The 57,671-nt window shown below is 66.1% G+C and carries 47 protein-coding genes, 1 tRNA gene and 1 pseudogene (2 of these 49 only partly in view); 23 read left to right on the forward strand and 26 right to left on the reverse strand.

Annotated elements, in window-relative coordinates; translation table 11 throughout:
- From gltB to pyk, 3 genes are all read left to right on the forward strand, one after another.
- A protein-coding gene (gene gltB / locus AC3ANP_RS13005; RefSeq protein WP_488330578.1) for a glutamate synthase large subunit crosses the window boundary here: on the forward strand, positions 1–4,602 show its 3' portion. 15 nt of this gene lie to the left of the window's left edge; only the last 4,602 of its 4,617 coding nucleotides appear in the window; its start codon lies off the left edge, out of view; its stop codon occupies positions 4,600–4,602.
- Entirely contained in the window at positions 4,595–6,052 is a 1,458-nt protein-coding gene (locus AC3ANP_RS13010; protein WP_488330579.1) for a glutamate synthase subunit beta, read from the forward strand. The genes gltB and AC3ANP_RS13010 overlap by 8 nt, the downstream gene beginning before the upstream one ends.
- Positions 6,053–6,137: 85 nt before the next feature.
- Positions 6,138–7,637, forward strand: coding sequence for a pyruvate kinase (gene pyk / locus AC3ANP_RS13015; protein WP_488330580.1), 1,500 nt, complete (start codon positions 6,138–6,140; stop codon positions 7,635–7,637).
- Positions 7,638–7,752: 115 nt separating this feature from the next.
- On the opposite strand, the gene AC3ANP_RS13020 is transcribed toward pyk, so the two are convergent.
- Positions 7,753–8,358, reverse strand: a complete 606-nt coding sequence (locus AC3ANP_RS13020) for an ANTAR domain-containing response regulator (protein WP_488330581.1) — start codon at positions 8,356–8,358, stop codon at positions 7,753–7,755.
- Positions 8,359–8,566: 208 nt separating this feature from the next.
- On the opposite strand from AC3ANP_RS13020, the gene AC3ANP_RS13025 reads away from it, so the two are divergent.
- Positions 8,567–8,647, forward strand: a tRNA-Leu gene (locus AC3ANP_RS13025).
- A 580-nt stretch (positions 8,648–9,227) separates the two neighbouring features.
- Positions 9,228–10,616 (forward strand): HIRAN domain-containing protein, encoded by a 1,389-nt coding sequence (locus tag AC3ANP_RS13030; RefSeq protein WP_488333054.1) that lies wholly within the window; start codon positions 9,228–9,230, stop codon positions 10,614–10,616.
- A gap of 68 nt (positions 10,617–10,684) precedes the next feature.
- Here the strand turns inward: AC3ANP_RS13030 and AC3ANP_RS13035 are convergent, their stop codons facing one another.
- From AC3ANP_RS13035 to AC3ANP_RS13080, 10 genes and pseudogenes are all read right to left on the reverse strand, one after another.
- Positions 10,685–11,251, reverse strand: coding sequence for a DUF6036 family nucleotidyltransferase (locus AC3ANP_RS13035; protein WP_488330582.1), 567 nt, complete (start codon positions 11,249–11,251; stop codon positions 10,685–10,687).
- Positions 11,248–11,868, reverse strand: coding sequence for a helix-turn-helix domain-containing protein (locus AC3ANP_RS13040; protein WP_488330583.1), 621 nt, complete (start codon positions 11,866–11,868; stop codon positions 11,248–11,250). The genes AC3ANP_RS13035 and AC3ANP_RS13040 overlap by 4 nt, the downstream gene beginning before the upstream one ends.
- A gap of 843 nt (positions 11,869–12,711) precedes the next feature.
- On the reverse strand, positions 12,712–13,077 hold the full coding sequence (locus AC3ANP_RS13045; protein ID WP_488330584.1) for a hypothetical protein: 366 nt from the start codon (positions 13,075–13,077) through the stop codon (positions 12,712–12,714).
- Positions 13,077–14,558 (reverse strand): radical SAM protein, encoded by a 1,482-nt coding sequence (locus AC3ANP_RS13050; protein ID WP_488330585.1) that lies wholly within the window; start codon positions 14,556–14,558, stop codon positions 13,077–13,079. The genes AC3ANP_RS13045 and AC3ANP_RS13050 overlap by 1 nt, the downstream gene beginning before the upstream one ends.
- Positions 14,559–14,686: 128 nt before the next feature.
- The gene (locus AC3ANP_RS13055) at positions 14,687–15,049 is read right to left on the reverse strand and encodes a hypothetical protein (RefSeq protein ID WP_488330586.1); all 363 of its coding nucleotides are present in this window, start codon (positions 15,047–15,049) and stop codon (positions 14,687–14,689) included.
- Positions 15,046–15,804: a prolipoprotein diacylglyceryl transferase gene (locus AC3ANP_RS13060; protein ID WP_488330587.1), complete on the reverse strand. Its 759-nt coding sequence runs from the start codon at positions 15,802–15,804 to the stop codon at positions 15,046–15,048. The genes AC3ANP_RS13055 and AC3ANP_RS13060 overlap by 4 nt, the downstream gene beginning before the upstream one ends.
- A pseudogene (locus AC3ANP_RS13065) lies at positions 15,801–15,989 on the reverse strand (hypothetical protein); the annotation flags it as partial. The pseudogene AC3ANP_RS13065 and the gene AC3ANP_RS13060, both read right to left, overlap by 4 nt.
- Positions 15,990–16,124: 135 nt before the next feature.
- Entirely contained in the window at positions 16,125–17,000 is an 876-nt protein-coding gene (locus AC3ANP_RS13070; RefSeq protein WP_488333055.1) for a CPBP family intramembrane glutamic endopeptidase, read from the reverse strand.
- 176 nt (positions 17,001–17,176) lie between these two features.
- The gene (locus tag AC3ANP_RS13075) at positions 17,177–18,142 is read right to left on the reverse strand and encodes an amidohydrolase family protein (protein ID WP_488330588.1); all 966 of its coding nucleotides are present in this window, start codon (positions 18,140–18,142) and stop codon (positions 17,177–17,179) included.
- Positions 18,143–19,269: 1,127 nt separating this feature from the next.
- Positions 19,270–19,803, reverse strand: coding sequence for a TetR/AcrR family transcriptional regulator (locus tag AC3ANP_RS13080; protein WP_488330589.1), 534 nt, complete (start codon positions 19,801–19,803; stop codon positions 19,270–19,272).
- Positions 19,804–20,061: 258 nt separating this feature from the next.
- Here AC3ANP_RS13080 and AC3ANP_RS13085 point away from each other — a divergent pair, with 258 nt between their 5' ends.
- The 5 genes from AC3ANP_RS13085 to AC3ANP_RS13105 all read left to right on the forward strand — a co-directional run bounded on the left by AC3ANP_RS13085 (position 20,062) and on the right by AC3ANP_RS13105 (position 26,293).
- The gene (locus AC3ANP_RS13085) at positions 20,062–21,720 is read left to right on the forward strand and encodes a class I adenylate-forming enzyme family protein (protein WP_488330590.1); all 1,659 of its coding nucleotides are present in this window, start codon (positions 20,062–20,064) and stop codon (positions 21,718–21,720) included.
- A gap of 2 nt (positions 21,721–21,722) precedes the next feature.
- Positions 21,723–22,517, forward strand: coding sequence for an SDR family oxidoreductase (locus AC3ANP_RS13090; protein ID WP_488330591.1), 795 nt, complete (start codon positions 21,723–21,725; stop codon positions 22,515–22,517).
- A gap of 68 nt (positions 22,518–22,585) precedes the next feature.
- Positions 22,586–23,824: an acyl-CoA dehydrogenase family protein gene (locus tag AC3ANP_RS13095; RefSeq protein ID WP_488330592.1), complete on the forward strand. Its 1,239-nt coding sequence runs from the start codon at positions 22,586–22,588 to the stop codon at positions 23,822–23,824.
- On the forward strand, positions 23,821–24,921 hold the full coding sequence (locus AC3ANP_RS13100; protein WP_488330593.1) for a phosphotransferase family protein: 1,101 nt from the start codon (positions 23,821–23,823) through the stop codon (positions 24,919–24,921). Before AC3ANP_RS13095 ends, AC3ANP_RS13100 begins: the two co-directional genes overlap by 4 nt.
- 58 nt (positions 24,922–24,979) lie before the next feature.
- Entirely contained in the window at positions 24,980–26,293 is a 1,314-nt protein-coding gene (locus tag AC3ANP_RS13105; protein WP_488330594.1) for an MFS transporter, read from the forward strand.
- A gap of 217 nt (positions 26,294–26,510) precedes the next feature.
- On the opposite strand, the gene AC3ANP_RS13110 is transcribed toward AC3ANP_RS13105, so the two are convergent.
- The 6 genes from AC3ANP_RS13110 to AC3ANP_RS13135 form a co-directional block, all read right to left on the reverse strand.
- On the reverse strand, positions 26,511–28,235 hold the full coding sequence (locus AC3ANP_RS13110; RefSeq protein WP_488330595.1) for a CocE/NonD family hydrolase: 1,725 nt from the start codon (positions 28,233–28,235) through the stop codon (positions 26,511–26,513).
- On the reverse strand, positions 28,228–29,196 hold the full coding sequence (locus AC3ANP_RS13115; protein ID WP_488330596.1) for an MBL fold metallo-hydrolase: 969 nt from the start codon (positions 29,194–29,196) through the stop codon (positions 28,228–28,230). The genes AC3ANP_RS13110 and AC3ANP_RS13115 overlap by 8 nt, the downstream gene beginning before the upstream one ends.
- Complete coding sequence (locus tag AC3ANP_RS13120; RefSeq protein ID WP_488330597.1) at positions 29,193–30,143, reverse strand: alpha/beta hydrolase; 951 nt, start codon at positions 30,141–30,143, stop codon at positions 29,193–29,195. Before AC3ANP_RS13120 ends, AC3ANP_RS13115 begins: the two co-directional genes overlap by 4 nt.
- 4 nt (positions 30,144–30,147) lie before the next feature.
- The gene (locus AC3ANP_RS13125; RefSeq protein ID WP_488330598.1) at positions 30,148–31,272 is read right to left on the reverse strand and encodes an FAD-dependent oxidoreductase; all 1,125 of its coding nucleotides are present in this window, start codon (positions 31,270–31,272) and stop codon (positions 30,148–30,150) included.
- Positions 31,273–31,349: 77 nt separating this feature from the next.
- A complete protein-coding gene (locus AC3ANP_RS13130; RefSeq protein ID WP_488330599.1) occupies positions 31,350–32,303 on the reverse strand; it encodes a phosphotriesterase family protein in 954 nt (317 codons plus the stop codon).
- Between the two features lie 47 nt (positions 32,304–32,350).
- Complete coding sequence (locus AC3ANP_RS13135) at positions 32,351–33,361, reverse strand: phosphotriesterase family protein (RefSeq protein ID WP_488330600.1); 1,011 nt, start codon at positions 33,359–33,361, stop codon at positions 32,351–32,353.
- Between the two features lie 257 nt (positions 33,362–33,618).
- On the opposite strand from AC3ANP_RS13135, the gene AC3ANP_RS13140 reads away from it, so the two are divergent.
- Genes AC3ANP_RS13140 through AC3ANP_RS13160 form a run of 5 tightly spaced genes read left to right on the forward strand, consistent with a single transcriptional unit; the run spans position 33,619 to position 38,597 of the window.
- Positions 33,619–35,352 (forward strand): MFS transporter, encoded by a 1,734-nt coding sequence (locus tag AC3ANP_RS13140; protein ID WP_488330601.1) that lies wholly within the window; start codon positions 33,619–33,621, stop codon positions 35,350–35,352.
- A gap of 46 nt (positions 35,353–35,398) precedes the next feature.
- Complete coding sequence (locus tag AC3ANP_RS13145) at positions 35,399–36,571, forward strand: cytochrome P450 (protein ID WP_488330602.1); 1,173 nt, start codon at positions 35,399–35,401, stop codon at positions 36,569–36,571.
- Complete coding sequence (locus AC3ANP_RS13150) at positions 36,568–36,759, forward strand: ferredoxin (RefSeq protein ID WP_488330603.1); 192 nt, start codon at positions 36,568–36,570, stop codon at positions 36,757–36,759. The genes AC3ANP_RS13145 and AC3ANP_RS13150 overlap by 4 nt, the downstream gene beginning before the upstream one ends.
- Positions 36,759–37,958 (forward strand): NAD(P)/FAD-dependent oxidoreductase, encoded by a 1,200-nt coding sequence (locus tag AC3ANP_RS13155; RefSeq protein WP_488330604.1) that lies wholly within the window; start codon positions 36,759–36,761, stop codon positions 37,956–37,958. The genes AC3ANP_RS13150 and AC3ANP_RS13155 overlap by 1 nt, the downstream gene beginning before the upstream one ends.
- 24 nt (positions 37,959–37,982) lie before the next feature.
- Positions 37,983–38,597: a TetR/AcrR family transcriptional regulator gene (locus AC3ANP_RS13160; RefSeq protein ID WP_488330605.1), complete on the forward strand. Its 615-nt coding sequence runs from the start codon at positions 37,983–37,985 to the stop codon at positions 38,595–38,597.
- A gap of 93 nt (positions 38,598–38,690) precedes the next feature.
- On the opposite strand, the gene AC3ANP_RS13165 is transcribed toward AC3ANP_RS13160, so the two are convergent.
- The 8 genes from AC3ANP_RS13165 to AC3ANP_RS13200 all read right to left on the reverse strand — a co-directional run bounded on the left by AC3ANP_RS13165 (position 38,691) and on the right by AC3ANP_RS13200 (position 48,579).
- Positions 38,691–39,443, reverse strand: coding sequence for a maleylpyruvate isomerase family mycothiol-dependent enzyme (locus AC3ANP_RS13165; RefSeq protein ID WP_488330606.1), 753 nt, complete (start codon positions 39,441–39,443; stop codon positions 38,691–38,693).
- Complete coding sequence (locus tag AC3ANP_RS13170) at positions 39,443–40,279, reverse strand: fumarylacetoacetate hydrolase family protein (RefSeq protein ID WP_488330607.1); 837 nt, start codon at positions 40,277–40,279, stop codon at positions 39,443–39,445. Before AC3ANP_RS13170 ends, AC3ANP_RS13165 begins: the two co-directional genes overlap by 1 nt.
- Complete coding sequence (locus AC3ANP_RS13175; protein WP_488330608.1) at positions 40,276–41,400, reverse strand: cupin domain-containing protein; 1,125 nt, start codon at positions 41,398–41,400, stop codon at positions 40,276–40,278. Before AC3ANP_RS13175 ends, AC3ANP_RS13170 begins: the two co-directional genes overlap by 4 nt.
- A gap of 10 nt (positions 41,401–41,410) precedes the next feature.
- Positions 41,411–43,084 (reverse strand): (2,3-dihydroxybenzoyl)adenylate synthase, encoded by a 1,674-nt coding sequence (locus AC3ANP_RS13180; RefSeq protein WP_488330609.1) that lies wholly within the window; start codon positions 43,082–43,084, stop codon positions 41,411–41,413.
- Positions 43,081–45,117, reverse strand: a complete 2,037-nt coding sequence (locus tag AC3ANP_RS13185) for an acetate--CoA ligase family protein (RefSeq protein WP_488330610.1) — start codon at positions 45,115–45,117, stop codon at positions 43,081–43,083. The genes AC3ANP_RS13180 and AC3ANP_RS13185 overlap by 4 nt, the downstream gene beginning before the upstream one ends.
- Positions 45,110–46,681, reverse strand: coding sequence for an FAD-dependent monooxygenase (locus tag AC3ANP_RS13190; RefSeq protein ID WP_488330611.1), 1,572 nt, complete (start codon positions 46,679–46,681; stop codon positions 45,110–45,112). Before AC3ANP_RS13190 ends, AC3ANP_RS13185 begins: the two co-directional genes overlap by 8 nt.
- Positions 46,682–46,761: 80 nt before the next feature.
- Complete coding sequence (locus AC3ANP_RS13195; protein ID WP_488330612.1) at positions 46,762–47,595, reverse strand: PaaX family transcriptional regulator; 834 nt, start codon at positions 47,593–47,595, stop codon at positions 46,762–46,764.
- An 87-nt stretch (positions 47,596–47,682) separates the two neighbouring features.
- Complete coding sequence (locus AC3ANP_RS13200) at positions 47,683–48,579, reverse strand: PaaX family transcriptional regulator (protein WP_488330613.1); 897 nt, start codon at positions 48,577–48,579, stop codon at positions 47,683–47,685.
- Positions 48,580–48,677: 98 nt separating this feature from the next.
- Between AC3ANP_RS13200 and AC3ANP_RS13205 the strand changes: the two genes are divergently transcribed.
- Both AC3ANP_RS13205 and AC3ANP_RS13210 read left to right on the forward strand, forming a co-directional pair.
- Positions 48,678–50,036: an MFS transporter gene (locus AC3ANP_RS13205; RefSeq protein ID WP_488330614.1), complete on the forward strand. Its 1,359-nt coding sequence runs from the start codon at positions 48,678–48,680 to the stop codon at positions 50,034–50,036.
- Between the two features lie 91 nt (positions 50,037–50,127).
- Complete coding sequence (locus AC3ANP_RS13210) at positions 50,128–50,799, forward strand: cysteine hydrolase family protein (protein WP_488330615.1); 672 nt, start codon at positions 50,128–50,130, stop codon at positions 50,797–50,799.
- Between the two features lie 34 nt (positions 50,800–50,833).
- Here the strand turns inward: AC3ANP_RS13210 and AC3ANP_RS13215 are convergent, their stop codons facing one another.
- Positions 50,834–51,802, reverse strand: coding sequence for an IS481 family transposase (locus AC3ANP_RS13215; RefSeq protein ID WP_488330616.1), 969 nt, complete (start codon positions 51,800–51,802; stop codon positions 50,834–50,836).
- Positions 51,803–52,167: 365 nt separating this feature from the next.
- On the opposite strand from AC3ANP_RS13215, the gene AC3ANP_RS13220 reads away from it, so the two are divergent.
- The 6 genes from AC3ANP_RS13220 to acs form a co-directional block, all read left to right on the forward strand.
- Positions 52,168–52,902, forward strand: coding sequence for a DUF5058 family protein (locus tag AC3ANP_RS13220; protein WP_488330617.1), 735 nt, complete (start codon positions 52,168–52,170; stop codon positions 52,900–52,902).
- Positions 52,903–52,924: 22 nt separating this feature from the next.
- Entirely contained in the window at positions 52,925–53,656 is a 732-nt protein-coding gene (locus tag AC3ANP_RS13225) for a hypothetical protein (RefSeq protein WP_488330618.1), read from the forward strand.
- Positions 53,657–53,702: 46 nt separating this feature from the next.
- Positions 53,703–54,947, forward strand: a complete 1,245-nt coding sequence (locus AC3ANP_RS13230) for an amidohydrolase (protein WP_488330619.1) — start codon at positions 53,703–53,705, stop codon at positions 54,945–54,947.
- A gap of 159 nt (positions 54,948–55,106) precedes the next feature.
- Positions 55,107–56,201 carry an NAD(P)-dependent alcohol dehydrogenase gene (locus AC3ANP_RS13235; protein ID WP_488330620.1) on the forward strand — a complete coding sequence of 365 codons (1,095 nt, stop codon included), beginning with the start codon at positions 55,107–55,109 and terminating at the stop codon, positions 56,199–56,201.
- Positions 56,202–56,748: 547 nt separating this feature from the next.
- Positions 56,749–57,423 (forward strand): acetate uptake transporter, encoded by a 675-nt coding sequence (locus AC3ANP_RS13240; protein ID WP_488330621.1) that lies wholly within the window; start codon positions 56,749–56,751, stop codon positions 57,421–57,423.
- Positions 57,424–57,474: 51 nt separating this feature from the next.
- Positions 57,475–57,671, forward strand: the 5' end (the start) of a protein-coding gene (gene acs / locus AC3ANP_RS13245; protein ID WP_488333056.1) for an acetate--CoA ligase. It continues 1,738 nt past the right edge of the window; 197 of the gene's 1,935 nt are visible here — the first part of the coding sequence; its start codon is at positions 57,475–57,477; its stop codon lies beyond the right edge, outside the window.

A 57,671-nucleotide genomic window follows, 5' to 3' on the forward strand; every position in this document is an offset into this window, starting at 1 on the left:
CACAGCCCCCGCCGGTCCGAATCGCTACAGCCTGCCTCGGCCCTGTCGCCCTTCAAGCGCTTCGCGGCCCTGCCCGAGGCGGCCGGACTCTACAACCCCGAACAGGAGAAGGACGCCTGCGGCCTGGCGATCATCGCCACCCTTCGCGGCGAACCCGGCTACGACATTGTGGAGGCGGCACTGACCGCCCTGCGCAACCTCGAACACCGCGGCGCGGTCGGTGCCGATGAGGGAACCGGCGACGGGGCCGGCCTGCTCATGCAGGTACCCGACGAGTTCTTCCGCGCGGTCACCGACTTCGAGCTTCCCGCCGCCGGGCAGTACGTGGTGGGCACCGCGTTCCTGCCGGCCGAACAGCGGGAGTCCGACGCCGCCAAAGCCGGCATCGAAGGCCTCGCCGCCGACGAGGGCCTGACCGTCCTGGGCTGGCGCGACGTCCCGGTCGTGGCCGACCTGGTCGGTGCCATGGCCCGGGCCTGCATGCCGTACTTCGCCCAGCCGTTCTTCGCATCGAGCACTGGCGAAACCTTGTCGCCCTTGGAACTCGACGGCCGCGCCTGGCGGATCCGCAAACGTGCCCAAAACAAGTTCGGCGTCTACTTCCCGTCGCTGTCCTCCCGGACCATCGTCTACAAGGGCATGCTGACCACCGCCCAGCTCGAACCGTTCTACCCGGACCTCTCCGACACCCGGTTCAAGACCAAACTCGCGATCGTGCACTCGCGCTTTTCCACGAACACGTTCCCGTCCTGGCCGTTGGCCCAGCCCTTCCGCACGATCGCGCACAACGGCGAGATCAACACGGTCAAGGGCAACCGGAACTGGATGCGCGCCCGGCAGTCCCAGCTGGCCAACCCGCTGCTGGGCGACAGCCCGGAGGAGCTCTACCCGATCTGCACGCCGGGCGCCTCGGACTCGGCCTCCTTCGATGAGGTCGCCGAACTGCTCTGGCTCTCCGGGCGTCCCATCACGCACTCGATCATGATGATGATTCCCGAAGCCTGGGAAAACCACGCCACGATGGACCCGGCCCGGCGCGCCTTCTACGAGTACCACTCGATGCTGATGGAACCGTGGGACGGACCCGCGGCGGTGTCCTTCACCGACGGTACCCTCGTCGGTGCCACCCTGGACCGCAACGGACTGCGGCCGGGACGGTACTGGATCACCGAAGACGGCCTCGTCGTCTTCGCGTCCGAGGTGGGCGTGATCGACGTCGAACCCGCCAAGGTGGTCAAGAAGGGCCGCGTCTCGCCCGGCAAGATGTTCCTGGTCGACACCGAAGCCGGCCGGATCATCGACGACTCCGAAGTCAAAGCCGAGATCGCCGCGGCCAACCCCTGGTCCGAGTGGGTCAAGGACAACCTGATCGACCTTGCGGACCTGCCCGAACGCGAGCACGTGGTGCACACCGCCGCCTCGGTCAACCTGCGCCAGCGCACCTTCGGCTACACCACCGAGGAGCTGAAAATCCTGCTCGGCCCGATGGCACGGACCGGAGCGGAACCGCTCGGCGCGATGGGGTCGGACACGCCGGTGGCGGTGCTGTCCAAGCGGCCCCGGCTATTGTTCGACTACTTCGTCCAGTCCTTCGCCCAGGTCACCAACCCGCCGCTGGATGCCATCCGCGAAGAGCTCGTCACGTCGCTGACGTGCGCGATCGGACCCAACGGGAACCTGCTGGACACCAAGCAGGTCCGTCAGCCGCAGGTTTCGCTGCCGTTCCCGGTGATCAACAACGACCAGCTCGCCAAGATCGCCAACATCGAAAACGCCGACGGCGACCGGGTTGCCATGAAGGTGCGCGGACTGTACCGGCCCGACGGCGGCGAGCACGCGCTCCGCGCCCGGCTGACCGAAATCTGCGAACAGGTCTCCGGCGCCATCAACCGCGGTGTGCAGTATGTGGTGCTCTCGGACCGCGACTCCAACGCCCAGTGGGCCCCGATCCCGTCTTTGCTGCTGGTCAGTGCCGTGCACCACCATCTGCTCCGCAGCGCCAACCGCACCAAGACGGCCCTAGTGGTCGAGGCCGGAGACGTCCGTGAGACCCATCATGTCGCCGTGCTGATCGGCTACGGCGCATCCGCGGTGAACCCCTACCTGGCCATGGAATCCGTGGAGCAGCTGATCTCGGCAGGCGACGTCACCGGCGTCACCGCGCAGGACGGCGTCTACAACCTGATCAAGGGCCTCGGCAAAGGCGTCCTGAAGATCATGTCCAAGATGGGCATTTCCACCGTCGCCTCCTACACCGGCGCGCAGACCTTCGAAGCACTCGGCCTGGGCCAGGACCTCGTGGACGAGTACTTCGCCGGCACGAACTCCCAGCTCGGCGGCGTCGGCCTCGACGTCATCGCCGCCGAGGTCGCCGCACGGCACCGGATGGCGTACCCGGAGAACGGCATCGAGGCCCCGCACCAGCCCCTGCTGGGCGGCGGCGAGTACCAGTGGCGGCGCGACGGGGAACCGCACCTGTTCAACCCCGAAACGGTCTTCCGGCTGCAGCACGCCACCCGGGAACGCCGCTACGACATCTTCAAGGCTTACACCCGCGGCGTGGACGACCAGTCCGAGAACCTGATGACCCTGCGCGGGCTGCTCAAGTTCAAGGACGGCCAGCGACCGGCGGTCCCGCTCGAAGAAGTCGAGCCGGTCTCCAGCATCGTCAAGCGGTTCTCCACCGGCGCGATGAGCTACGGCTCCATCTCGCAGGAGGCCCACGAGACCCTGGCGATCGCGATGAACCGGCTGGGCGGCAAGTCCAACACCGGTGAAGGCGGCGAGGACGTGGACCGGCTGCTGGATCCAACGCGCCGTTCTGCGGTCAAGCAGATCGCCTCAGGCCGCTTCGGGGTCACCAGCCTCTACCTGACCAACGCCGAGGACATCCAGATCAAGATGGCGCAGGGCGCCAAGCCCGGCGAAGGCGGCCAGCTGATGGCGCAGAAGGTCTACCCGTGGGTGGCCCGGACCCGCCACTCGACCCCCGGCGTCGGACTCATCTCACCGCCCCCGCACCACGACATCTACTCGATCGAGGACCTGGCGCAGCTGATCTACGACGCCAAGCGCGCCAACCCCTCGGCCAGGGTGCACGTCAAGTTAGTCTCCGAAGTCGGGATCGGCACCGTGGCGGCGGGCGTGACCAAGGCCAAGGCCGACGTCGTGCTGGTTTCCGGCCACGACGGCGGCACCGGCGCCTCGCCGCTGAACTCGCTCAAGCATGCCGGCGTGCCGTGGGAACTCGGCCTGGCCGAAACGCAGCAGACCCTGATGCTCAACGGCCTGCGCGACCGGGTGGTGGTGCAGGTGGACGGCCAGCTGAAGACCGGCCGCGACGTCGTCATCGCCGCGCTGCTCGGCGGCGAGGAATTCGGCTTCGCCACCGCGCCCCTGGTGGTCTCCGGCTGCATCATGATGCGCGTCTGCCACCTGGACACCTGCCCGGTGGGCGTCGCCACCCAGAATCCCGAGCTGCGCTCCCGTTTCAGCGGCAAGCCCGAATTTGTGGTCAACTTCTTCGAATTCCTGGCCGAGGAGGTCCGCGAAATCCTCGCGGAGCTCGGCTTCCGGAGCCTGGAGGAGGCGATCGGCCACGCCGAGATGCTCGACACGCGTGAGGCGATCAGCCACTGGAAGGCCGAAGGGCTGGACCTGGATCCGATCCTGCACGGCCTGGAATTCGACGCCGACGCGCCGCTGCGCAACCTCACCGGCCAGAACCACGAGCTGGACAAGCATTTCGACCAGCGCCTGATCGCGATGGCGGCCGAGGCGCTCAGCGACCGGACGCCGGTGAAAATCGCCGTCAACGTGATCAACACCGACCGGTCCGTCGGCACCATGCTCGGCCACGTGGTGACCAGGACCTTCGGCACGGACGTACTGGCCCCGGACACCATCGACGTCACCCTGACCGGCACCGCCGGCCAGTCGCTGGGCGCCTTCCTGCCGGCCGGAATCACCCTGCGGATGTTCGGCGACTCCAACGACTACGTCGGCAAGGGCCTCTCCGGCGGCAGGGTCATCGTCCGTCCTGACCGTTCCAACGTGTTCGCGGCGGAACGGAACGTGATCGCCGGCAACGTCATCGGCTACGGCGCCACCAGCGGCGAGCTGTTCCTCCGCGGCCAGGTGGGGGAGCGCTTCATGGTGCGCAACTCCGGTGCCACCGCGGTCGCCGAAGGCATCGGCGACCACGGCTGCGAGTACATGACCGGCGGGCAGGCCCTGATCATCGGGCGTACCGGCCGCAACTTCGGCGCCGGCATGTCCGGCGGTACGGCCTACGTTCTGGACCTGCGGCCGGAACGGGTCAACAAACAGGCCCTCGACGCCGGCGAGCTGCAGCTTTGCGAGCTCGACGCCGAGGACCGCGACATTGTCCATGGGCTGCTCAGCAAGCACCTCGAAGAGACGGAATCGCAGCACGCGGCCCGCCTCCTGGAGGACTTCGATGACACCGCAGCCCGCATCACCAAGGTGCTGCCGCGCGACTACGCGGCCGTCCTGCAAACCCGGCTCGACGCCATCGAAGAGGGCCTGGACCCCGACGGCGAAGAAGTTTGGTCTCGAATCCTGGAGGTGACCGGTGGCTGATCCACGCGGATTTCTGAAAGTACGCCAGCGTGAAACGCAGCCGCGCCGTCCGGTCCCGGTCCGCATCATGGACTGGAAAGAGGTTTACGAGGCCCAGGACAAGGGCGTCCTCAAGAGCCAGGCCGGCCGCTGCATGGACTGCGGGGTCCCGTTTTGCCATCAGGGCTGCCCGCTGGGCAACCTGATCCCGGAATGGAACGACCTCATCTGGCGGGACAAGGGCGAGGAAGCGATCGAGCGGCTGCACGCCACCAACAACTTCCCCGAGTTCACCGGCCGGCTCTGCCCGGCACCCTGCGAGGCGTCCTGCGTGCTGGGCATCAACCAGCCCGCCGTGACCATCAAGCAGGTCGAGGTCTCCATCGCGGACCAGGCCTTCGACCAGGGCTGGGTCCGCCCGCTGCCGCCGGCACGCCTGTCCGGCAAGACTGTCGCCGTCGTCGGCTCCGGCCCCGCCGGGCTCGCCGCCGCGCAGCAGCTGACCCGGGTGGGGCACACCGTTGCCGTCTACGAGCGCGACGACAAAGCCGGCGGCCTGCTGCGCTACGGCATCCCCGACTTCAAGATGGAAAAGGAGCAGGTGGACCGCCGGCTGGACCAGATGAAGGCCGAAGGCACCCGCTTCCGCACCGGCGTCGCGGTCGGCACGGACGTGACCTGGGAGCAGCTGCGCCGCCGCTACGACGCCGTCGTGGTGGCCACCGGTGCCACCGTCCCGCGGGACCTGCCGATCCCCGGCCGTGAGCTCGACGGCGTGCACTTCGCGATGGACTACCTGGTCCCGGCCAACCGCGCGGTCGCCGGCGAGACGGTGGAGAACCAGATCAACGCCGCGGGCAAGCACGTGGTGATCCTCGGCGGCGGCGACACCGGCGCGGACTGCCTCGGCACCGCCCACCGGCACCAGGCGGCGTCGGTGACCACGCTGGCCATCGGCAAGCAGCCGTCGGCCGAGCGGGCCCCGCACCAGCCCTGGCCGACCTTCCCCACCTTGTTCGAGGTGGCCAGCGCGCACGAGGAAGGCGGCGAACGCACCTACCTCGCCTCCACCGTCGAGTTCGTCGGCGAGGGCGGCAAACTGACCGGCGTGAAGGTGGCCGAAACGGAGTTCGTCGACGGGAAGCGGCTGCCCAAGGCCGGCACCGAGCGGATCATTCCTGCCGACCTCGTGTTCCTGTCCCTGGGCTTCACCGGGGCCGAGCCGGCCGGCATCACCGAGCAGGTGAACGCCGAGTTCGACGGGCGCGGGAACGTGGCACGGGACGGCTATTACATGACCAGCACCGAGGGCGTCTTCGTGGCGGGGGACGCCGGCCGTGGCCAGTCGCTGATCGTCTGGGCGATTGCCGAGGGCCGCGCCTGCGCCGCCGCCGTGGACAAGTTCCTGATGGGCAGCACCATTCTCCCGGCGCCGGTGGCGCCGACCGACCGGGCAATCGCGGTCCTGTAGTCCGGCCCAGCTGCGGCCGGGCCGGACATCGGCCGTTCTTCCCCGCGACACCTCAAAAGGTCCGCAAGACAACTAGGGTAGGCATATGAGACGCGCAAAAATTGTGGCAACATTCGGACCGGCGATCGCGAGCTTCGAGAACACGCTCGCCGTGTTGGAAGCCGGGGTCGATGTGGCCCGGATGAATATGAGCCATGGAGACTACTCCGTTCACGACACCACTTACGAGAACGTGCGCAAGGCCGCTGCGCAGCTCGGGAAGCCGGTCGCCATCATGGCCGACCTCCAGGGCCCCAAGATCCGGCTGGGCCGCTTCGTGGACGGCCCGCACCTGCTGGCCGCGGGGGACACCTTCACGATTACCACCGAGGACGTTCCGGGTACCAAGGACATCTCCTCCACCACGCTGAAGACTCTGACCGAGGACGTCAAGCCCGGGGATGCGCTGCTGATCGATGACGGCAAGGTGGCGCTGCGCGCGATCGAGGTCGACGACGTCAAGGTTGTCGCCACGGTCACGGTGGGCGGGTACGTGTCGAACAACAAGGGCATCAACCTGCCCGGCGTCGCCGTGAACGTGCCGGCCCTGAGCGAAAAAGACGAGGACGATCTGCGCTGGGCGATTGGCCGGGGCGTGGACATGGTGGCCCTGTCCTTCGTCCGGGATGCGACGGACATCAAGCGTGTCCTGGAGATCATGGACGAGGAAGGCCGGCGCGTGCCGGTGATCGCCAAGATTGAGAAGCCGCAGGCCGTGGAGCAGTTGACGGAGATCATCGACGCGTTCGACGCGATCATGGTGGCCCGAGGCGACCTCGGCGTGGAGCTTCCGCTCGAAGAGGTGCCGATCGTGCAGAAGCGGGCCATCGAGTTGGCCCGCCGCTGGGCCAAGCCCGTCATCGTGGCGACCCAGGTGCTCGAATCCATGATTGAGAACCCGCGGCCCACCCGGGCCGAGGCCTCGGACTGCGCCAATGCGGTCCTCGACGGGGCCGACGCGGTGATGCTCTCGGGCGAGACCAGTGTCGGCAAGTACCCGATTGAGACGGTCAAGGTGATGGCCCGGATCATCGAATCGACCGAGGTCCACGGCCTGGAGCGCGTCCCGCCGCTGGGCACCAAGCCCAAGACCCGCGGCGGCGCCATCACCCGTGCCGCCGTCGAGATCGCCGACCAGCTCGAAGCGAAGTACATCTGTACGTTCACCCAGTCGGGTGACTCCGCGCGCCGGCTCTCCCGGCTGCGGCCGATCCGGCCGGTGTTCGCGTTTACCCCGGTGGAGCACGTCTGGAACCAGTTGGCGCTGACCTGGGGCATCCAGCCGGTGCTGGTCCCGATGGTGGGCCACACGGACGAGATGACCGCCCAGGTGGACCGCAGCCTGCTGGAACTCGATGTGGTGGACGACGGCGACATGGTCGTCATCGCCGCCGGGTCGCCTCCCGGAAAAGCCGGCTCGACGAACATGCTTAAGGTCCACCGCGTCGGTGACCTGGCCGACGCCGGCAGCCACGGTGAGGCGGGGGTCGCCAAGGACAAGCTGGGCCCCTGGCCGGAAAAGAAAAAGCGGAACAGCAAGATCTAGTCCGTCATTACGGACAGACAAGGGAGGGCCCCGCCGCGTTGAGCGGCGGGGCCCTCCCTTCTGTTGTGCTCAGTGGTGTCGCCCGGTGGCGGTGCTGCGCCGCCGGGGTGGCTGCCTAGTTGACCTGGTTGATGATGGTTTCGGCCACTTCGCGCATGCTCAGGCGGCGGTCCATCGAGGTCTTCTGGATCCAGCGGAAGGCTTCCGGCTCGGTCAGGCCCATCTTGGTGGTCAGCAGGCTCTTGGCACGCTCCACCAGTTTGCGGGTGGCGAACTGCTCCTGCAGGTCGGTGACCTCGTTTTCGAGCGCCTTGATCTCTTCGTGGCGGGACAGCGCGATCTCGAGGGCCGGAATCAGGTCGTTGGGAGTGAAAGGTTTGACCACGTAGGCCATGGCACCGGCGTCGCGGGCCCGCTCGACGAGTTCCTTCTGGCTGAAAGCGGTCAGCAGGACCACGGGGGCGATCCTGGCCTTGACGATTTTTTCGGCCGCGGAGATGCCGTCCATGACGGGCATCTTGACGTCCATCAGCACCAGGTCAGGCTTCAGCTCTTCAGCCAGCTGCACGGCCTTCTCACCGTTGTCAGCCTCCCCGACGACGTCGTAGCCTTCGCCGCGGAGAATCTCGATGATGTCCAGGCGGATGAGGGTCTCATCTTCGGCGACCACGACGCGGCGTGCCGGCTGGGCGTTGGTGGTTGACTCCGTCTGTTCGGACACGGGATCTCCTTGGGGAAGGTACGGCGGGCACTGGTCCAGTTAAAGGTTGCCCGTTGGTGTACTGGGGGCCGGTTGGGTCGATGCGGCGTCACTGGCGCGATTCTGGAATTCAGCCTATCTGCATGTAGAGTAATTTCGCGCACCGGAAGCGATCGCGTTGCTCACAGCATCACGGAGCATGCGAAATATGACAGCCGGTGTACTCCGCGCCCGAGTGGCGGAATGGCAGACGCGCCGCACTCAAAATGCGGTATCGAAAGGTGTGTGGGTTCGAGTCCCACCTCGGGCACAGTGTTTCCCTGGTCAGAGGGGTTTTTGCTTTTAATGTGTTGACATTGACCCTCTGCGGATCCCTCTGACATTGCCGCGGCTTTGGCCTGGCGCCGGGATTGCCTATTCGGTTGTGTGGGTGGCGGGGTCAGGGTCCCGGCCTAGGAGCGTTCCGCCTGCTGGAATCTACGCTATGTGGCGGCCTTTCTTGCTGTTTCCGCTGGCCAGTTGTTGGCGTTCACTCGTTCATGGCCGAGAGTTATGGTGACGACATGACCAAGCCCGGGAATGCTGAGGCTTAGTATCTCCCTTACGGGGGACAGGTGATTCCTCGGGATTGCCTATTTTGGGGGTGCGAGTTGGGGTTCCGTTACCGCAAGTCAAAGAGCTTCGGGCCAGTGAGGATCACGGCGTCGAAGCGCGGGGTGAGTGCGAGCCTTGGGGCAGGCCCGTTCCGGGTTACAAAGTCCACGACGGGCCGAACGACCAGCACAGCGACGATCCCCGGAACGGGCGTCTCGTATGTGACCTCCAGTCCGAACCGCCGCTCGACACGGAACTCCGCTGTCCGGGCCTCTCAGCCGACTCGCCGGGAGGTCGTGCATCAGATCATCAGCGACGAGGCCTGGCAGGACCTCCTCGTTGCCGACGGGACGGCCGCGGCATCGAAGTTCCAGCGTGACTTCGTTCGCGCGGCCGTCGCACGTGCGACGGGCAAGCGCCCGAGCCTGATGCACCTGACCTTGGGACAGGCAGCGCAGATCCTGGAGCGGGTCGGCCAGGGCCCGGCTAAGCTGACTGGCGGCGGTCGCGGTGTGCCCGCGCTAGAGAAGACCGGGACGATTGCCCAGTGGACCTTGTTCGGGATGTTGGTGCTGATGGTGACGGTATCCTCGCCTGCGGGATTCCTGCTGGCCGCGGGGATTGTCGGGCTGATGTTCCTGTTGCGGAAGCGGCGCCGTGACCGGCAGGCATGGGAGGACGCGAACTGGGCCGGGAGTCCGGTCAGCGCCGCTCAAGGAATCGCAGTTCCTGATGCCCGGATCGAGGCACCGGGGAATCACGCCGCGTCAGAGCTGGCTGCGTTTGAAGGGAAGGCACCGATTTTGCCGGCCACTCGGCCCGCTTCCCCAGACCGGGGGCGGTACCAGGTCTCGCTCGGCCGTTCGGAATGGCCGAATGTCGAAGTCGTGGGAGAGCACGCGTACAGCAAGGCGATCAAATCCGCCCTCCGCGCCAGTAAGGCGCCAGTCGCTGTAGGGCGCGACAGCGAATCTGAAGGCGTCCAGATCGAACTCGTTGCCGAGCCGGACAACCCGCATGACGTGAATGCCATCAGCGTTCGTTGGCGGAACCAGGTCCTCGGCTATCTCAGTCGCGAAGACGCGATCCGCTACGCGCAACCGATCAGGAGAATCATTGCCAGTGGGCTCATCGCTGCCACGACGGCCCGCATCTGGGCGTACGACGGCGGTGAGCGGCTCCAAGCCCGAGTTACCGTGGCACTGCCCGAGCCCGAGCTGATTACGCCGCTCAACGAGGCGCCGACTGGCGTCAACACCCTTGTACCCTGGGGGTCAGCGATTCAAGTACTCAAGGAAGAGGACCATTTCGACATCCTTTTCAACCACGTTCCACCAGAAGGGGTCGGCCTCCTGCTAGTAAGTCTGCACAGGGCGATCCGCATTCTGAAGAACGGCGTCGAGCGTCCGTTTGTCGAGGTGCGGCTCGACGGCGAACGCGTAGGTGAGCTCAGCAACATCACATCTGCGCATCTATTGCCGCTTCTCGAACACACCGAGACAATCGGGGAAACCGCCCTTGCCTACGCAAAATTGTCCGGTTCTGCCCTTGCTGCCCAGCTCGTTCTGCACGTGGCCAAGGCCACCGAGATCAGCAACGACTGGCTATCCGAGGGGCCACACTCCGCGCCCAAGCTCCTCCCAAGGGCCGCGGAGTACGACGTTCCACCCGCTTACGCCATTTAGGCGGTATTCTGCGGGACTGGCTGAACAACGGTAGATCCATCGCGATTCAGCCAGTCCCTACGAATGGACTATTCGTTGGGTTCGGGCTTGGGTTCGAGGGTGGTGGTTGCGTCGAGGGCGTCGTCGACGACGATGAGGTAGTTATCGCGTCCGGCGGCGAGGGGGATGGAGTGCTCGCCGTACTTGTCGTAGGCGAGGTTGACGGCGTCGGCGGCTTCTGTGATGTTGAGTCGTCGCAGGAGCCGGGCGATGTCGAGGGTGTCTTTGTCGCGTTCGGCGGCGATTTTCATGGCCAGGAGTGTTTCGGTGTCTGCGGCCTGGATGGTGAGTCCGTCGAGCTGCTCAATGTCGACCCATGTGGCGTTCTCGGGGACGAAGGCTGAGGCGTTGGTGTTGAGCCAGTCGGGCGCGAGGTCGTAATCTGAGGCCATGTCGGCGACGACTGCGTGGATGGCGTGTGGGTCGGCGTAGCTGGCGTCAATGTCGGCGGTGGGGCGGTTGCCGATCCCTTGGAGGATGAGCGCGGCACCGCCAACGAGTTTGACATGGCCGTGGGCGCCGGCAGCCTGCAGGCGCCTGCCGAGTTCATGGAGGAGTGCACGGATTTGTGCGGCGGTGAGTTCTCCGCCGGTCATGCCGTGGCCAGGCTGCGCTCGCGGATAAAGACGTTCAACGCGGCGAGTTCCGGCGGGGTCTCGCTGCGGGTGAGTTCCTTCATGGGAGTTCGGACGCTGCGATAAGACTCTGCCGGCATCCAGGCCTGGTCGAGGGGCTTAACCCGTCGCGTCCAGGATGGCGTGGGTTGGCCGAGTCGGTGCGCGGTGTAGTTGGTGATGCCGGCGAGGGCTGCTGACCAGTGTGGGTCTTTGAGGCGGGGGCTGCGCTGGAGCAGCGGGGTGCCGGCGGTCAGGGATGCGGTGGCGTAGTCGGCGAGCATCTTGATCGCGAACTCAAAGTCCCGCTCGGCGAGAAGCCGGGTGAAGGTTGTCGCGTAATCGCGCCGTGCCGGGTCGAAGTCGCTGCCGCGGGGGATGGGATCTGTGGCGGCCAGGGTTAGGCCGAGGGCGGCCATGACGGCTAGGGTTTTGCCGAGTTCGGCGCGGTCGTGGCCGGCTTCCAGAACGATGAGAAATTTCCGTGACACTCCGGCTCTGTCGGCAAGAGTTTGCTGGGACAGCCCGCGGGCTGTGCGGCGGGTGCGGATAATGGCCCCGGCCTTTGCCGGCGATTCGATGGTGCTGTCTAGTGTCATGGCATCCTCCTGTGATCTGTCCAGTATGTCACCGAATGGTGACATTGACGCCATTGCTGGGCGGGCCGCGTGTCCGGCCGGGGCTGTCATGTCCTGTGTCGTCCAACGGGCCAGGAATATGTCGGAAATCGCCGGCGGATGGAAGGGAGCGGGTGAAGTACATGGACCCTCGATTGGTGGCCGAATGTCATGACTCGGCCGTGTCGGTGCTGGCGCCTCGTCGTGGTGGTTCGGTGGTCGCTGGCGTCTGCCGGTTGCTGCCGCAAAGCAAAAAAAAGGGGGTGTGCACAATGTGCACACCCGGGGCTTCGGATCGGTTCGAACTGGTGGCGGATCGGGCCGGATTGCCGATGTTTCCGGGACTTCCCAGTGTTTCCAAGGGCTGGAATGCAGTTCGAGTCCCACCTCCGGCACAGTGTTTCCGCAGGTCAGTGGCTTTTTTGGTGTTTTTTCGTGTGGACAGTGTTCACACACTTGCCTCTGATCTGATGTTCCGGGTGTGTGGGGTCCCGGTTAGATCTATTCGGTTGTGGGGGAGTGGCTGACTACGGCGGAGCGCGTACCGCCCTGTGGGGCCCCTTCTGGGAGATCATCTTCGTTCGTTCTTTGGGTCTTCGCGTTCACTACTTCATAGTGGCCGGGACCATGTACAACGTGACTTGTTGACTATTCTTTAGATTGGGCCAGAGGTTGCGGCGGCTCCTGAATTTCCGCTCTGATACGTGTTCGTGCAGGAGTGCGTCGGGAACAGCATGACGTGGGAACTGATGCGGAGCCGATCTCGAACCGTTTGGCTCGCCGCTGAAAGCTGTCGCGCCGCTTGCCCCGCGCGATCGGGTCCGGTCAGAAGCCGGCCAGACGCGCCACCAGCGCGTAGATCCCCCAGACGCCGGCGACCAGCAAGATGCCGAGATAGCCGAGGACAAGCCTGGTGTCGCGGAGGTAGCAATTCGACTTCTTTAGGCCCTGCCGGCGTGCTTTCCAGTAGCCGATGAACCCAATGGCCGCGAACACGGCGAGGGCCGCCGGACCGGTCAGCCATCCCAAAAGGGCGATGGTAGCGAAGATGCAGAGGCGCAGCGGATCGAAAGGCGGGGTGGTGGCGTGCGGAAGTGGGTCGGTGTCCGGTGGGGCGCCGTGGCCGGCGCGCACCAGCTGCGACGGCAAAGGCCCGGATGCAATGCGCCGGGCGTCGGAATCGGAGCTCATCATCGTCCTTTGAGCTGGCGTACCGGGAGCATCTGCCGGCCCGTGGCAGTGCTCATTCGTTGCCTGGACAGGGCCGGCCACGCCTGGACGGCGCAGAAAGGGGCGCACTGATGATCGCCCGCGTCACTCTTGGTCCCCACATGGACGCAGCATTGCGTGAGCCGTTCCTCGATCATTGTCGAAATGTCCATGAATGGCTTGACCATGATCCGGGTGACGCGTTCGGCGAGCAGCCTGCGCAGCCGTTGCTGCTGGCCGGGAAGCTTGCCGGCTGCCAGCGTGGTCAGCGTGCCGATTCCGAGGTCACACTGCGTGCAGATGTTTTTCCATAGGTCCGCCGTCCGCGGGTGGGACAGCGATGACTGTTCGCTGAGCAGGTCGAGTAGCGAGGACTTCATGAGGTTTCGCAGCTCAAGCGGGATCGCGCTGTCAGCGATGCGGTTGGCGATGCTGTCAGGGTTGATCTCCAGCCACGCGAGCAGCTGATCGTGCCCGATGAGGGCGGTAAGCGACCGCCAGACCCCGGCGTCGTCCTTCAGCAGGTAGCCGACGGACGCGCAGTGCGGATGTGAGCACGGGAGGGCTGTCAGGTCATGCCACGAGACCACCCCGTTCGTTTGCCCTGCCAGCCGTTCCAGGACGCCCGTGTGGGTGAGCCGGTCCATGGGATCGATGCCGTGCCCGCGGCCGGAACCGAACACCGGCTGAAGCGCAACCCCACCCACGAACGGGGTTTCCAATGCCCTCATGACGACGGCGCCGACCTCGCCGTCGTTGACGCCGAGTGTTGCCGTCATCGTCAGGGTCGTGAAGATGCCCGCCTCGGACAGGCGCGAGATTGCCGCGTCCTTGAAGCGGTTCAGATCTCCCCCGCGGTGGTGGAGTGACGCCTCCTTGGAGGGGCCGTCGTATTGCAGGTAGACCTCGACCCGGTCCCGGTGTTTGGCAAGTACGGAGAGCAGCTCGTCGTCGGTGGCGATCAACATGCCGTTGCTGTTCACCATGATCCGGACTATCGGTCGGGCAACAAGCTCGTCCAGCAGCTCAGCGAGCTGGGGATAGAGTGTGGGCTCGCCGCCGGACAGCATCAGCACATCAAGGCGCCCATTCTCACGGGCTATCCGTGCGTCGACATTCGCAAGCACCTCGTCGAGGGGCGCAACTCCCTGCAGCTGCGGACCGGACGCGGTGAAGCAGGTGGGGCAGCGCAGATTGCAGTGCTCGATGATGTCCTGCAAGAGGATGCACGTGTGCTGCGTCTGCATGGCCGGAAGCCCGTACGCGTACGCCTCGGGCACCGGCCGGAAGTTGTCGGCCTGGTCGGGGATGTGCTGCTTGGTCGGTGCCTGCCACTTCTCCAGATAGCGCAGGATTTCCGGCGACTCGTCGTACAAGGTGCGTACCAGGCCGTGGTCCGGGCAGCCACGTTCGAGCCAGACCCGGTCATCGCGGATTAGCAACGCGCCGGAGAGACGGCGCACCTGCGCGAGCGGGGGGTTTGTCTCGTGGCAGCGGGGGCAGAACGCCGTGACATACCGGTGGATCCGGTCACCTCGCAGTGGCTGGCCTGGGCCAGGCTGCGTCCGTCGTGACACTGGGGGCGAAGGATTCATTTCAGGCCTTTCATCTGCGCGAGGTATCCGACGCAGATCCCACCGCCGAGCAGTGAGAAAATTCCCAGGCCCATGAGCAGCCCAGCACCCAGCCGGGACGTGCGTGGCCGGACCGCCAGCACAATGGCTATCGCCAGGTAGACAGCGATTGGTATGAACGCTGCAGGCCCGGCGAGGAAGGTCTTGTAGCCTTCATCCGGAGCGATACCTCTTGTTGTCCCGAAATATAGGGCATAAAGGGCAGGAGCCCCTAACAGGATTCCGAGCACCATGAGGCCGAGCCCTGGTTCAGAGGGCGGCTCCTCTTCTCGGGGCGGTGGCAGTGGGCTCCAGGCTTCTTCGGGGTTGTCCTCGCTCATGCCAGTCTTCTTTCCAACTTTGGGCGGAGTGGTTTCCCGAAGACCCGCACCATCCGCCAGAACAGCAGGGGGAGAATCATCAGGAGGAACCATTGAGGGCGGCTCATCCCCAGCCAAAGCACCTCGTTGCCGCGTACGAATTCGACTCCGAACCGGAACAAGGCGTAGGACGTCACGTAGCAGATGAAGAGGTCGCCAGGATGAGGCAGGCGGTCCCGATAACGCCACATGAGCACGAATGCGGTTGCGTGGAACACGATCTCGTAGGCAAAGGACGGATGGAGCCCGACCCCGGACGGCCCGCCGAGCAGCGCCGCCTGTGCGGGGGTGAGATCGATCCCCCAGGTTCCCCCGGTCGGGGTGCCGGGCAGTTCGGTGAGGAGGCAGCCGATCCGCCCGATAAGGAGCGCCAGCGCGACGGCGGGAGCGAGCAGATCACCGGTGGACTCACGGTAGCCTGTTAGCCGCTTGCCGAGGTGGACGCCGAACCAGGCACCGACCAGACCCGCGAGGATACTGCGGTCGCCGTTGCCCCACCAATCCGCCAAGGAGACCTGCCGGGAAAAATCCCACGTGAGCAACCGCGATCCGATGGCCCCAAAAGCGACGGCGAATCCTGCGACGGGCCAAAGCCGGGGGTCGTTGAGGCCTCGACGGCGCTTCTCATAGGCGTAAAACAACAGGGCTGCGAAGATTCCCAGCCCTACCAGAAAGCCATGCACCAGCCCATCTCCCGCGAAGGGAAGCCCGATCATGAGCAGAGTGTAGCAGTGGGTGCAATGGACCGTTCCTTATCAGCCCTACCCTGCGTCAGGCGGTACCGCGCGAACTGTTTGAGCCGCCGCAGGAGGCTGTCGCCCCGCGGGTGGGGGACGGCGTCGGCCGGTTCGGCGGTGAGGTCGACGTGTTTGGTGCCGTACTGCGCGAGCAGCAAATCATCGCCATCAGTTCGGTGTGTTGCGGTGATCGCAGGATCTGGAAGTCGGCGCCACCGGCCAGTACTTGTTCGTTCAGCCGGGGACCCCGGACCTCGCCGCTGGGGCACTACTCCAAATAGTCACCCCCAGGGGCTTGCCTACGCGCGGCCCGGTGTTAAGCGTCGCGTGCTAGTCAGTTCGTGCCGGCGGGTCAAGGCCACGCAGCCGACAATCATCCATGCAAGTGCGGCGTACCCCCAGGGATAAATCTGCTGGGCCGGGCCTGATGTCAGGGGGTTAAGGATGAACTGGAATGCAGAGAGGCTCGCGTGCATGAGCACGGCGAGCAGAAGGCTACCGGTGCGCTCATAGACCCAAACCATCAGCACGCGGTAGGCGGTGAGTTGTCCTATGAGAACGGTGACGAGCCATAAAGACAGGAAGATCTCCAGGGGTATCCCGCCGTTTGTCCCGCCTCCGCCCCAGTAACTGACGAAGAAATGCCACGCTCCCCAAAGCACTCCCACTAGGATTCCCGTCCATAGGACACTGAGTCGCTGGCCGGCCCTGGGTGTGGCGAATCCTGTCCAGCCGATCTCTTCGCACAGCCCAACCACCAGGCCCAGTACGGTTCCCATCAGGACAGTGCCGGGTTTGTCGGCGACGGTGGCGATCCGCGGGGCATAGTCGGGGGACCATTGCCACAGAACCAGGACGACGGCGGCCGTCGTGACGGGGGCCACCAGCAATGCCAGCGCATACCACCGGCCGCCCACACGCCATCGCAGCAGTCTGGATCCAAGTTCGCGGTAGCCCGCACGGCCGGAAACTACCCCGGTCAGCAGTAGACTCGCAACCGCTGGTCCGAAGAGCATCGCCGGAACTGTGAAGGGAACGGTCCGCTGGAACTCTTCGGGGGTTGGCGCGAGACCTCCGGTGTAGGCCCAGACTGCCAGCACAATGCATCCCCACGACAAGAGGAACGTCACCGCAAAGTAGGACCACAGCGGATGCCCTGTGATCGATTCCCGCACTGTATCCAAGAAATCCTCCCGAGTGCGATCCCGTCTTCATCTACTCTCGAAAAAGCCGTTGATCCCGTTCACCAGCATCGGGGCGTGGGAAGGAAGCCAAATAGGGCACTCCGGCCCGTCAACCAAACGGGTCCCGTCAGCGGGCCTGCCAGGGAGCGCAAGGCGCACAATATGAACTAATCCCGGTCAGGCCCCAGGCGGGGGAAAAGCGTCTCGGAATTTCGGCGATCTATCGCCGCGCGCACGGCCGGGTCAAGCGGATAATTCTCATACTGCATGTTCAGGAAACCGATCGCCGCAGAGGGTGCAAACGGGAAGTCAGTTCCGTACGTGATGCGGCCCGTGTCAGCTACCTCAAGCAAGCTGGGAAGGGCCGCCGGGCTGGCGGACAGGGCCACGTCGTAATAAAACCGCCGCAAGATGGACTGCCTCTTATCTCCTAGCGCCGCCAGCGCGCTGAGGGCCAGATCCCTATCATTGAGCATCGTCAGCAGGATCCGATAGGCGATGTAAGGCACAAAACCGCCCGCGTGGGCCAGGATGAACTTAATTCCCGAGAACTTCTCCATCGCACCGGACAAGACCAAGCTGATAGCGGCGCGGGTGGTGTCTAGCAGGAAATCCGCGGCGAAGCCGGGTATGCCCGGCGCCGCCAGAGCCGGCAGTTCACCGGGGTGGATGAACACTACGGCCCGGCGGTGGTGCAGGAACTCCAGCAGAGGCGCAAACCCCGGGTCGCCCAGGTAGCGGCCGTCGTTGTTGGCCAGCAACACGATCCCGTTCGCGAGCAGGGTGTCCAGGGCGTACTGTGCCTCCGCCAGGGCGCCTTGCACGTCCGGCAGCGTGAGCGTCGCGAAGAACCCGAACCGCTCAGGCCGGGCCGCCACCACCTCTGCACTGTATTCGTTGATCTCCCGCGCCAGCCGCCGCGCCTCCGCGGCGTCCCCGAAGTACACGCCGGGCGTGGACAGGGACAAGATGCCGGTCTGCACGTCGTGCCTGTCCATGAACTTCAAGGCCGAGCGCTCGGACCACGACGGCAGGGCGATGCCGCCCGGGCGGATGCCCTTTTCATGCATCCAGCGCGCATACCCAGGCGGAACGATGTGCTGGTGAGTGTCAATGCGGTACGGCGGGCGCATCCAAATCCTTGTCTGTGCTCGTTTCGCTGATACGCGGGACCCTGAGCAGATGTGAACAACTTACTCGCAGGTTCGACCCATGGGCAGCCCTCCGGGCGGGGCAGGGGAGTTCGCGCGGGAATGAATGAACACCGGGCGCAAAGTTCATCGCGAGTGGGTCGAAAAGACCTTCGCTCCGCCGTTGGACCGCCTCCAGGCCGGCGCACGGGACGAGGCGGTCGACCTGCTCGCAGCTGCTACGGACCTTCATACGCGGAAGCTCCTGCGCCGGGACCATTGGCTGACACGCTCAGCGGTCGAGGCGCGAATGCGGCACCTCGTCGACGCAGTGTTGGCGTCACCGGCCAGAAGCACCGAGGAGAAGGAGAACGCTATGTCCCGCCTGCTGTTCTTGACATGGGACGGTGGCGGCAACGTGCCGCCCGCCCTCGGAATCGCCGCCGAGTTGCGGCGGAGAGGCCATACCGTGCGGTTCCTCGGGCACGAGGTCCAGCGCGACGCCTTCGAGGCGGCGGGCTTCGCCTTTGATGCATCCGGGTCCGCCAGGCCTTGGTCGTGCCTGAACCGGCACTCCGACCGCGCCGCTCCCGGTCTCGGTGGTCCTCACCACTGGGCAAGCTGTCGACCCCAGCAAACCCGGGTCTGTCCTCGGGCCAGCCAGGGGCTGAGTGTTGCAGTCCTAGTCTGGGGTCGAGTCCGTGCCCGATTGGGGATCATCGTCGAGGTCTGGTTCTGGGGGCAACGCGCCGCCCTCACCTTTCCATCTGTGCAGCTGCTTCTCCGCAACCTCACCTGTATCTGTGGCCCGTGCTTCAACCGGGCCATCATGCCTGGGTTCGCTCATGTCCAAACTGTAGCCTGCCTCCTAGCGGCGGACAAGGAACCACCAGAGCCGCTGGCGTCCCGCTATGACCGGGCGTTCGTGCGCGAACACCTGCAGCGAGGCTGGAGGCCCCGCAGTGTCTGTGGCAGCAACACGCTGCGCGTTCATTTCCCGGGACAACCCGAAGTTGCAACCCGATTGCCGGCCACCGCCCGCTACAGAATCCAGCAATAAACTCCGGGCTGATGCCTTTTCGCACTCAGAGTGTTCCAGCCCCCGGAGTGTTCAAACGCGGAAGGACTCCTCAGTGATCGGCGGCTGCCCCCGCGGTCAACCGGCACAGCCTGCCGTAGCGGTCGGCCAGTTCCTCGGGAGTGAGTTCGCCGTCGATCCGGTACCACTGGGCCACGCCGGTGCACATGGTGGTGATGGCGCGGCTGGTCTCGCGGGGGTGGGGCGCGTCGAAGATCCCGTCGGCCACCCCCTCGTCAATGATCCCGCTGAGCAGCGCCTGCTGCCGGTCGCGGGCCGCAATGTGCTCGGCACGGGCGGATCCCGCCAGGCTGCGGATCTCGCTGAGGGCAATGAACGCGAGCTCGCCCCGGTGTGCGTGGAAGAGGGTGAGGCAGCGGATTAGCCGGTCGAACCGGTCCAGTACCGACTGCGGTCCGTCGGCCAGGGCGGCCGTGCTCCGGTTCCAGAGCTCGTTCATGGCCGCGTCGTCGAGGGCCACGAGTAGTGCCTGCTTCGAGGGGAAGTGGTGGTACAGGCCGGGTACTGACAATCCGGCCCGAGTGGCGACCTGGCGGATCGTCGTCCCGTGGTAGCCGTTTTCCATGAAGCAGGCCAAGGCGCCAGCGAGGGCCGGGTGTAGGGCTGGCGGCGAGAAATCCTGCCACCCTCCCACGCCGCTCGCAGCCCCCGGCCGCCCTGCGCTCGTCGTCGCTGATTGCTTGGCACCGTGTCCCACCATGCCCCCTTGCCGTAGTTGTAGATCTACACTATATTCGATCAAACCGAGCGAGCGCTCGGTAAAGTGTTTGAAGTCACTTAGAAATTCACTGTCCTCTGTTCAACGAAGAAGAGACTCATCGCCGTGAACGAACCAGCAGACCGCCCGTGGACCGCCCTTTATCCCGACGGCGTCCAACCGGTCATCGAGCCGGTGGCCCGGACCATCAATGACGCCTGGGCCCAGCGCGTCCGTGACGCGCCGGACGCCACGGCGGTCACCTACTTCGACCAGTCGCTGTCCGCGTTCGACGTCGAATCGCTCACCGACGCGCTCGGCGCCGAACTTCAACAGCGGGGCGTTGGGCAGGGGAGTGTCGTCGGCATCTACCTGCAGAACATCCCGCAGTTCGCCCTGTCCATGCTGGCCATCTGGAAGGCCGGGGGGACGGCGCTGATGCTGAATCCGATGTACAAGGGAAAAGAGCTCCGCAACATCATCGACGACTCGGGCGCCGTCGGGATTGTATGCCTCGACAGCGAGCTTGACGGCGTCACCGAGACGCTCCGCGGCAGCAGCGTGGCCTGGGTGATGACCACCTCGGACCTGGACTTCCAGAGCGAAGACGATCCGCGGGTCTTCCGCTCGACGGACCGGCTTCAGCAGACGGACGAGGACATGCGCGCGATCATCCACCGGCGGTCCGGCCAGGTCCCGGTCCCGCCCCCGCTCACCGCAGACAGCGTGGCGCTGCTGACCTACACCTCGGGAACCACCGGCCCGGCGAAGGGCGCCATGGGAACCCACCGGAACGTGCTGAGCGTGGCAACAGGTTATGCGCAATGGCAGGATCTGGCCGACGGGGACGTCGTTCTCGCGGTCGCGCCGCTCTTCCACATCACGGGTGCGGTGGCCACGGCGGTGACGTCCCTCATCCATCCGGTGAACCTGGTCTTCATCAACAGGGTGCGGCCGGACGTCATCCTTGAGTCCTTCAGCAGGCACGGCGTCACTCATGTCATCGGGTCCATCACTGTCTTCAACGCGCTCCTGGACCTGGCCCACGCGACGTCCGCGGAGTTCACGACGCTTAAGTACATCTACTCCGGCGGAGCTCCGATCCCGCCGGCCACGGTCGCAACCTTCCAGGCACGATTCGGCCAGTACATCCACAACGTGTACGGCATGACCGAGACGGCTTCGGCCGTGATCGCCGTGCCGCCCGGCCAAGTGGCGCCGGTGGACGCGGCCAGCGGCACGCTCGCGATCGGCGTGCCCCTGCCGAACCTCATGGCCCGGGTCATCGGCCTGGACGGCGAACCGGTTCCGGCCGGAGAACCGGGGGAGCTGGAACTCAGCGGGCCGCAGGTGACCCCCGGCTACCTGAACAAGCCGGCAGAGACGGCAGCCGCGATTCCCGCGGGCCGGTTGCGAACCGGGGACGTAGCGATCATGGACGCGGCCGGCTGGATCTACCTCGTGGACCGGATGAAGGACCAGATTAACGTCTCCGGCTACAAGGTGTGGCCCCGGGAAGTCGAGGACGCCCTCTACGAACACCCGGCGGTGCTCGAAGCCGCGGTGGTCGGCCAGCCAGACAGCTACAGCGGGGAAGCGGTGGTCGCCTACGTCTCCCTGAAGGCCGGCGAACACGTGACCGACGCCGAGTTGGTCACCTTCGCCAAGGAGCGGCTGGCCGCCTACAAGTATCCGCGCCGCCTCCACATCCTGAACGATCTCCCCAAAACACACACCGGCAAGATCCAGCGGCGGGAACTCCGCGGCCTGAACCTGAAGGACTGAACGTGACCGGACAGAACGAAACCCAGCCCACCATCCCGCACCGGCTCGACGGCAAGACTGCACTGGTGACCGGCGCCAGCCGCGGCATCGGCCTCGCCATCGCCCGCAGGCTCTCGGCGGAAGGCGCGCGGGTCATCCTGACGGCCAGGACGCAGGAAACCCTCGATGCAGCCGTCGCAACCTTTCCGGCCGGCACCGCGTTTGGCGTCGCGGGCAAAGCGGACGACGCCGGACACCAGCAGGCGGTCTTCGACCTGATTGCCCGCGAAACCGGGGGCCTGGACATCCTGGTCAACAACGCCGGCATCAACCCGGTCTACGGCCCGCTGGCCGAACTCGACCTCGACGCCGCACGAAAGGTCTTCAACGTCAACGTCCTCGGAACCCTCGCCTGGGTGCAGGGCGCACTATCCCACCCCGGGCTGGGATTCCGTGACCGCGGCGGCTGCGTAGTCAACATCTCCTCCGTCACCGGCGACACCCCGTCCGAAGGGATCGGGCTCTACGGCATCAGCAAGTCGGCGGTGTCCCACTTGACCCGCACCCTCGCCGTCGAACTCGGTCCCGAGGTCCGCGTCAACGCCGTCGCCCCCGCGGTCGTCAAAACCCAGTTCGCGAAGGCGCTCTACGAGGGCAAGGAAGCGGAAGTCGCTAGGCATTACCCGCTCAAGCGGCTCGGTGCCCCCGAGGACGTCTCCGCCGCCGTCGCGTTCCTCGCCTCTCCGGACGCCGACTGGATTACCGGCCAGATCCTCACGGTCGACGGCGGCCTGCTGGCCGCTGGCGGGACCGCCTAGCCCCTCCTGGACGAGTTCACGTGGCTCAGCGCTTGCCCTGCCGCCCTTCCCGCCCGAAAGGACCTCCCATGAACCAAACCTCCCTGCCCCCCGCCCTCGACGACCTCCGGCTCCGCACACGTGACTTTATCCGTAGCGTCGTGATTCCCGCCGAGCCGCGGCCCGGCGAACGCCTGGCCGACGGACTCCGCCGCGAACTCGGCGAAGCCGCCAAAGCCGCCGGCGTGTTCGCCCCGCACGTCCCCGTCTCCTTTGGCGGCCAGGGCCTGCCGGTGGACCAGTGGTCCCCGATCTTCCAGGAAGCCGGCTATTCCCCCATCGGGCCGGCCGTCCTCAACTGCATGGCGCCCGATGAGGGCAATATGCACATGCTCAACGTCATCGGCACCGAGGATCAGAAAAAGCGCTACCTTGCGCCCCTCGCGGCCGGCGACACTTTTTCCTGCTTCGGCATGACCGAACCCCACCCGGGCGCGGGATCGGATCCCGCGGGGCTGCTGACCACCGCGACCCGCAACGGTGATTCCTGGACCATCTCCGGTGACAAGCGCTTCACCAGCGGGGCCGAGCACGCCGGCTTCGCGATTGTCATGGCGCGGACGCCGGATGTTGGGACGGAGCAGGACAGCGCCACGATGTTCCTGGTGGACATGGATGCCCGCGGTGTCCGGCTGGGCAATCCGATCCACACGATTGACCGGACCATCGCCGGCGGCCACCCCAACGTGCACTTCGACGACGTTGTGGTCGGACCGGACGCGGTGCTCGGCGAGGTCGGGCTCGGCTTCAAATACGCCCAGGTCCGCCTGGGGCCGGCCCGGCTCACACACTGCATGCGCTGGCTTGGCCTGGCCCGGCGCTCGCTGGATATCACTTTGGACCGGACCAACACCCGCGAAATCTTCGGATCTCCCATCGCGCAGCTCGGCATCGCCCAGGAGATGATTGCCCAGTCTGTGATCGACATCGAAACCTCGGACGCGATCATTACCACGACCGCCGCCCTCCTGGTCTCCGATCCAAAGGCCGGCTCCGCGATGTCCTCGGTCGCCAAGGTGCACTGCTCCGAGGCCGTCTTCCGGGTCATCGACCGCGCCATCCAGCTGTGCGGAGGCGACGGCGTGTCCGACGGGCTGCCGCTGGCACAGTACGCCGCCGAAGTCCGTCCGTTTCGGATTTACGACGGCGCCAACGAGACCCACAAGTGGGCCATCTCCCGGCGCGCCTCGTCGCAGCGCCGCCGCGCGGTCGCCGCGGGAGAGCAGTTCCTGGGCGCTGCCCGGTTCCCCGACGGAGCCGCTTCATGACGCCCGCGGAAGTCGCAGGCGCGGCCGAGCCCGAGGTCGTCGACAGCGAGGACCAGGCCGCCTCGCTGACCCGGCCGCCGCTGCTCATCCTGGCCAACGTCCGCGAGTTCCTGGACGGAGCCGGGCTGGGGTCCGGCGACGTCGGGTGGGAGCGGATCGGGGACGGCCAGTCCAACGTGACCTTCCGGCTCCGCCGGGACGGTACCGACGTCGTGCTCCGCCGCGGGCCCCGGCCGCCGCTGCCCAAGTCCACCCACGACATGGTGCGCGAAGCGCGGATCCAGCTGGCACTGGCCCCGCTGGGCATGCCCGTTCCGCGCATCCTGGCGGTGTGCGAGGACGACTCCGTCCTCGGTGTTCCGTTCTACGTGATGGAACACCTCAACGGCACGGTCCTTACCGACACGGTATCCCCGCACCTCGACGCCCAGGAATCGCGCCGGGCGACGAGCGAGGCGGTAGTGGACACGCTCGCGGACCTGCACTCCCTGGACGTGTCCAGCGGCGATGTCGCCCGGATCGGCCGGCCCGAGGGCTACCTCGAACGCCAGGTCGCCCGCTTCGCCTCGTTGTGGGACGTCAATACCACCCGGGACCTGGCCGCCGTCGGGCGCCTGGCGTCCTGGCTGGAGGACAACCGCCCGGAAAGCCAACGCAATTCGGTGATCCACGGCGACTACCGCACGGGGAACCTGATGTTCGCCCCAGACGGGCCGCCCCGCGTGACCGCCGTGCTCGACTGGGAAATGGCCACGCTGGGGGACCCGCTGGCCGATCTTGGCTACCTGACCGCGACCTACGCCGACGCGGACGAGCCGTTCACCACGATGGAGCTGACACCGGTCACGAGGCTGCCTGGGTACCTCCGCCGGCAGGAACTGATCGACCGGTACCAGGAGCGGATGTCCCTCGACCTCACGCCCCTGCCCTGGTACCAAGCCCTTGCCCTGTGGAAAGCAGCGATCTTCAGCGAGGCGATCTACACGCGCTGGCTGCGTGGCGAACGTCCGGGCGACAGCGGGTTCGGCGCTTCCATGGAACACGGTGTGCCGCAACTGCTAGACGTCGCGGAACGGCTTGCGTCCCGCCTGAAGTAGGCCAGTCATTGCCTCAGAACCCGAATTCCTCATACAGCGCAGTAGGGAAGGAACCACCATGGACAGCACAATCCGACTCGAGGCTGCCCCGCCCTCCGGGCAGCAACAGCCCCATCCCGATCAACGCTCCCAACGGCGTTCAATGTTCGCCAGCACCATCGGCAACGTCCTGGAGTGGTACGAGTGGAGCGCCTACGCCGTCTTTGCGCCCTTCATAGCGGCGGCGATGTTCGATTCCAAAGATCCGGTCTCGGCACTGCTATCTACCCTGGCCGTTTTCGCCGTGGGCTTCCTGATGCGCCCACTGGGAGGGATCGTGTTCGGCCGGATCGCGGACAAACGCGGGCGCAAGTTCGTGTTGATCACGACCATGCTGATCATGGCCGGCGGCTCGCTCCTCATCGGGCTGATGCCGACCTATGGGCAGGTGGGGATCTGGGCTTCGGTGCTCTTGCTGCTGGCCCGGGTAGCCCAAGGCTTCGCCCACGGCGGCGAGTCCGCCACGGCCAACACGTATATCGCGGAGATCGCGCCTCGGGCCAAGCGCGGACAGTGGGGCAGCATTGTCTTCGTGGCCATATTTGGCGGCTCGGTGCTGGCCTACGTTGTTGGCGGTGGCGTGACCAGCGTGCTGGGCGCGGCCGGTGTGGCCCAATGGGGATGGCGCATCCCCTTCCTGCTCGGGGCCCTGCTGGCTCTGGCCGCTCTCTACCTTCGCAAGGGAATGGACGAGAGTGAAGTCTTCGAAGCCAAGGCCGCGGCTGCCGAGGTTGCACCGATCCCGCGCAAGACCGTCACTCGTGCCGTCCTGCTCATGATTGCCATGACTTCCGGCATCACCGCTGCCCACTACACCTGGACGTCCTACGCCTCCACTTTCGCCATCACACAGCGGGGGATGGATCCCCAGACCGCGTACTGGGCCTCCGTGATCGCGCAGTCGATTGCTCTCATCACCCTGCCCTTCTGGGGCCGGCTCTCGGACCAGATCGGGCGTCGGCCACTGCTGATCGGCTTCTCCGTCGTCATGGTCGCCGCACAGTTTCCGCTGATGGGGATGATCACGAGCGATGGCTGGACGCTCGCCGTCGCCGCCACCCTGGCCCTGTGCATCGTCGCTATCCCGGGGGCGTTGCTCGCGGCCGTGCTCTCAGAGAACTTCCCCACGAAAATCCGCACCCAGGGCATCGGCTTTGCCTATTCGTTGTCGGTTGCGGTCTTTGGCGGAACGGCACCCTACCTGAATGCCCTCTTCAACAGTTGGAGCCTGGGCTGGCTGTCCAGCGCATACATTATTCTGCTCTGCCTCGCCACGGCGCTCGCGGTGTTCAAGCTCCCTGAGACCAAGGGCATCGATCTCCAGGATGCTTGAGTTCCTCCGCCGTGAGCCGGACCCCGAGGCCTTCGGCTGGGCCTCGGCGGTAAGCGTCTCCAGCGGACGGCCAAGCGTGGGAGTCCTCCATACGCGCGCCCTACTGGGGCTACCGCTCGGAGCTGTTCGAGGTTGGTCATGCCGGCAACTCCCTGCTTGGCCGTGACGTAGGGAGCCCCGGGAATGCAGCGGAGAGGGCGCGGCGGCTCTCAGGAGGCTACCTACTTGTGCGCGTGGTGAACGGCAGGACCAACCGGGACGGGTGGGCGGCGTCGCGGTAGATCTTGTGGGTGACGGGCCGGCCAACCGGCAGGTGGAAGGCATCCGGCGGCAGCAACGCGTTGTGCTCGTCGGCCAGCGGCTCGCCATTCGAGAGCTCCACAGTCAGCCTGTGACCGGGCTTGAAGGTGTTCGCGAACGGGTACAGCCGCAGCACGTACTCCTCGATCGCCCCGGGTTCCACCGGCACGGAGCGGGTGTGCGGGTGGACCGGGCTGCCTTCGGTGCTCCGCTCGTCAAGTTCGCGGTGCGAGGCCTTGAGGTAGCCGCTGGTGATCAGTTGCCGCTTGCCGTTGGGGGCGTAGTCCCACAGGCGCAGGATGAAGTTGGTATCCGGCTGGTCGATCTCAGCGAAGATGTGCGCGGCGCCGGTGCCGATCATTTCCGTGTCCTGCTCGAAGGGCGGCGTGGACCAGCTGATTATTTCCACTTTGTCGGTCACCGTCAGCGGCGCCTGGTAGAAGCCGTCCGGGGCCGCGTATTCGGCGCCCAGGAACTCCGGCTCGGTGGACAGCTTGTGCCGCGGGCGCAGGTAGAGGGACGTGTACTCGATGTCCTTCGGCGGCCACGCCTCCGCGGTCACGAGCTCGCGGGAGCCCTCCACGAAGACGCTGACGGCAGGCTCGTCCATTACGCCGTTGTCGTTGCCCTTTATCCAGTAGTCGTACCACCGGAACATCTTGTCGTGTTCCTCGATGAATGGCCGAGACTGCATCGGCGGGTACGGGCCGATGTCCAGCTTCTTCGGGCCCTTAAGTGCCTTGAAGAGCTCGATCGTGCCGTCCATGGTCCAGCCCCGGCCCTGGTCGATCTGCAGCCAGACCGGGATATCGATGTTCGGCGCCAGCGTGATGGGGTTGCGCTCCTCGTACCAGTCGCCGTCCAGCTCATTCATCACGATGTCGAACCAGGCTTCGTGGTTCTTCGGATAGTGCAGGACATGGACCAGGTTCGGCCAGGCGGCGACGTCGGGATCCTCAAGACGGTTCTGGACGAGCTTCTTCAGTTCCTCCGGGGGGTAGTTCTCGATCATGCGGGACTTGACGCCGTCGGTGAACGCCCAGCCGGAGTCGCCGCCACGGCCCTCGCGGGCGGCGCGGGGCATGAACCACATGATGCCGCCGTGGTAGGTGGTCTCGTAGAAGTCGTAGTGGCCGCCGGAGACGAAGATCGCCTTCAGGTGCGGCGGCCGCTCGGCGGCGGCCAGCACCTGCATGGACCCGAAGTAGGAGATGCCCACCATGCCGACGTTGCCGTCGCACCATGGCTGCTCCGCGACCCACTCAATGAAGTCATAGGCGTCCTCGCCCAGTGACACGCCGCCGGCGTTGTAGTTGCCGATGTGCTCGCCGCCGGAGTGGCCCGAGCCGCGCAGGTCGCCGATGACGTGGACGTAGTCCTCCTTGACGATGCGGGCGATGTCGCCGGCCTCGATGCAGCCGTCCCACATCGGGCTGGGGCGCCGCTGCGCCGGCGTGGTGAGGGCAAGCGCCTGCAGTTCCTTGCCGTAGGGGCTTAGTGCCACGAGTGCGGGCCGCGGCTTGTCCTCGGGTCCCTGGTACGCGTCCGCGGCGAGCTCGACGCCGTCGCGCATGGGAACCCGCAGGTCCTTGCGAACGGCGATCTTTTCGCCGCCGGCGTTCAGTAGCTGGAGGTCATCCATGAGTGCTGATCTCCTCATTTTCTGTCGTGTGGTCCCACGCCGTGCGGTAGCCGTGCAGCGTGGTGAAGAACGGGGACGGTTCCAGGGCGGGATCCCCGGCGTAACCAAGGTCCGCTGCTGCCCGGGCGAAGGGGGAATAGGGGGACTCCGTGTCCTCGAGTCCGGCAGCCAGACAGCCGCAGGCCGCGTCCTTGACGCGGGCCTCGACGTCCAGGCTCCCCTGAAACGCTTCCCGGGCCTGCCCGGCGTCAAGCTCCACGCCGTAGGGTGTGCCGTCCGCACGGCGGTACGGGTGTCCCAGGTAAAGGTGCCGAGGACGGATTTCATCGCTGAGGTACTGCAGGCTGGAGCGGTAACCGGCGGGGTCCACAAACCCGGGAAAGCCGTTGGCGGCACCGTGGACCTGGACGGCGTCGCCCACGAACACGTCGTTTTGGCCGTCAATGACATAGGCGACCGACCCGGCGGTGTGCCCCGGTATCGAGTGGACCGACACGGTGACGTCCCCGCCGAGGGAGAGGGTTTCGCCGCCGCGCACCAGCACGTCAGGCTCCATCTCGCCCGAAATGACGGCGTTGGTGGCGGCTGCCAGTTTGGCCTCACCGTCCGGGTCATGCAGGTATTGCCCCCGCCCGGCAAGGTATTCGTCCACGTGGGCGCGGCGTGAGCGCAGCATCGGCGCGTCGGCCTCGTGGATGACCACCTGGGCACGCCGTCCGGTGAGCTCCCACAGGGCGTACGCGCCGCCGATGTGGTCGATGTGTCCGTGGGTCAGCAGAATCCAGCGGACTTCCTCGATCCGGCGGCCGATCGCCTCCAAGGCCGGCACCATGCCGTCGACGGGCGAGGACGCGATGCCCGTATCCACGATCGCGGGCTCCGGGGCATCGATGAAGAAGCTGTAGAGGCCGAACCGCCCCCACGGTGAGACAAGGGGGTGGACGGCGACTGGCAGGGTCATAGTGCTCCACTCCTTTGAGGCGCGGCGCCCCTGCCGAGGAACACGGCAGTTTCCTCGATCGCCCCGTAAAACTCCGGAATCCAGGAGAAGTTGGCGACGAAGCCGTGGTTGGCGCCGGCGTAGCGGCTGACCGACGCGTCCACGCCGGCTTCCATGAGGCGGCGCGCGTACAGCTCGCCCTCGTCCCGCAGGGGGTCATGCTCGGCGGTGATGACCAGGGCAGGCGGCAGGCCGGAGAGATCCTGGCGCTTGATGGGGGAGACCAGCGGATCCGCCGGGTCCGCCCCACTGTCGAGGTAGAAGGAGTTAAACGGCAGCAGCCCGGCCGTCTCGAGTCCGAACCCTTCGGCGTTCTCCCGCAGCGAGGCGTAGCGGTCGACGTCGAAGTCCAAGTCCAGCGAGGGGTAGTAGAGGACCTGATGTGTAATCCCCGGGAACCCGTCGTCGTGGGCCTTCGCGGTCACGGCGGCGACGAAGTTGCCGCCCGAGCTGTCGCCGGCGACGGCGAGGTTCTTCCCGTCCCACTTCAGGCCCGGACCCTGTTCGGCGGCCCAGCGGACCACGCCGTAGCAGTCCTCGAGGCCGGCCGGGAAGGCCGCCTCGGGGGCCAGGCGGTAGCCCACGGAAATGACTTTGTAGCCGGTTTCCTCGGCCAGGGAACGGGCCACGTGATCGTGGGTGTCCAGGCTGCCCAGGAAGAACGCGCCGCCGTGAAAATACACCAGCAGGCCGTAGGTCTCCGCCTCCACAGGCGTGTAGATCCGCACCGGCACCTCGCCCGAGGGCGTCACGGCCGTGGCGTCCTCGACGGCGTGGAGCGGGAGGCGCTCCTCCAGCGGCGGGACCTGCGCGGCCTCACCGGCGCGCATGGCGCCCGGGTCCAGGGGAGAACCATCGGGGGCGGGCAAAGTGGCCAGGATTTTGGCGATTTCCGGATGGATGGCCATGCCGTTATGCCTCCATCTGGACGGGCTGCTGGGATGCGGGCTTTTGTCCGGGGAAGACGTCGTTGACCTCTCCCTCCGACCATCCCTGGCGCGAGATGAGCTGCAGCTCGTCCGTCACCGGCTTGCGGGTCGCCTGGAACAGCGCCAGCGCTTCCTTGACCGAACCGGCCTTGGCCAGCGCGTCGGCCAGGGCGCCGGCATCTTCGATGGCGGAGTTCGCACCCTGCCCCTGGTGGTGCAGCATGGAGTGGGCCGCATCGCCCACCAGGACCACCGAGTCGGTGTGCCAGGTGTCAACGGGGTCGATGTCGTAGACCGCCCGGATGTTCACCGAGTCCAGGTCCAGGCCCCGGGCGATCCCCACGATCCGCTCGTCGAAACCGTCCACAGTCTTCAGGAGGTCGTCCTTGCTGATCGCGGGGGCCCAGGTGCCGTCGGGGTTCAGGGCGGTGATGTCGAAGGACATCTGGTTGCGGTGGCGCAGCGGTAGCAGGTAGACCTTGGTGCCCTTGCCGATGTACATCCGCAGGTTGTCGTCGACTACTAGGCCGTGGGCGTCGTCGGCGGAGATTACCACCCGGTAGGCGTGCTCGCCGGAGAACACCGGGCCCTCGGTGCTGAAAAGTTGCTCGCGAACCGCGGACTTGATGCCGTCGGCGCCGACCACCAGGTCGGCTTCGACGCTCTCCCCGTTGGCGAAGGTCAGGACGGAACTGGCACCCTTGTCCTCGATCGTCACCAACCTGTGGCCCAGCTGCACCATGCCCTCGGGGAGCACGCCCAGCAGGGCCTCGATGAAGTCGCGGCGGTGGATGAGGTAGGTCTGCTTCTCGGCGCCGAACTCCGGCCAGGTGTCTTTCATGATCGGCTCGCCGGTGGCGGTGAGGATCTCGAAGTAGTCGCTCGGTGAACTGACCCTTGCGACCGCATCGAAGATCCCCCACTGCCGGAACCGGGCCATCGTGGCGGGGCGGAGGCCGATGCCGGCGCCGACCTCGCCCATCTGGGGTGCCTGCTCGTAGACCGTGACGTCTGCGCCGAGCAGGCTCAGGGCCTTGGCCGCTGCGGCGCCGCCGTAGCCGGCGCCGACGATGGCGATCTTGAGGTTTTTGATGTCTTCAGCCTTCATGGGATAGGTGTCTTTCTTGACGCTTTCTTGGCCGGGGCCAAGTCAGGGGAGGGGTAAGTTGCGGTGGGCGGTGCGGGTCAGGCGCTCAGCGAGAGGAAGTCGGCGGGATTGTCCTGGAGCAGGAGTTTGAGGGTGGCGTCGTCGATGCCGGCTGCCCGCATGTCGGGGATCATGTCCTCAAAGATGTAGTTGATGGTGTGGCCCTTCACGCCGGGCCAGCCCAGGGGGCTGCAGTTGGCGTCGGCCGAGACCAGGAGCTTGTCCGCGTAGCCCTTGTTGATGAGCTTGACGAAGTGCTCCATGCGTTCGGCGCGCTTGCGGCCCCAGAACGGCGGGTCGGGCAGTTCCAGGTCGTAGCCGAAGGTATCGAAGCCGATCCGGCCGCCCTGCTCGTAGATCCAGTCGTGCGGGGTGATCGGTGCGTTCAGGCCGTCGTCGGCGTGGCCGAAAAGCACCCGGTCCAGCGGGAGGCCCTCTTCATTGAAGATGGTCACGGCCGGTTCCGGGTCGATGGCCAGGTGGGTCAGGATGGGCGCGCCGGTGACGACGCCGGCGCGGGCCGCGGCCCGGTAGATGCGCTTGTCCAGCTCCGTCATGCGGCCGCCGCGGCTGACGCCGACCTTGATGACGCCGGCCTTGGCGCCCGTGGTGCCGATGCCGACGGTGATCTCGTGGATGAAGACCTTGGTGAGGTAGTCCACTGACGCGCGGGAGAAGTGGGGCAGGGCGGTGTCCCCGCCGACGAAGCCGGTGCAGGCGACGATGTGGACGCCCGTTTTGGCGGACAGGGACTTGTAGTAGTCGACGTCGCGGCCGTTGCAGATGCCCGTGGCATCCACGAAGGTGCCGCCGCCGTGGTCGCGGAATTTCCGCAGCTTGGGTACGGTTTCCTCGTAGGCCTGCTCGGGCGATTTCCACCACTTGGTGTCCAGCTCGGAGCCGGGCATGCCGTAGCCGATGTGTTCGTGGACCGCCACGATTTCCAGTTCTTCTGCCGGGATGGTTCCCAGCACGGTGTTGACCTTGGTCATTCGTTCACCTCAGGTTCGAAAGGGTTGGGGGATGTGCGGATGCGTGATTAGCGCACGGCCAGCAGCTTGCGCGGGTTGTCCACGAGGATGCGCCGGGCGTCTTCTTCGCTCAGGCCCCGGGACTTGAGGAACGGCACGAACGTGGTCAGGACGTGGCTGTAGGGCAGGTTGTACTCCGGCAGGCCTTTGGCCACGCCGATCGAGTTGCCCGACAGGATGATCTTGTCGGCATGGCCGGCCTTGACGAGCTCGAGCACCAGTTCCGTGCGCTCATGGTCGGTGAGGTAGTCCGGGTCGTCGTTCAGGCCCACGTGGTCGATGCCGACGAAGGCTCCCCGGCCGGCCACCTCGACGGCGGAACCGGCGGCGTCCTTGCGGTCCAGGTCGCCGACGAGGACCCGCTCGGCTCCGAGCTGCTCTTCCAGGACGATGTCGAGATCGTGCAGGGCATCGGCGCCGAAACGGATGGAGACCGGCACTCCGGTGTCCCTGGCGGCCCGGGCGGAACCGCGGAACAGGCTTTCCTCCGTGGCGGTCATGCCCGCGCGGTCGGCGCTGGTGGCGACGATGCCGGCAGCGGCGCGCCGCTCGACGCGGGGGACCACCATTCCCTCGGTGACCTCTTTGCCGAAGAGCTCGCCAAACTTGTCCGCCGGCCACGGCGTGGGCGGGTTGGTCTGCGGCGTCAGGAAGTAGCCGCCGAGTTCTTCCTCCGGTCCCAGGCCCGTGGAGGCGATGATGTGGACGCCGGTGGAGCGGGAGAGCGCCTCGTAGAGCTTGAGGTCCCGGCCGTGGAACATGCCGGTGCTGTCGACGATCGTCTGCCCGCCGTGGTCGCGGAAGTCCGTGAGCTTCGCCGCCAGGATGTCGAAAATGTCGGCCCGGTCCATCGAGATGTCGGGGGCGTACTGGGCGCCGGGGAGCACCGAGAGCAGGGCCTCGTGGACCGCCACCACACCCAGTTCGGACTCGGGCACGGGACCTAGAACCGTGTTGACGGTTCGCCCGGCGTGGGCCTTTGTCGCTGCGGCGGTGCCGGCGGGGGTGGGGTGACTCACGTGGCTTCTCCTTTGGGGTTCGGGGCTTGAATGCATGGGCGCCGCGGGACCTGAGATGCCAGCGCTCCGTTGCGGTGTTGCCAGCATCACACAACGCTTTACATCGCGTCAAGGAAATAGTCGACGCGTACGGCTTGCCAATAGGCTCGAAGCGTTTGTGAAGAAAACATTGCGTATGCGCTCTTGACAGTCTGTAAAGCTTGGCCCCACACTGTGGTGAGCGCCACACATTCTTCCGAAACAAAGGAGTTTCATTGATGAGTCTGACCACACCGGTGCCGGGCCGAGGCTCTGTGCGAGCTACCTTCGTGGCCGCCTACAGCGCGGTCACACTGGCTCAGATCACCAATGCACTGCCAGGGGCCCTTAACGGCACCTTTGCGGTGGAGTTCCACACCTCGGGCGCCGGCCTGACCTGGATCGCCGGGATGTTCATGATGGGTATCGTGGTGTTTGAGCTCAGCTGGGGGCTTCTGGGAGACCTGTTCGGCCGCAAGAAGCTGCTCTACGCGGGCGCTGCGGTCAGCGTTGCCGGCTCGGTCCTGGCGGCGCTGGCTTCCACCACCGAGATGATGATCGCGGCGCAGGCAGTCGGCGGCATCGGGGCCGGCATCCTCTTCCCCATTTCGCTGTCCATGATCGCGGCGATCACCCCCGACCACCGCGCCCGGGCCAAAGTCATCGCCACCTGGGCCGGGTTCCTCTCGCTGGGTGCGGTCATCTCTCCCACGCTGGCCGGCCTGACGGCTGCGGTCTTCACCGTTCCGGGTGCCGGGGCAGGCGAGCCCAACGCCTTCAGTGGTTGGCGCGTTGCCTACTACATCGCCGCCGCGATCGCCGTCGCCGTCCTCATCGTTGCGGTCCGTGCGAAGGACTCCGCAGCCGCCGAGGGGCGCAAAATGGACCTGCCCGGCCAGGTGACGCTCGCGCTCGGCCTGATCGCTGTTCTTTTCGCCACCGTGCAGGCGGTCGACGCCGGCTTCGGCAGCGCCGAGGTGATCACCAGCTACGTGGTCGGCGGCCTCCTCCTCGTCGCCTTCGTCGTCATCGAAATGCGCACCAGCCAGCCACTGATCCACCTGTCCCTGTTCCGGAACAGTGCCTACTCCATCACCGGCATCGTTGCCGTCACCGGCATGTTCGCCTTCCTCGCCGTCTGCTTCAGCACCAGCGTCTCCGTCGGCGGACTCGCCCTCGCCGAAGCCTGGAAGGTAGGTGTGCTCTTCGTCTTCATCCAGGGGCCGGCGTTCGCCTTCATCCCGGTGGTGGGCTGGCTGATCCACCACGTGGCCCCGCGCTGGGTGCTCACCGGAGGCTTCGGCTTCATGGCCGCCTCGGCCTTCTGGCTCTCGACCTTCGCCCTGGGCACCCCTGAGGCCTTCGGCGGAACCCCCTGGACCGCGTTTATCACCCCGTTGCTGCTGCTCGGCATCGGGTTTGCGCTCACCGTCGGCTCCATCACCGCCGTCGCCATCAACACCGTCCAGCCGCAGCACATCGGCATGGCGTCCGCCACGACCAATCTCCTGCGGGACCTCGGCTTCGCCCTGGGCCCCGTCATCGGCTCGGCCATTGCGTTCGGCGTGGGCGCCAGCGTCTTCGCCGGCCCCCTCGCCGGAATCCTCGGCGGGGCAGGGCTGCCCGCCGACGCCGTCGCCGGACTGTCGCACGTGCCGCCGCTGGGCTACCTCTCCGGCTGGGATGGCGTCATCGCGCAGTTCTCCGGCCAGGCGGCGGCGTCTGGCGCACCCGCCCAGGCCGTCGACGGCATGGTCAAGGCCCTCGGCTCCGCGCAGCAGCAGATCCAGGGCGTCGCCGGGACCTCCCTGGGCCACGGCTTCCAGACCGTCTACCTTGCCGCCGGCATCGCGGCGACGCTCTCCGCCATCCTTACCCTCTTCATCTCCGCAGGCTCCTCGGCACCCACGCCCGACGCGATCGCGGAGACCGCCGAAGCCAACGCCGAAGCCAGCGCCGAGGCGGCCGTCTGAGTCTGACCACCTGGCCCCAACCACTGATCTTCACTAGGAGAACACCATGACTGCACCCCTCGAATCCAACATCGACATCTGGGATGACGCCATCCTGGTCGACCCGTACCCCACCTACGCCGCGCTCCGCGAGCAGGCCGCAGTGGTCCACCTGCCCAAGAACGACCTCTACGTCCTGACGCGCTACGACGTCATCCGCGACGCCCTGGGGGATCCGGAAACGTTCTCGTCCACCAGCATCGGCTTCAACCCCATGGTGAACGAAGCACTCCAGGGCACCTCCCTCGCCTCCGACCCGCCCATCCACACGCAGCTGCGCGCCACGCTGTCGCAAAACCTCACGCCCCGCGCACTCCGCGGACTTAAAATCGTCATCGACGACAAGGCTGACAAGCTCGTCTCCGAACTCGCCGCGAGCGGCAGCTTCGAAGCCATCGATTCCTTGGCCCGGGCCTTCCCGATCGAAATCGTTGCCGACCTCATTGGTTTCCAGGGACACGTCAAGGACAACATGCTGCGCTGGGGCCAGGCCGCGATGCAGGTTCTTGGCCCGCTGAACCAGCGGACGCAGGAGAGCTTCCCGATCGCCGGCGAGCTCTACGGCTGGTGCTCATCGGTCACCGCCGAGGACCTTGCCCCCGGCTCGATCGGCCGCGGCATCTTCGACGCCGAGACCCGGGGCGAAATCCCGACGGGTACTGCGGGGCACATCATCCACCAGTACCTCGGCGCGGGTGTTGATACGACCATCGCCTCGATTGGGAACATCGTTGCGCTGTTCGGTCGCCACCCGGGGCAGTTCGAATCGGTCCGGAAGAACCCGGACCTCGTCCCGGCAGCGTTCGCCGAGGTGCTGCGCTACTGGGCGCCGATCCATGTCTGGGGCCGCAAAGCAACCCGCGACGTCGAGATCGACGGGGTCACCATTCCCGCCGGTGCGCAGGTGGGCATTCTCTTCGGCGCCGGAAACCGCGACCCGCGGCACTACGAGAACCCGGACACCTTTGACGTGCTGCGCAACCCGGTGGACCACCTCTCGTTTGGCTACGGACCGCACGGCTGTGCGGGCCAGGGCCTGGCGAAACTTGAAGCGCACGCGATCATCGACGCCCTTGCCCGCAGGGTGGAGATGCTGACGATTTCCGATGAGATCCGGGTCCCCAGCAACATGACGCGGAGCATCGAGAAGCTCGAGGTCACCAAGGTGGTGGCAGCATGAGGATCGAACTGGACCGGCCGCGCTGCGAGGGACACGGCCTCTGCGAGGAAGCCGCACCGAAGCTCATGCACCTCGACGACGACGGCGAACTGGTCATCGATGTCGCGGAGGTGGAGGGGCCCGAGCTCGACGCCGCCAAGGCTGCGGTGCGGGTCTGCCCGGTGGCCGCGTTGCGACTGTCGGCCTGATGATGCGCAGGATCGTGGTGGTCGGCAACGGCATCGCCGGTCTGACGGCCTGCGGCTCGCTGCGCTCGGCCGGTTACGACGGCGAGCTTACGGTGGTGGGCGCCGAGCGCCACCATCCCTACAGCCGTCCCGCCCTGTCCAAAGCCCTGCTCCACGGCGGTGGGGGGAATAGCGATGGCGGCCTCCAGGCGCACGAGCTCCCCGAGCCGGGCCACGAAGCCACCGAGCTGCTCGGCGTGACCGCCACGGGACTGGACGCTGACTCCCGGCGGGTGCGCCTGGCCGGGGGCGATGAGCTGCCGTACGACGGCCTGGTCATCGCCTCCGGTTCCCGGGCGAGGCGGCTCACGGCAGCCGGACCTGGCCAGGATGGCTCCAACCGGGAACTAACCCTGCGCACCATCGAGGACGCGGTCCTCCTCAGAGAACGAGTCGCATCCCGGCCTTCGGTGATCGTGATCGGCGGCGGACCGCTTGGCATGGAAGTCGCGTCCGGATGCCTGCACGTGGGCTGTGACGTCACCCTCGTCTCCGACGTGGCGCCACTCTCGCGCCAGCTCGGCGCCCACCTGGCGGACATCTTCACCTCCGCCGCCACCGCCGGCGGACTGCGGGTGGTCGGGGGCGGGCGGGCCCGCCTCGTCGATTATGGTTCGTGGAAGCGGGTCGTCCTCGCCGACGGCACGGAACTTCACGCAGATCTGGTGGTCACCGCCGTCGGCGACGAGCCAAATATTGACTGGCTGGCCGGGACCAGCCTCCTGACCGAGGGCTCGCTGCGCGTTGATTCGCGCGGCCGGGTCCGGCCGGAGATCGTGGCGGCCGGCGACGTGGCGTGCTTCCCGACCCGCCGCGGCGTGCAGCGGGTGCCCTTGTGGACGAGCGCCATCGACCAGGCCAAGGTCGCGGCCGTCGGCCTGCTGCACGGCGACGCCGCCCCGGAGTTCGACTTCCAGTCGTACTTCTGGACGGAGGGCTTCGGGTTGTCGCTGAAGATGGCTGGCTTCACGCCCGCGGCGGGGGCCCCCGACTATTGCGAACCTGGCCGTGAGGAGGGGTCGGTGCTCCTGCGCTGGGAGAATCCGGACGGATCCGGAACCGCTGCCGCAGTCAATTACCGGATCCCGGTACCCAAGCTACGCCGGCTGGCCGTCGCCGGCCCCGCTGCGCTGCAGCCGGCCACGCCGGTCCGGGTATGACCCTACCCCCGCTAGGATTAGTCCATGCCGTCGTTGCGAGAAGCCCAGAAGAAGCACACCCGCGACGTTATTGTCGAGCGCGCGCTTGAGCTCTTCACCGACAAGGGTTACGCCGCGACCACCATCGATGAGATCGCTGCGGCCGCAGGCACCACCAGGGTGACCTTCTACGCCTATTACCCCTCACGAAGTGACCTTATGAGGGACTTCATGGCGCGGGTTAACGCGGTGCTGGACCGGGCCGACGGGCCTGACAGCGGCTCCACCGCACCCGACCTTGTCGACATCGTGCGGGTCGGTGAGCTGTCGGGGATCCTGGCGTGGCTGGAGTCTCGGGCCGCTCTCTGGCCGGTCTTCCGGCCCTACCTCGACGTCCTGGACGAGGCCGCCGCAGCCGACCGTGACGTGCGCGCGATGGTGGAGGGATGGCATGAGGAGGTCATAACGGACCTCGTCCGTGGCATGCGGTTGGCCGGTCGTTTCTCGGAGGAGACCCACCACATCCGCGGAACACTCGCCTTCACCTCACTGGACTACGTGGCCACACTCTGGACCCGACGGAAGTTCGAACCAAACCGCGAACACGCCCTGGAGGTGCTGGCCGAGAGCTGGTACCACCTGCTCTGCGACGAGGGCTGAGCCTGCGCCAAAGCGGCTCTGCCGCCGCAATGCAGAACAGGAAAGCCCCCCGATGAGGGGGCTTTCCTGTTTCTTGCCACTCGGTGGTGCTGCTCAGATCCACTTCGGCGCGGACGGAACCGGGGCGTTGGCGGTACCAGCGCTGGCGGCGGTGACGCCCGCGGTGCCTCGGCCCGCGGCCCATTCGACGACAGCGGGCAGCGGTCCCGAGACCACCGTCGGGGACGCCGACGCGGTGTCGCCGAACGTCAGGCCGCGGTCCGTGACCTTGACGATGAGGTCCTTGTCCGTGCCGCGGGTCTTCCAGGCGCCGGTGATGTCCGCCAGGAGCCGTTCCAGGACCGCGACGGGGATGTCCCGGAAGGCCGCCCCGTTGTCCAGGTCCACCGCGTGCATCCAGACTTCGCGGGTCCGCATCCACACGGTTTCGCTGGCGGGTACTTCCCGGCCCTGGATGGTGCGCACTTTGTGGTGCCAGGCGTCCCCGGGCAGGTCGCGCCATTCCACGTTCAGGTGCACCGCGGAGTGGTCGAACAGGTGCCGCAGTGCGATCGGGCTCAGCGTGGCGCCGAAGTTGATCTCGTGGTCGCGGACGTCCGTGGAGGCATACATCGGGGTCTCCACCCCGGTGGCCGCCCACTCGACCAGCCGGGCGACGGCGCGGGCGTTGTAGCCGACGTGGGCCGTGATGTGGCGGCGGCTCCAGCCCGGCAGCAGCGAATCGCCGTCGAGCTCGGCGTCCGAGAGCTCGTTGAGCTTGCGGGCGAAGAACGCCGTGCCCCGGCGTGCCTGCAGCAAGGCTGCCTGCAGCTCCGGGTCCGTCGTCTGGTCCTGGCGTGCAACCATCAGGCTTCCTTGACCACGCGGTTCTTCAGCTGTCCCAGCCCGTCGATGGTGGTGACCAGCAGCTGGCCTTCCTGCAGGTAGCGCTTCGGATCCTGGGCATGGCCCACGCCGCCGGGGGTGCCGGTGGCGATCACGTCTCCGGGGTTCAGCGTGATGATGGTGGAGATGTAGGAGACAAGGTATTCCGGGGTGAAGACCAGGTCGCCGGTGGGCGTGCTCTGCTGGATTTCGCCGTCGACCTCGGAGGTCATCAGCGGGCCGGCGGTGAACTCGTCCTTGGTGACCAGGGCCGGGCCGAACGGGGTGGACTTCTCCCAGGTCTTGCCCTGCAGCCACTGGATGGTGCGGAACTGGTAGTCACGCATGGACACGTCGTTGAGCACGGCGTAGCCGGCGATGTGGTCCGCGGCGTCCGCTTCGCTGATCCGGCGCCCGGCCTTGCCGATCACGACGGCGAGTTCGGCTTCCCAGTCGACCGCGTCGGATTCCTGCGGCAGGGCCAGGTCGTCGTTCGGACCGATCAGGGATTCGGCGTACTTGGCGAACAGGGTGGGGTGCTCGGGAACTTCCCGGCCCATCTCCTTGATGTGGTTGCGGTAGTTGTGGCCGACGCAGATGATCTTGCCGGGGGAGGGGACGACGGCGTCGAGGTCCGCGCCCTCGAGGGGGTGCGTGGCGCCCTCGGCGTTGCGCGCCGTGGTTTCCCAGTCCGCGGTGCGGAGCAGTTCGCCGACGTTGGCGTAGCCGTCGATCTCGGTCAGGGTGTCGCCGTCCTGGCGGACCGCCACGGTGCCCTTCTCAGTGCCGTTCACGGTGCGGAGGGTGAGGAGTCTCATGCGTTCTTGCGTCCTTCGATGTAGGTGCGGTTGAAGTTCAGGCGTTCGAAAATGGGGGCATCGCTGAAGCGGAAGAGGTCGAATTCCGACTCGGCCTGCAGCTCCCACGCGGCCCAGGACGGGACCACAAACAGGTCGCCCTTCGCCAGGGTCCGGGTCTCACCGTTGAGCACCACCGAGCCGGTGCCCTCGAAGACCTGCCAGACGCTCGAACCCACCTCGCGGACGGTTTCGGTGCTGGCGCCGGCGCGGAGCCGGTGGAATTCGGCCCGGATGGTCGGCATGACGTCCCCGCCGGTGGTCGGGTTGGTGTAGCGGACCGCGGCGTGGCCCTGGGAGACCGTGGCCGGGTGGCCCTCGTCCTCCAGCAGCAGCTGCTCGCGCAGCGCCCGGTCGGTGTGTTCCCAGCGGTACGCGGCGATCGGGGAGCTGGTGGTGTCGTCCAGGCCGGAGAGCGGGCGCAGCCCCGGGTGCGCCCAGAGCCGTTCGGACCGGGAGATGTCCGGGGTGGCCTCGTCGGTGACGCGTTCGGTGCCGAACTCGAAGAACCCGGCGTCGGCGTAGTGCACGAACGGGATGTCCAGGCCGTCGATCCACGCCATCGGCTCATCGGTGTCGTTGTGGTGGCCGTGGAAGTTCCAGCCCGGGGTGAGCAGGAAGTCCCCGCGGGACATCCGGACCGGGTCGCCGTTGACGACGGTCCAGACGCCTTCGCCCTCGACCACGAAGCGGAAGGCGTTCTGCGAGTGGCGGTGCTCCGGGGCGGTCTCACGGGCGCCGAGGTACTGGATGGCAGCCCACAGCGTGGGGGTGGCGTACGGGGTGTTGCCCAGGCCCGGGTTGGCCAGCGCGATCGCCCGGCGTTCACCGCCGCGGCCTACTGGGACCAGGTCCCCGGCGCGGGCCGCCAGCGGGTACAGGTCGCTCCAGCGCCAGACGTGCGGCACCGCCTTCGGGGAGGGGACCATCGGCATCAGGTCCGCGATCTCGGTCCACAACGGGATCAGGTTCTCGCGGTCGAAATCCCGGTAGAGCTCCTTGAGCTGGGCAGCCTCCTCGGGCGTGTGCTCGGGGACAGCGTGCCCCGCAGCTACAGATTCATGGGTCGTGTTCTCGGTCATGGCCAGTCCTTTACTTTGCTTGAGCGCCTGAGGCTGCGAGCCGTTCCGCTATGTCGGCGCGGAGTTCCTTCTTGTTGATCTTGCCCACCTTGGTGGCAGGCAGTTCGTCTACCACCACCAGGTGTTCGGGGATCTTGAAGGCCGCCACGCCTGTTTGGCGCAGCATGTCCTGGATCTGCTCCAGGGTTACTTCTGTTCCTGGTTTGACGGTGATGTAAAGGCAGAGCCGTTCGCCGAGCTGTGGGTCCGGCATGGCGATCGCCGCGGCCATGGTGACGTCTTCGACCCGGTAGACGAGACTTTCGATTTCTTCCGCGGAGATCTTTTCGCCGCCGCGGTTGATCATGTCTTTGTCGCGGCCCTGGACGATGAGGTTCCCGTCGGGGCGCCGTTCCACGATGTCTCCGCTGGCGTACCAGCCATCGGGCGTGAAGGCGCGGGCGTTGGCTTCCGGGGCACGGTAGTAGCCCCGGGGGGTGTAGGGACCGCGGGTCAGGATGGAACCGGCAACGCCGTCGGGCAGGTCTGCTCCGGCCTCATCCACGATGCGGACTTCGTCGGCCTCGGATACGGGGCGGCCCTGCGTGGTGCAGATGACGTCCTCCGGGTCATCGAGGCGGGTCGTGTTGATAAGCCCTTCGGCCATCCCGAACACCTGCTGTAGCGTCGCGCCCAGGACCGGCTTCACTTTCCGGGCGATTTCGTCCGGCAGCCGGGAGCCGCCCACTTGGAGGACTTCGAGGCTGGCCAGCTGATCCGCGCCGGTTTCCTGCTGGTACTCGATCCATCGCTGGGCGACGGCCGGGACCGCCGTCGAGATGGTTACCTTCTCGCGTTTGATGGTGGCGAAGGCTTTGCGTGGTTCAGGGCTGGGCAGCATGACTGCGCGGCCGCCGGCAAATAGGATGCCGAGAATGCCAGGGCAGGCCAACGGAAAGTTGTGGCTCGCAGGGAGCGTACCGAGGTAGACGGTGTCCTCGGTGACTCCGGTTGGGATGGAGCAGGCCTTGATGTTATAGGCGTAGTCGTTGTGGGTCCTCGTGATGAGCTTCGGCAGCCCGGTGGTTCCGCCGGAAAGCAGGAACAGGGCAGGCGAGTCCGGCGAAGGGGCGGCGGCATCCAGCCGCGCGCGGACAGCCGAGACGTCCTTTACAGGTGCCAAGACCTCCTCGAGACGTGCGTTGAGGGGCTTTGCTGTACCGGAAACGAGGATGATCTCGAGGGCCGGAATGGACGCTGCAAGTTCTTCAGCCATTCTCTGGTGGTCGAAGTCCTTGATGACGTCCGGGACGGCGATGGCCCGTGCTTCGGAGAGTTCCGTGAGGAAGGCAAGCTCGTATTGCCGGTGCGCCGGCAGAGCCATGACGGGAATGATCCCGGCGCGGAAACATGCCAGCGTTAGCACGGTGAATTGCCAGCCGTTGGGTAGCTGGACCATGAGGCGGTCATCCGGCTTCAGTCCCAGGCCAAGGAGCCGTTCGGCGGCCGCATCCATTCTGTTGGCGAGTTCGCCGTAGGTCAGCCGCAGGTCCCCGTCAACGACGGCGATTTTCTCCGGCAGCCGGTCGGCCGTGTCGAGGATGTAAGCGCCCAGAGCGCGGTCTTCCCAATAGCCTTTGGCGCGGAATTCTGCGGCGAGGTCCGCCGGCCAGGGGATGGTGCCTTCACTGGTGTGGCTGGTCATTCTGCGTCCTCCTCGACGTTGATCACTACGGCGTCAAGCGCTATGAGACCGTCAGGGGTCAGGCGCAAGGGGTTTATTTCGATCTCGGCGATTTGGTCATTGGCCACGAGTGCGTCACCGAGCCGGACCAAAATGCCTGCCAGCTCGGCCGTGTCCACGGTCGGACCGGAGCGGAAGCCGTACAAGAGCTCGCGGGCCTGGAGATCGGAGGGCATGCCCTCGGCCACCCGGACGGAAAGGGGAGCGGAGCGGATGGAAATGTCGGCGAAGACCTCTGCGGCCGTGCCGCCCAGGCCCAGAACGACGATGGGTCCGAACACGGGATCGCGGCGCACACCTGCCACCAGGTCGACCCCCGATGGTGCCATGGCCTCGACCAGGAACTCGCGGGCGCCGGCGGTTTCGAGGCCGTCGAGGGCCCGGTCCATGGCAGCGGGGGAGTCCACGCCCAGGTGCACTCCGCCGACTTCGGTTTTGTGCAGAACGGCGGCGTCGAGCAGCTTGACCGCAACCGGTCCGCCGATTTCGACGAGGGCCTCCTGGGCGGCGGTGCGGGTGCTGCAGCTGCGCCGGGCGGGTGTGGCGATGCCAAGTGCGCCGAGGAGTTCCTTGGCGCGGTCCTCATCCCAAGGTCCGTGCACCTTCGGCCAGGTGAAGGAGCCGGCGTCGGCCCCTTCGCGTTGGAACTGTCCCCGGGCGTCGTACACCAGGGCTGTAATGCCGTGGGCCAGGGAGGTGGGTCCGGTGATCAGCGGCAGGCCGTGGAGTTGAGCTGATTTGCGGGTACGTTCGACGTCGCCGTCGGGTCCGTCCACACCGATCAGGAACGGGAGTGCTTCGGCCGCGCCGGATTCGGCGACGGAGGCCGGCAGGTCGGCCACGGGTTCGGTCAGTCCGTAGACCGCGACCATGTCGATGGCCGGGTCAGCGGCGACGGCCGCCACGATTTTTTCGTAGCCGGGCCCGGGCCGGCCGGTGTCGACCGGGTTGGCCTGGAATGTCATCGGCGGCAACAGTGCACCTATGGCGTCCTGGCTGGCTTGGGTCAGGCGCGGCAGCGTTACGCCGGCGCTGTGGAGGGCATCGGCGATGAGTAGGCCCGGGCCGGCCTGACCGGTGATGAGCCCGACCCCGGGGTTGGCTGCCGGCGCCAGGCGGCGTCCTGCGAGGCCAGTCACCGCGGCTACCAGCTGGTTTTCGTCGTCGACGATCACCGCGCCCGCCTGCTTGAGGACGGCACGAGTCGTACGCCACGATGTGGCCAGGGCGCCGGTGTGGGACTGGGCAAATTCGGACACGTCGTTTTGTCCAACGATCAGCGCGACGACCGGCTTGACAGCACTGAGGCGTGCGACGGCGTCCATGAGCGCCGGGCCGTCGGCGACGGTTTCCAGGTGTAGGGCAACGGCTTTGGTTTGGTCATCGGAGATCAGGTAGTCCAGGACATCGGGTGCGGTGATGTCCGTGCCGGCGCCGATGCCGACGGCGAGGCTGACGCCCACGCCGGCGCGCTGGAGGTGGAAGGCCAGGACGTGGTTGACTCCGCCGCTGGCTGCCACGGCGGCGACCGAGCCGGGTTCCAGTTCTGCGACGCCAGGGACGAAGCTTGCCCGCAGGTTGCGGTGCGGGACGAAGAAGCCCGAAGTGTTGGGCCCGAGCAGCCGGATCCCCGTCTCCCGGATGGCTTCCTGGACGGCCTGGTCGAATTGGACGCCGGGGCCGCCGGCTTCGGCGAAACCGCCGGCGCAGACCAGGGCAGCCTTGGCGCCGTTGGCTGCGCTGTCCCGGAGTGCCTGGGCGGTGGCGGCGGCGGGGACGCAGAGGACGGCAAGGTCGGGGCCGCCGGGGATGGCCGCGGCGGCGGCGGCGATGCTGGTGTGCATCCCGTTGTCCCCGCGGCTGTTCACCAGTTCCACGGGCGCCGGGTAGCTGGAAAGCGACTGCGCCATGACGGCGCCAAGTTTATCCGGACTGGACGAGGCGCCGACGACAATGATGCCGCGGGGTCCAAAGAGGGGGCTCAGGTTATGCACCGGTGGCCCCCACGGCGGTGGCGACGGCGTCGGACCGGCCGGACAGGACCAAGGTCAGATTTGATGCCGGTCCGCGGTCATCGACGATGACGCTTGTCATGCCGCGCCCGAGCCGGGCTTCCTCGGAGAGCAGGATACGGGTGAAGGGGGTGCCGCCCTGGATCACGACCGCTGCTGCCTGCGGCGTCAGCCGGGCGAAGGCATCGGTCAGGCCGTCTTCGGTGTCCGGTGCGGTGAGCAGCAGTGCCGTGCCGGAGTCGGCCTCGGCCGGGTTGGTGGTTACGGCCATACTTCCGCCGGCACCGGCCAGGACGGACCGGCCGTCCTGCTGGGTAAGGGAGAGCAGGCGGCCGCCGAACCGGACCGATCCGGCGTCGAGCGGCGTTTCCAGTGGCGTGTGGCCGTGCCGGGCCAGCCAGTCTGCTTCCACCGATTCAACAAAGCCGGCATCGCGCTGGCGGATCTTGTCGATGTCGATGCTGCGGGAGAAGAAGTGGAAGGTGAACTGGGTGGGGGCGAAGGAGTTGTAGTACCGGCCGAAGTGTTCCCACCAGCTCAGTCCGCCACGTGCCTGGTTCTGGATCTTGGCAACCTGGGGCTGACGCTCGGCTTCATAGTTGGTGAAGGCGGTTTCGAGGTCGTCCTGGTGCGCAGCCACTTCCCGGACAAGGGCGATGGCGTCCTCCATGGCCATTTTGGTGCCGGATCCTACGGAGAAGTGCGCGGTGTGCACGGCATCGCCGAGCAGGACGACGTTGCCCTTGTGCCAGGACCGGGTCCGGCGGGTGCGGAAGTTCGCCCAGCGGGAGCTGTTGGCGACCAGGGGCTCGCCCGCGATGTCCTCGGCAAAGAGCTTTTCGAGGAAACGCTGGGTCTTCAGGTCCGACGGTCCCGGGGGCTGGCTGACATCGAACTCGTCGAGGCCGGCCTTGCGCCAGGTGTCCTCGTCGGTTTCGACGATGAAGGTGCTGAGGTTGTCGCTGATCGGGTAGCCATGGACTGCGAAGTTGCCGAACTCGCTCTGACGGTGCAGGAAGGTCATGCCCTTGAAGATGTGGCTGGTTCCAAACCAGATGAATTTTGCTGTGGCCATCTCTGCTGTGTGGCCCAGGCTTTCGCCGAGCTGTTCGCGGGTTGAAGAGTTCGCACCGTCTGCGCCGACGATCAGGTCAAAGTCTGCAAGCTGGGACAGTTCCGGAACGTACTGGCCAAAGCGCATGTCGACGCCGGCGTCCGCGGCCCGTTCCTGCATGAGCTGGAGGAGGGTCTTGCGGTAGATGGCGGCCATGCCGTTGCCGGCGAAGGACTTCTGTTCGCCCTTGAGCCAGACTTCGATGTCGTCCCAGTGGGTGCCGAAGTCGCGCAGGCCGTCGTGGACCACAGGATCGGCCTCGTTGATCCTGGTCAAGGTTGCGTCAGAGAAGACCACGCCGAAGCCGAACGCGTCCGTGGCCTGGTTTCGTTCAAAGAGGACCACCTCGGCCTCCGGAACGGTCTGCTTGAACAGGGTTGAGAAGAACAGTCCGCCGGGACCGCCGCCTATGCAGGCTACGCGAAGTGCCATCGATGCCACCTTCTAGAAGTTGTCGGTGAGATAAGTCTCACCGATTATGTAACTAATCTCAGCAGAACGTCAACCAAGTGTTACATAACCCTGTCACTAACGGCCGGCACCGGCCTGCCGATCACACCCTCCACGTAGGCGCGCGCCTGGGGGCCCAGCTGCTCATGCACCCGGGTGAAAAGACTGAAGGCCGCCGGACCCGGCCAGTCCTCGGGCTGCAGTTCCGGGGGCAGCTCGGGATCCCTGAACGGAAAGCGGCGGAAGTCATCGGTGATACGGGTCCGCTCCACGAGTGCCAGCTTCCCGTCCTTGACGCTGTTGCCACCGGGGTTGTCGAGGTGTCCGTAGCTGGCCAGGAAGCCGAGATAGTCCCCCCTCAGGGATTCCAGGTCCCAGCACCGGGAGGCCAGTTGGCGGCCCTGGTCCGGATCATCGGAACCACACCAAAGCACATCCATTCGGGCACCTTCGTGCTCGGCGGCGATTGACTTGGCCTCACTCGAAAGATCGTGCGGGGCAAGCCAGGTTGAGGGTGAGAGTTGTCCAAACCCCGCCCATGCGAGCTGCTTTCGAAGCTGTTCGCGGACGGTGCGCTCGGCTTCGGGTACCTGGTAGATGACCATGGTCCACCGACCGCGCCAGGCCTCCTCCTTGCGGCGGAAGATCCTCGGACGGCCTTCAACCAACAGACCTAGCATGTGCTCACTCAGGGCGTAGACCGTCTCGCGCCCCTCCTTGCGGGTGGTGAACCACCCCTCCTTCTTGAGGCGCGACATGCTGACCCGCACCGTGGCCGGCTCAATGCCGAAGGCCGTCATGAGCTCAGTGAGCTCCGCCAGCTTGATCTCCCCCCCGGTGTAGCGAAGGTAATCACCGAAGAGGTTCAGCACGAGCGACCGGGGCGTCTCCGCCATGGGGTTTCCTCTGGTTGGAAGCAATGTGTAACATCAAATATACCGGTACACTCAGTAATGTTACATAATGCCCGACGCAGTCCGCGCCTAAGCCACGACCTCCGCGCCGCGCTCGACCGGCCGGCCGATGATGCCGGAGACGAATTCCGTGGCCGCTGGCCCGAGCTGGCGGTGCACCGCACCGAACAAGCTGTACGCCACACCACTCGGCCACCCCTCCGGTTGTAGCTCTCGGGGCAGGTACGGGTCCCGGAAGGGGAACCGGCGAAAGTCACCAATAATGCGCATCCGCTCGATGAGCGCAGCCCGCCCGTCGTTGCCCGGCTTGCGTACCTGGTCTCTCTGCCCTTCATAAGTGCTGATGAAGTGCTGATAATCCACGCCCAGCTGCTCCAGGTCCCAGCATCGCGCGGCAAGGTCCCTGTCCTCCTGCACGTCCCCGGTGCCGCACCAGAGCGCATCTACTTTCGCAGACGGGTGGTCCGCGGCAATTTCGCGAACCTCGGACATCAGGTCCCGCGGACTGAGCCACGTTGACGGCGACAATTGGCCGAACCCGAGCCAGGCAAGCCGTTTGCGTAGCTGCTCACGGACGGCACGCTCGGATTCCGGCACCTGATAGATAGCCATGGTCCACCGCCCCTCCCAGGGCTCGTCCCGCCGTCGGAAGATCCGCTCCCGTCCTTCATCCAGAATTGCCAGCAATTCCGGGGTAAGGGTATAGACCGTCTCGCGCCCTACGCGCCGCGTAGTGAACCAGCCCTCCTTGCGCAGGCGCGACAAGTTGACGCGAACCGTGGCCGCTTCCACACCAAAGATCCCGAGGAGCTCCGTGAGGTCACCAAGCCTGGCCTCTCCCCCCGCGTAGCGAAGATAGTCTCCAAAAAGGTCCAGAATCAGGGCCCTGGGCTTCCACTGCATCGCGATTTCTCCATCCTTGCGTGCCTGCGGCGTCATCAATGCAACAAAACGCTTGACGAACAACGCAATTGTGTTACATTCGGCTGTGGGTCAGATCACAGATAAACCGGCCCCTCTTCTCTGGCACAACCACACCGTCGTGTATATCACCTGGAGTCCCCATGGCTTTGCAATCTCCCGCATCCCCACAGGCCCGCCCGCGCAAGTCGGCAGCCGCTGTCATCTTCCTCTGCTTCCTGGCCATAGTCTTCGACGGCTACGACCTGGTGGTCTATGGAGCAATCGTCCCCAAGCTTCTGGCCTACCAGCCATGGGGTCTGAGCCCCGTGGAGACGGGCGCGATCGGCAGCTATGCGCTGGCCGGCATGTTCATCGGGGCCATCCTCATCGGATACCTCACGGACATCGTGGGCCGCCGGAAGGTGATGATGGTGTCCATCGCCGCCTTCTCGCTGCTAATGCTGCTGACCGCGTGGGCGCCCACCCCCGAACTCTTCGGCCTGTTCCGGTTCCTGGCAGGTCTCGGTCTGGGCGGCGTCATTCCGACGGCGATTGCCCTGACCGTGGAGTTCTCACAGTCAAACCGACGCAACTTCAACAACGCCTTGATGTTCTCCGGGTACGCCGTCGGCGGCATCCTCGCCGCACTGCTCGCCCTCGCGTTCCTGCCCGCGCTCGGATTCCAGGGCATGCTGGCCCTGGGCGGCATTCCGCTCATCACTGTCCTCCCGCTGCTCTTCAAGTTCCTCCCGGAATCTCCCGCGTACCTAGCGGCAAAGGGCGACCGTGCACAGGCCGAACGCATCATTCGGGACTATGGACTCGAACCCCTGCCCGAGGCACCGGTGCAGGGCGAAGCCCCCGCGGCAGGCCGTTTCCGTACCCTTCTGACCGGGCGGCTCCTTGGTGCCATGATCCTCTTCTGCCTGGCCGGGATCTGCGGACAGACCCTGGTCTATGGACTCAACACCTGGTTGCCCCAGCTCATGGTGATCGCCAAGTATTCGCTGGCCTCGTCCCTGACGTTCCTCCTGACGGTCAACATCGGCGCCGTGGTCGGTGTGCTGGTGTCCTCCCGTCTGGCGGACAAGTTCGGCCCGCGTCCCGTCACGGCGGTCTCCTTCGCCAGCTCCGGGATCGCACTGGTCCTGATGGGTACCGGCATCATGCCCCTGCCGGTCATGTACCTGCTCGTCGCGGTTGTCGGTTTCGGATCGGTGGGAGCCCAAATCCTCGTCAATGGCTTCGTGGCTACCTACTTCTCGAATGCAACCAGGGCCACCGCGCTCGGTATTACGCTCGGCATCGGCCGGATCGGCGCCGTGCTGGCCATCTCCGGTGGCGGCATCCTGGTCGCAGCGGCCCTGGGCAACTTCATCAACTTCTCTGTATGGGCCATTGCTGCAGCAATCGGGGCGATAGCCGTACTTGCCGTACCTCGTCTTTCGGACGCCTCCGGCACCAAGAGAACCGCCGAGGTGGCTTCCGGGATCCAAACAACCGGCAGCCTCCAGCACTAAACCCCGCCCGCAACTTAGAACTCAAGCACCCAGTGACAGGTAGTGCGTACCGGCTGGATCATGCAGTAAAAACGATTGGGAGCAAACGAACATGGGTTACAAAATTTCCGAAATTGATGCCACGCGCACAGCGGTGATTGTGGTGGACATGGAGAACGACTTCGTCGCTGAAGGAGCGCCAATGGAATCGGCACAGGCCCGTGCGGCGGTGCCTAACATGCAGAAGACGCTGGCGTGCGCCCGTGAAACAGGAATGAAGGTCATCTACACTACCCATGCGCATCGGGAGGACGGGTGCGACGTCGGTCGCTTCGCCGATCTTTACCCGCCCATAGCCAACAAAGCGGGGCTGGTCGACGGTACCGCCGGCGTGGAAATCTATCCTGACCTGGCGCCAGTTCCGGGAGAGATCGTGGTGAAGAAGCACCGCTATAGTGCCTTTTTCGGTACTGACTTGGACATCATCCTGCGGGGAAGCGGAATCGAGACGGTGGTGGTTATCGGCACGACTACAGAGAACTGCTGCCACGCCACCGCCCGAGATGCGATGTTCCGCGACTACTTTGTGGTCTTCCTTTCCGACGCCACTGGCACCTTTGATTACCCGGACGTCGGACAAGGGGAAATGTCCGCCGCAGAGGTCCACGCCGCCACCCTGAAGATTCTGGCCTTCTCAACCGCAGACGTCATGACTACCGACGAATTTACGGCCAAGGCTCGAGCATCAGCACTGGTAGAGGAACCGGCATTGGTCCAGCCCTAGCCGCACTTCACGCATCGCGTGGACCTAGGGAAAGCTAGGTGTATTGACCTGACAGGTTGGTGACGCGGCTGGCGGGTGGTTGACCCTTGAGTGAAGTGTGGCCTCGGTGATGATTGTAGTGATGGAGCCAATCGCTGAAAGCGGCAACACGCTCTGATTCTGATCCGTAGGGTTTGGCGTAGGCCCACTCGTCCAGCATGGTGCGGTTGTAGCGCTCGACTTTGCCGTTGGTCTGCGGACGGTAGGGGCGGGTCCGTTTGTGCGTGATATCCGCACCCAGGGCGTCTTTGAACGCGTAGGAGCGGTAGCAGGAGCCGTTGTCCGTCAAGACCCGTTTCACGGTAATCCCGCAGGACTCGAAGTAGGCGTTGGCGCGTTCCCAGAACCCGGCCGCGGTTTCCTTCTTTTCATCGGCCAGGATCTCGGTATAGGCCAGCCGGGAATGGTCATCAACGGCGTTGTGCAAGAACGCGTAGCCAGGTCTCCGGTTCGCCGCCGTGCCGGTCTTGTTCCGCCTGCCAGCGGCCCTGCCCACGCTCCGGTGACCGCCTCCGTCCGGGATCCGCCCGAGCTTCTTGATGTCCACGTGGACCAGGTCCCCGGGGCCCTCGTGCTCGTAGCGGCGGATCACCCGGCCGGTAGCACGGTCCAGCCAGGACAGCCTGGCCAGCCCGAACCTCGAGAGCACCCGGTGCACGGTGGACGGGTGGATCCCCAGCAGGTAACCGATCCGCGCCGGGCCCCACCGGCGGTTGACTCTGATCGCAATGATCCGCCGTTCCCGCCGGGGGCAGGTCCGTCGCGGCGAGGTTCGGGGCCTACTCGAGGCATCCTGCATGCCGGCCTCACCATGGTCGCGGTAGCGGCCGGCCCACCGCGATGCGGTCGTGACCGAGACCTGGAACCGTTCAGCCGCCCGCCGCAGCGGCCATCCGTCATCAACGATGCATCTGGCCAGCCGGAGCCTGCCCTTAGGCGTGAGGATCGCGTTAGCATGGGACATTGAAGACCTCCTTGTGAACTGGACTCTCGACAAGCCCAACTCCACTCGGAGGTCTTCTTTTTGTCACCCAACCACGCCGGTGTTCCTAACGTCCGTGGTCAATACAGCTAGGGACAGGCCGCAGGTTTCGGTTGACCCGCGCGCGGCCAGTCACCGCTCCCGGGTCCTGGCATGGACGGACTGGTTCGTTTATCGACCGGTTCGGACGGGACTGCGGATGTTTTGGAAGGGCGTCATTCCAGAGCCCACCCGTGACTTCAGACGTGCCATGACCAGCCCTGGTGAAAATTCGAAATCATCTAGACCGCAAACATGTTAGATCGGCATCACACCTGAGCCGTCACATGAAACCCAAAGGAGTGCAGATGCACCGCTTTGCCGTTGACCCGGGATCGACCGACATCACCCCCGTGTCCTTCCACCCCGTCCTCTGGATCTGCGCCGCGGCCGTGTTCGCGGTCATCGTGCTTCAGTCCGTCATCTACCTTCGGGCGATCCGCAAGGCCGCCGGCTCCGCGAACCTCACGGACGAGCAGGTGATGGGCTCGGTCCGCCGCGGCGGCATCGCCGCGATCGGTCCTTCGCTGGCCGTAGCCTTGGTCGCGGTCTCGCTGTTGCCGCTCTTCAGCACGCCGGCGGTGTTGACCCGGATCGGCCTGGTCGGGTCCGCGGCGTTTGATGTCGCCGCGGCAGGCCTCGCGGCCACCTCGCAGGGCGCCCAGCTCGGCGGCCCCACCTACACCCAGAAGATCTTCGCGATCGGCTTTGCCGCGATGACCCTCGGTGGAATCGTGTGGATGCTCAGCGCGCTCATCCTCACCCCGATCCTGGCCAAGGGCGACAAGACCCTTCGGAAGGTCAACCCGGCGGTCATGACGGTCGTCCCGACCGCGGCAATCCTCGCCGCCTTCATCACGCTCGCGCTCACCGAGACCACCAAGTCGGGTGTGCACATCTTGACGGTGCTCGTCTCGGCGGCCGTGATGGGCCTGTGCCTCGCCGGTGCCAAGTTCTTGAAAAAGCCCTGGCTGCGCGAGTGGGGCCTCGGCATCGCCATCTTTGTCGCCCTCGCCGCCGCCTTCCTCGCCACCGCCAAGTAATACGAGCCCAGGAGAACCTGCCATGTCCTCTCAGACCACATCCCTCGACGGGCTCGCCCAGTTCGACCGCACCACCTCCATCTGGGGCCCCATCACCCTCGGACTCGGATTCCTTATCTCCCTCGGCGCCGCGCTCTTCGTAGCATTCGGCACGGGCCTGGGCATCACGGGCCAGGAGGTATGGACCGCGTTCGGCATCGTCTTCGCCACGTTCGGCATCATCGCCGTCGTCGAGCCGATCTCGTACTACCCGATCCTCGGCCGGTCCGCGATGTACCAGGCGTTCATGATCGGCAACATCGCGAACAAGCTGCTGCCCTCCGCCATCATCGCCCAGACCGATCTGGGCGAGAAGCCGGGCACCCGCCGGGCCGAGCTGATCGCAGGCGCGGCGATCATCGGTGCCGCGTTCGTGCACATCATCACGCTGATCATCCTCGTGGGCTTCCTCGGCACCTGGCTCCTGGGCCTCCTGCCGGCGGGGCTCATCGCAGTGGCCCGCCTCTACATCCTCTCGGCTGTCTTCGGTGCCGTGACCATCCAGGCCATCGTGTCAATGAAGAACGCCCGAACCACGATCATCGCCGCAGTCGTTTCGGCCATCGTCGTTTACGGGGTGGTCCGGCTCGCGCCGTTCCTGACCAACTACGTCACGGCCATCTCCGTCGTCGCCGTGATCTTCGTGGCATGGTTTGCCCGAAAGCGCACGGACGCCCCCACGCCGGCCGAGGCGCCAACCTCCGTCGGACACTGACCGGCACTAAGCACCGAACCCTACCCGAGTGATACGAAAGGCCATCATGACTGACACCACCACCGTTGCCCTCGCCAGCGGCATCGAGGTCCCCGCGGGTTTCCTTGCCGAGCACGTGGAGCTCTACAAGGAATTCCACCGCGCGCCCGAGCTGTCCTCGGCGGAGCACCGGACCGCCGAATCGATCGAGGCCAGACTGACCGAGCTGGGCATTGAGCACTTCCGCTCCGGCGGGACCGGCGTCGTCGGTCTCCTCAGCAACGGCGAGGGTCCCGTGGTCGGCTTCCGCGCGGATACGGACGGGCTGCCCATCGCCGAGGCCACCGGCCTCGACTACGCGAGCACCGCCACCGGCACCCTGCCGGACGGCAGCGAAGCGCCCACGATGCACGGCTGCGGCCACGACACCCACATCACCGCAGCCCTGGGCGCCGCCCAGTACCTCACGGAGAACCGCGACGCGTGGCACGGGACCGTCGTGCTCCTCTTCCAGCCCGGCGAGGAAACGGCGTGGGGCGCCAAGGCGATGGTCGACGACGGACTGTGGGACCGCGCCCCGCGCCCCGAGGTGGTCCTCGCCCAGCACGTCATGCCCGCCAAGGCCGGCACGTTCTCGCTGCGCGCCGGGAACATGGCCAGCCTCGCCGATTCGTGGCGGATCACCGTCCGCGGCCGCCAGGCCCACGGGTCCCAGCCGGAGAAGTCGCTGGACCCGATCGTCGCGGCGGCCTCAATGGTCCTGCGCCTGCAGACGATCGTCTCGCGGGAACTGGCTCCGACCACGCCCGCGGTCGTCACGGTAGGCACCTTCCATGCCGGCCTCAAGGAGAACATCATCCCGGAGACCGCAGAGTTCAGCCTCAATGTGCGCACGCCCGACGAGGAGGTCCGCGCCCACGTCCTGGGTTCGATCCGCCGCATTGTCGCCGCCGAGGCTGCCGCCTCCGGCATCGAAGAGCCTGCGATCGTGGAGATCAACCGTTTCCCGCGCCTCTTCAACGACGCCGGGCACACCGCCCGCGCCACGGCGGCGCTGACCGCGGCCTTCGGGCCGGATTCCGTCATCGCCGAGCCGCTGGGCATGGCTTCGGAGGACGCCGGCTGGCTCGGCGACTCGATCGGCGTGCCAGTGGTCTTCTGGTCCTTCGGCGCGTTCCCCGCCGCGGCCTTCGCCGACGGCGCCGCCCCCGCCGGCAACCACTCACCGCACTTCGCCCCGGACGCCGAGCTCGCCGTGGTCAACGGAACGGGCGCGGCCCTCGCGGTGCTGCTGGAATACCTGGGCAACTAGCCAAACGCACGACGGCGGGTCCCGGCCCGCCGTCGTGCGTCCGGGTCCGCAGGGGAGGTTCGAGAGCGGGGTATACGTTTGTCGTACACCCAAAGCTCGACCGTCCGCGCTGATGCTCGCGACTGAAGGCGAAAAGTTGGTGCAGGTCCTGAAGGAGAAATGTCTATGAAGATCAAGGCAGCAGTCGTCCGCGAGACGGGCAAACCGCTTTCAATCGAAGAGCTGGAGCTCGCCGAACCCCGACCCGACGAGGTCACGGTGCGCATGGTGGCCAGTGGCATCTGCCATACGGATTCGACAGCCCGCAACGGCGCTTACCCGATCGAGTGGCCAGCAGTGCTCGGACACGAGGGTGCTGGTGTCGTTGAGTCTGTCGGTTCATCGGTGACGAGCGTCGCCGTCGGCGACCACGTAGTCATGGCGCCAGCGTCGTGCGGTATCTGCAAGCAGTGCCGGCGGGGCGAGATGGCGTACTGCGAGCACTACATAGCCCTCAACCTGAGCGGTCGGCGCGGCTCGCTCTCGGCCGACGGTGAGACCGTGGCCTCGCACTTCTTCGGCCAATCGTCTTTCTCGTCCCATGCCAACGTCTTGGAGCGCTGCGTGGTCAAGGTCGACCCCGACGTTCCGCTGGAAACGGTCGCGCCCCTGGGGTGCGGACTGCAGACCGGTGCCGGCGCGGTCCTGAACGATCTCCGGCCGGAGGCGGCAACGTCGCTGGCGGTCATCGGAACCGGAGCTGTCGGCTCGGCGGCGATTATGGCCGCCAAGATCGCCGGCTGCACAACGGTGATCGCCGTGGACCTGCACGAGAACCGCCTGGAGATGGCCCTCAGCCTCGGCGCGACCCACACCGTCAACTCCGGTGAAGCTGACATGCTCGAAGAGCTCAAGCGGATCACTGGCGGCGCAGGCGTGGACTACATCGTCGACACCACCTCCGTGCCCTCGGTGCTGCGCCAGGCAGCCCAAGCTCTCGCGTTCCGAGGGACGCTTGTGGCCGTCGGCAACACGACGTTCGGCACTGAAGCGCCGTTCGAAATCGGGGAGTCTCAGGTCAAGGGGTGGACGTTCCGGATGAACGTGCAGGGCAGCTCCGTCTACCAGGTATTCATCCCGCGCCTGATCGAGCTGTGGAAGCAAGGACGGTTCCCCTTCGAGAAGCTGGTCAAGACCTACTCGTTCGAGGACATCAACCAGGGCTTCGAGGACTCAGCGAACGGCACCACGATCAAACCGATCCTCGTCTTCTGACCCAACGGCTTACGCCGCCGGCAAGTCTGCGGCCCCGAAATCTTTCCTGCTCGGCGCCCAGGCCACGGACAGCGAACGCGGTGTCTTTGACGGGGAGGTTTCCCAGCCGACGATCGCCCGGGAGTACAGGCCGATGACGAGGGCGACGTAGACGAATCCCGGAGTCCGCCCCGGTTCCGGGTAAACAGGAGCCGGGCAACCACGGCGGCTGCCAGGCTCTTGCCGGCGGGTGGGCGCCGGTCAGGCGGAAGGTGCCGCTGCGGCGGCCTTCTTTCCGAGGGCCTGGGCCGCCGGGGCCGGGGAAGTGGGGGAGGCTGAGGCGGCGCTGATGCCCGCGGCTACTGCGCAGCAGCCTCATATACGTGCCGCTCTTGCGGCCCGGCCAATGACGATGACGTTCATCCATTCGGAAGCTGGCTCGAAGTGATTTAGATCACAAGGTACTGCAAGATAAATCACAAAAATTCCGGATGTTGACCTTGCGCACTCAGGAGTAGCGTGATATGTATCACCAGCAGTGGTGCTGGTGCTGACAAGGAGTCGTACCATGAGTGTCGAATCAAGCTCCGCGGCGGGGACTCTCCCCTCCGGGCGTGGCCGCAGGGGAGAAAGCCCTGTCCCAGCCCAAGGTCCGGTCGTAGCTCCGCAAACCGCCATTAGCCCGCCGTTTGCCGATCCTGCTGCTTTAGGTCTGGGCGCGTTCGCACTGACCACGTTCGTGCTCAGTGTCATAAATGCAGGCCTGATTCCCAAGGCGGATGAGCCAGTGGTCCTGGGACTTGCGCTGTTCTATGGCGGCATAGCCCAGTTCGGGGCCGGAATCTGGGAATTTGCTAACCGAAACGTCTTCGGCGCCACCGCGTTCTGCTCCTACGGAGCCTTCTGGATGTCGTTCTGGTTCTTGAGCCAATTCAGCGCGGGAAGCCTTCCGGCAGCGGACGCCGGCAAAGCCGTGGGGCTGTACCTCCTGGCATGGGCAATCTTTACGGCCTACATGACCGTTTCCGCATGGCGCGTGAGCATGGGCGTTTTCACCGTCTTCGTCTTCTTGACCCTGACCTTTATCGCACTGTTCCTCGGCGCTTTCGCCGGAGCCACCGGGTTGACGGTGCTGGGCGGCTGGCTGGGCATCGTGACAGCGCTTGTTGCCTGGTATTGCTCCCTCGCGGTGGTTGCGAACTCCACCTACAAGCGGACCGTGCTCCCGGTCGGGCGCCGGTGACGCGCCGTGTCCCCGGATCGAAGTGAACCGGAAGAGGCCCTCGCCAACCTGATGCACGAACAGCGGCGCTTTCCACCGGACGCCGGCTTTTCCGCGCACGCCAACGCCACGTCGTCGGACTACGCCGAAGCCGACGGCGACAGGCTGGCGTTCTGGGAGCGGCAGGCGAAGCGGTTGGACTGGTCGCAGAGTTGGAGTGAGGTCCTGGACTGGTCCAATGCGCCGTTTGCCAAGTGGTTCGTCGGGGG

Source organism: Arthrobacter sp. JB02-1C (assembly GCF_057748045.1).

What these genes read in the sequence shown, in the direction of transcription:
- AC3ANP_RS13235 (WP_488330620.1), top strand. Translation starts at nt 55,107, where the DNA reads ATGTCTATGAAGATCAAGGCAGCAGTCGTCCGCGAGACGGGCAAACCG.
- AC3ANP_RS13115 (WP_488330596.1), bottom strand. Translation starts at nt 29,196, where the DNA reads ATGACCCTGCCAGTCGCCGTCCACCCCCTTGTCTCACCGTGGGGGCGG.
- AC3ANP_RS13205 (WP_488330614.1), top strand. Translation starts at nt 48,678, where the DNA reads ATGGCTTTGCAATCTCCCGCATCCCCACAGGCCCGCCCGCGCAAGTCG.
- AC3ANP_RS13150 (WP_488330603.1), top strand. Translation starts at nt 36,568, where the DNA reads ATGAGGATCGAACTGGACCGGCCGCGCTGCGAGGGACACGGCCTCTGC.
- AC3ANP_RS13165 (WP_488330606.1), bottom strand. Translation starts at nt 39,443, where the DNA reads ATGGTTGCACGCCAGGACCAGACGACGGACCCGGAGCTGCAGGCAGCC.
- AC3ANP_RS13170 (WP_488330607.1), bottom strand. Translation starts at nt 40,279, where the DNA reads ATGAGACTCCTCACCCTCCGCACCGTGAACGGCACTGAGAAGGGCACC.
- AC3ANP_RS13145 (WP_488330602.1), top strand. Translation starts at nt 35,399, where the DNA reads ATGACTGCACCCCTCGAATCCAACATCGACATCTGGGATGACGCCATC.
- AC3ANP_RS13040 (WP_488330583.1), bottom strand. Translation starts at nt 11,868, where the DNA reads ATGACACTAGACAGCACCATCGAATCGCCGGCAAAGGCCGGGGCCATT.
- AC3ANP_RS13105 (WP_488330594.1), top strand. Translation starts at nt 24,980, where the DNA reads ATGGACAGCACAATCCGACTCGAGGCTGCCCCGCCCTCCGGGCAGCAA.
- AC3ANP_RS13230 (WP_488330619.1), top strand. Translation starts at nt 53,703, where the DNA reads ATGACTGACACCACCACCGTTGCCCTCGCCAGCGGCATCGAGGTCCCC.
- AC3ANP_RS13055 (WP_488330586.1), bottom strand. Translation starts at nt 15,049, where the DNA reads ATGAGCGAGGACAACCCCGAAGAAGCCTGGAGCCCACTGCCACCGCCC.
- AC3ANP_RS13190 (WP_488330611.1), bottom strand. Translation starts at nt 46,681, where the DNA reads ATGGCACTTCGCGTAGCCTGCATAGGCGGCGGTCCCGGCGGACTGTTC.
- AC3ANP_RS13240 (WP_488330621.1), top strand. Translation starts at nt 56,749, where the DNA reads ATGAGTGTCGAATCAAGCTCCGCGGCGGGGACTCTCCCCTCCGGGCGT.
- AC3ANP_RS13120 (WP_488330597.1), bottom strand. Translation starts at nt 30,143, where the DNA reads ATGGCCATCCATCCGGAAATCGCCAAAATCCTGGCCACTTTGCCCGCC.
- AC3ANP_RS13080 (WP_488330589.1), bottom strand. Translation starts at nt 19,803, where the DNA reads ATGGAAAACGGCTACCACGGGACGACGATCCGCCAGGTCGCCACTCGG.
- AC3ANP_RS13195 (WP_488330612.1), bottom strand. Translation starts at nt 47,595, where the DNA reads ATGGCGGAGACGCCCCGGTCGCTCGTGCTGAACCTCTTCGGTGATTAC.
- AC3ANP_RS13035 (WP_488330582.1), bottom strand. Translation starts at nt 11,251, where the DNA reads ATGACCGGCGGAGAACTCACCGCCGCACAAATCCGTGCACTCCTCCAT.
- AC3ANP_RS13160 (WP_488330605.1), top strand. Translation starts at nt 37,983, where the DNA reads ATGCCGTCGTTGCGAGAAGCCCAGAAGAAGCACACCCGCGACGTTATT.
- AC3ANP_RS13215 (WP_488330616.1), bottom strand. Translation starts at nt 51,802, where the DNA reads ATGTCCCATGCTAACGCGATCCTCACGCCTAAGGGCAGGCTCCGGCTG.
- AC3ANP_RS13110 (WP_488330595.1), bottom strand. Translation starts at nt 28,235, where the DNA reads ATGGATGACCTCCAGCTACTGAACGCCGGCGGCGAAAAGATCGCCGTT.
- AC3ANP_RS13180 (WP_488330609.1), bottom strand. Translation starts at nt 43,084, where the DNA reads ATGACCAGCCACACCAGTGAAGGCACCATCCCCTGGCCGGCGGACCTC.
- AC3ANP_RS13220 (WP_488330617.1), top strand. Translation starts at nt 52,168, where the DNA reads ATGCACCGCTTTGCCGTTGACCCGGGATCGACCGACATCACCCCCGTG.
- AC3ANP_RS13175 (WP_488330608.1), bottom strand. Translation starts at nt 41,400, where the DNA reads ATGACCGAGAACACGACCCATGAATCTGTAGCTGCGGGGCACGCTGTC.
- AC3ANP_RS13140 (WP_488330601.1), top strand. Translation starts at nt 33,619, where the DNA reads ATGAGTCTGACCACACCGGTGCCGGGCCGAGGCTCTGTGCGAGCTACC.
- AC3ANP_RS13210 (WP_488330615.1), top strand. Translation starts at nt 50,128, where the DNA reads ATGGGTTACAAAATTTCCGAAATTGATGCCACGCGCACAGCGGTGATT.
- AC3ANP_RS13095 (WP_488330592.1), top strand. Translation starts at nt 22,586, where the DNA reads ATGAACCAAACCTCCCTGCCCCCCGCCCTCGACGACCTCCGGCTCCGC.
- AC3ANP_RS13075 (WP_488330588.1), bottom strand. Translation starts at nt 18,142, where the DNA reads ATGCGCCCGCCGTACCGCATTGACACTCACCAGCACATCGTTCCGCCT.
- AC3ANP_RS13155 (WP_488330604.1), top strand. Translation starts at nt 36,759, where the DNA reads ATGATGCGCAGGATCGTGGTGGTCGGCAACGGCATCGCCGGTCTGACG.
- AC3ANP_RS13130 (WP_488330599.1), bottom strand. Translation starts at nt 32,303, where the DNA reads ATGACCAAGGTCAACACCGTGCTGGGAACCATCCCGGCAGAAGAACTG.
- AC3ANP_RS13125 (WP_488330598.1), bottom strand. Translation starts at nt 31,272, where the DNA reads ATGAAGGCTGAAGACATCAAAAACCTCAAGATCGCCATCGTCGGCGCC.
- AC3ANP_RS13225 (WP_488330618.1), top strand. Translation starts at nt 52,925, where the DNA reads ATGTCCTCTCAGACCACATCCCTCGACGGGCTCGCCCAGTTCGACCGC.
- AC3ANP_RS13060 (WP_488330587.1), bottom strand. Translation starts at nt 15,804, where the DNA reads ATGATCGGGCTTCCCTTCGCGGGAGATGGGCTGGTGCATGGCTTTCTG.
- pyk (WP_488330580.1), top strand. Translation starts at nt 6,138, where the DNA reads ATGAGACGCGCAAAAATTGTGGCAACATTCGGACCGGCGATCGCGAGC.
- AC3ANP_RS13100 (WP_488330593.1), top strand. Translation starts at nt 23,821, where the DNA reads ATGACGCCCGCGGAAGTCGCAGGCGCGGCCGAGCCCGAGGTCGTCGAC.
- AC3ANP_RS13045 (WP_488330584.1), bottom strand. Translation starts at nt 13,077, where the DNA reads ATGAGCTCCGATTCCGACGCCCGGCGCATTGCATCCGGGCCTTTGCCG.